Below are 56,447 nucleotides of genomic sequence, written 5' to 3'. Positions count from 1 at the left end.
TCCATCCTGCCGCTCAGCGCTGCGCCGACGCCGGCACCGTCACCCGGGCGAAGGCCGGGCCCGCCAGGAACCAGATGCCGACGACGACCGGCAGCACCCCCATCGGCGCCCACAGCGGGTTCGCCGGGACGTCGGACGTGCTGGAGGGGAACGCCCCGGTCCCGGCCACCAGCCCGAGACCGGCGAGGACCGCGACGGCGAGGACGGCGGCCAGCACCACCCGCCCCCACTCGACCCACAGCGACCGCACGTACGCCCGGCTGCCCCGCTCGGGCCGGGTCGGCGGCGGCGCTCCGCCGAACCGGTGCGCCACGCGGGCGTCGGCCCAGCGCACCAGGGGGTGCCCGAACGCCACGGTGACGCCCAGGTACAGCGCGGCGAGGGTGTGCGTCCCGTCCGGTGCGGCTCCGCGGGCCAGGTCGAGGGCCACGACCGCGAGCAGGACGACGTCGACCAGCGGTACGCACAGCAGCAGCAGGGCGCCCAGGCGTGGTCGGCGCAGCGCGTAGCGGGTCAGCAGGCCGGCCACCAGCACCACCCAGAAGGCGACCTCGGCGCCGACGACGAGGGCGGGGATCACGGCGAACTCCGGGCGGCCATGCACCCACCATGCCGGAACACATGTTCCGGAACAAGCGCACTGCCCTCGCCGCGGCCCCGCGCTACGGTCGTCCGGGTGACCGACGCAGCCGATCTCGCCCGCTGGGAACGCCTCTGCGCGCTGCTGGACGACGACCCCGAGCTGTGGCCCTCGGTGCAGGCCACCCTCGAGGACCCGCCGGCCGACCCCTGGACGGCCCTGCTGGACGGCCTGGACGACGCCGGCGCGCTGGCCTACCTGGACCACGACGACCAGGGCAGCGAGCTGGCCGAGGCCCTGGCCGGGGTGCCGCGGGTCCGTGACGCCCGGCTCGACCTGGGCCGGGTCACCGACACCGACGGCGACGTGGCGCGGGCGGTGCAGGTCGCCGACGAGGTGCTCGCCCCCGCGGGGCTCTGCCTGGTGCACCTCGCCGAGGACTCCGACGCCTACCCGCTCGTCGCCGTCCGGTCCGTCGACCGCGCCGAGATCGAGCGGGTCGTCGCCGAGCTGGGGCACTCCACGACCCTCGGGTGACACCGGCCCGGGCCCCCTCTACGATCGGACCTGGCTCACGAGAGGCAGCGACAAGCACCTGGCTTGCTGCCCGGCAACCGCTACTCCGTCTGCGGTGCTCCCAGGGGAAGAGCCGGTCCGTCGGCGCCCGCCGGTGGACAACCGACGGAGTGCCCGAGCGCCCGGGCCCTCCCGACACCGAGGAGGACGGCGCACATGAGCGGATCCTGGAGCTTCGAGACCCGGCAGATCCACGCCGGAGCCAGCCCCGACCCCACCACCGGGGCGCGGGCGCTGCCGATCTACGCGACCACCAGCTACCAGTTCCGCGACTCCCAGCACGCCGCGGACCTGTTCGCCCTCGCCGAGATGGGCAACATCTACACCCGGATCATGAACCCGACGCAGGACGCGCTCGAGCAGCGCGTGGCCTCGCTCGAGGGCGGCGTCGCCGCGCTCGCCGTGGCCAGCGGCCAGGCGGCCGAGACGCTGTCGATCCTCAACCTGGCCGAGGCCGGCGACCACGTCGTCGCCTCCGCCAGCCTGTACGGCGGCACCTACAACCTGCTGCACCACTCGCTGCCCAAGCTGGGCATCACGGTCTCGTTCGTCGAGGACCCCGACGACCCGCAGGCCTGGCAGGCCCTGGTGCAGGACAACACCCGCGCCTTCTACGCCGAGACCATCGGCAACCCCAAGGGCGACGTCCTGGACATCTCCGCGGTCAGCGAGGTCGCGCACCGCAACGGCGTGCCGCTCATCGTCGACAACACGATCGCCACCCCGTACCTGATCCGGCCGATCGAGTTCGGTGCCGACGTCGTCGTGCACTCGGCCACCAAGTACCTGGGCGGGCACGGCACCGCGGTCGCCGGGGTCATCGTCGACAGCGGCAACTTCGACTGGCGCGGCGGCAAGCACCCGATGTTCACCACCGCCGACCCGACCTACCACGGCGTGGTCTACGCCGACCTCGGTGCGCCGGCCTACGCGCTCAAGGCCCGGGTGCAGCTGCTGCGCGACCTCGGCCCGGCGATCAGCCCGTTCAACGCCTTCCTCGTGGTGCAGGGCATCGAGACCCTGTCGCTGCGGCTGGACCGGCACGTGGCCAACGCCCAGCGGGTGGCCGAGTGGCTCGAGGCCCGCGACGAGGTCGAGTCGGTGCACTACGCCGGTCTGCCGTCGTCCCCCTGGCACGCCGCGGCGAGGAAGTACTCCCCCAAGGGCCCCGGCGCCGTGCTCGCCTTCGAGATCGCCGGCGGGGTCGAGGCCGGCAAGGCCTTCGTGGAGGCCCTCGAGCTGCACAGCCACGTGGCCAACATCGGCGACGTGCGCAGCCTGGTCATCCACCCCGCGTCGACCACGCACTCGCAGCTGACCCCCGAGGAGCAGCTCACCACCGGCGTCACCCCCGGCCTGGTGCGCCTGGCCGTGGGCCTGGAGGGCATCGAGGACATCCTGGCCGACCTCGACGCCGGCTTCCGCGCGGCGAAGAGCGCCTGAGGTGGCGGCCGCCTGGCGGGTCGGCGACCCGCCCGGCGACCGCCGCTTCGCCGACCTCGCCCCGCTCGACCTCGAGCGGGGCGGGTCGCTGCCCGCCGTCCGGGTGGCCTACGAGACCTGGGGGTCGCCCAGCGACCCCGCGGTGCTGGTCGAGCACGCACTGACCGGCGACAGCCACCTGCTCGGCCCGGTCGGGCCCGGCCACCCGACGCCCGGGTGGTGGGAGGGCCTGGCCGGGCCGCTGGCGGGGCACTTCGTCGTGTGCGCGAACGTGCTGGGTGGCTGCCAGGGGACCACCGGACCCGCCGACGACGCCCCCGACGGCCGGCCGTGGGGCGCCCGTTTCCCCGAGATCACCATCGCCGACCAGGTCGAGGTCGAGGCCCGGCTGGCCGCGCACCTGGGCATCGAGCGCTGGGCCGCGGTCATCGGCGGCTCGATGGGCGGCATGCGGGCGCTGGAGTGGGCGGTGTCGCGCCCCGCCCAGGTCGAGCGGCTGTTCTTCCTGGCCTCCGGCGCGGTGGCCACGGCCGACCAGATCGGCACCCAGACCACCCAGCAGGCCGCCGTCGCCCTCGACCCGGCCCGCGGGCTCGAGGTCGCCCGCCGGATCGCCCACCTCACCTACCGCAGCGCCTTCGAGCTCGGCACCCGCTTCGGCAACGGCCTGCAGGACGACGGGCGCTTCGCCGTCGCCAGCTACCTGGAGCACCACGGCACCAAGCTGGCCCGCCGGTTCGACCCGCACAGCTACGTGCTGCTCACCCAGGCCATGAACACCTGGGACGTCGGCCGCGGGCGCGGTGGCGTCGAGGCCGCCCTGGCCCGGGTGACCGCCCGCAGCCTGGTGGCCGGCATCGACTCCGACCGGTTGTACCGCATCGAGGAGCAGCAGCGGGTCGCCGACGCCCTCGGCGTCGGCCTGCGCGTCGTCGAGAGCCCGTACGGGCACGACGGCTTCCTGGTCGAGGTCGACGCCGTCGGCGACCTCGTCCGGGAACTCCTCGCCGGCTGACCTGCGGGGTCAGACCCGGAAGGTGCCCACCAGGCCGTCGAGCTCCTGCGAGATCGCCGACAGGTCCTCGGCCGCGCTGCGGGTGTCCCGGGCCCGGGCCGTGGTGCTGGTGGTGACCTGGGCGACCGCGTCGATCGAGCGGACGATCCCGCCCGAGGCGGTGTTGGCCGAGGCGGTCAACCGGGCCATCTCCTGCGTGGTGGCGCTCTGCTCCTCCACCGCGCCGGCCAGGCTGGCGCTCACCTCGTCGACCTGGTCGACGATGCCCTGGATCTCCTCGATCGACCGCACCGCCGACGCCGTGCTGTCGGTGATGGCCGCGACGCGGGCGGCGATCTCCTCGGTGGCCCGGGCGGTCTGCTGGGCCAGCTCCTTGACCTCCTCGGCGACGACGCCGAAGCCGCGGCCGAACTCGCCGGCGCGGGCGGCCTCGATGGTGGCGTTGAGCGCCAGCAGGTTGGTCTGCTGGGCGATCGCGGTGACCAGCTGGACGGCGACGCCCACGGCGGAGGCGTCCTCGCGCACCCCGCGCACCTCCTCGGCGGCGGCCCGGGTGCGCTCCACGGCCTCGCTGGTGATCTCCGAGGCGCGGCTGGCGCTGCGGGCGATCTCCGAGATCGACGAGGACATCTCCTCGCCGGCCGCCGACAGACCGGCCACCTCCTCCTGCACCGTGCCCGTGGAGACGACCGCGCTCTCGGCGCGGGCAGCGCAGTCCTCGGCCTCGCTGCTGAGCCGGTCGGCGGTCGACGTCAGACCGGTCGCCGAGTCGCGCAGCCGGCCGGAGGACTCGTGGATGGCCCGCACGGTGGTGGCCACCTTGGCGGTGAACTCGTTGAAGGCGGCGCCGAGCTCACCGGCCTCGTCGGAGCGCTGGTCGTCCAGGCGCACGGTCAGGTCGCCCTCGCCCTGGGCGATCTCGCGCATGCGGTCGCGGGCCACCAGGAAGGGCCGGAAGACCGACCGCACCAGCAGCCAGGTGCCGACGGCGGCCACCAGCACGGTGAGCGCGGCCAGCAGGACCAGCTGGTTGCGGGCCTCGTGCGCCGAGGCCAGCACCGAGGACTCGGGCACCGACACGGCCAGGGCCCAGGTGTCGCTGGGGGTGAACGACAGCGGCTGCACGGTGGTGAACGTGCGCTCGCCGTCGTCGTCGATCCACCGGTCGGCGGCCTGGCCGCCGGCCGAGGTGATGAGGTCGGCCAGCGTGGCGTCCTGGTCGGCCAGGGGCGCGCCCTGCTCCAGCCCCGCCCCGGAGCCGATCACGGCGCCGGCGGTGGAGACCAGGGTCGCGGTGCCGGTGCCGAAGGGCCGGATCCGGGAGACGGTGTCCTGCTGGGCGGTGACGTCGATGTCCGCGCCGACGACGCCGATCGTGGTGCCGTCGACCACGACGGGGACGGTGACGCTGGTCAGCAGCAGGTCCGCACCCCCCACCTCGTAGGTGTAGGGCTCGATGACCTGGTCCTGGCCCGTGGTCAGGGGCTCGCTGTACCAGGCGCCGGCGGCACCCGGGTCGGCGTAGCCGCGGCAGCCGCGCCCGTCGATCGCCCCGTCGCTGCGGAACCAGTAGGAGATGTACCGGCCGGTGGCGTCGGACATCGGGGTGTCCACGAAGTCGGCGTCGCGGCCGTCGAAGGCGTTCGGCTCGAAGACCGCCCAGACGCCGGCCAGGCCGGGGTTGGCGGTGAGCACGCCCTGCAGCGTGGCGTCGGCGAGGGCGCGGGCGTCGGTCGCCGCACGCAGCGGCACGACGGCACCGGACAGGTCGCGGGCGACGGAGAGGGCGTCGGTCACCTGCGTGCCGGCGGCGTCGGCGCCGCGGCCGGCCAGGGCGGTCGCGTAGGCCTCGGCCTGGCTGCGGGAGGAGTCCTGGACCTGGACGGTGAGGACGACGGCCAGCACGGTGAGGCAGAGGACGAGCAGCACGACCAGCCCACCGACGAGGCGGGTCTTTGCGCTGCGGAGGAACGTGGGCATCGGGGCTCCCGCATCGGAGGGAACCGGGTGTTCCCCGGATCGCTCCGAGGTTCGGCCGGGGCGCGACCGGGCTTGAGCCGGTCCAGGAATTGGTCAGGTCGCCGTCCCGGGGCCTCGACTTGTCGACCCGCGCCCGTCCCTGGACGCACGACGACCCCGCAGGCCGGGGCCTGCGGGGTCGTCGTGGGGTGTCTCAGGCGACGGTCACGCCAGGATGATCGAGAGCGATCCCGAGCCGTAGCCGCCCACCGTGACGTCGAGGTCGACGCGGTTGGTGGACGCCGTGAGCCCGGCGAGGTCGGCGGGGAACGCCTCGCCCGGCGCGTACAGCTTGTCCAGCTTGGAGTGCAGCACCCCGCCGGCGTTGAACAGCGACGCGGCCACGTTGACGACCTCGTGCAGCACCTCGACCTGCATGCCGGTGAGCTCGCCCTCCTCCACCGAGTCCTCGCAGCCGCCCTTGGGCAGCAGGGCCAGGGCCCCGGCGCACCAGGCCGACAGCGGCAGGTCGATGAGGATGATCGCGTTCAGCCCGTACGTCGGGTCGACGTAGGTGGCCATCGCGGCCGGCCGCGATGCGCTCGGCGTGACCGGGGCGCCCGGGCCGAGGGTGACGTCGCGGCCGAGCAGCCCCTGGAGCAGGTCCAGGACGGCCTTGTTGCTCGGCAGCGACGTCGCGACCGGGGCGCTCATGCCAGCACCGGGTCCAGCGCGTCGCGGAAGGTGTCCGCGGTGAACGGCTTGGCGATCAGGAACAGGGCGCCGGCCGCGGCGGCCTCGTCGCGCATCTCGGGCGAGCCCTCCGAGGTGACGAAGCCGAAGGGGACCGAGGACCCCTGCGCACGCAGCGCGCGCAGGCAGTCGATGCCCAGCATGTTCGGCATGTTCCAGTCCGACAGGACCAGGTCCGGCGACTCCGTGCCGACCTTGGCCAGGCAGTCGGCGCCGTCCTCGGCCTCGACGATGTCCACGTCGTCGTAGCCGGCCTGGCGGAGCGTGCGGACGACGATCTGCCGCATGACACGGCTGTCGTCGGCGACCAGGATCTTCACTTGTTGACCTCCGTGGTGGTTGCGGGCGCCTCCGAGGCGCCCTGGATGGTGATGGCGAGGTCGTGACCGCGCCAGCTCGCGCTGACCCGGCAGGTGTCCTCGTCGTCGGCCCGCACCGGCGGGGTGCCGGTCTCGGGCAGGCCCAGCGTCGACGGGCCGGGGAGCAGGGACTTCACGTTGCCGCCGAGGATGTTGGCCAGCTCGCGGAGCACGTCGTCGACGTCCTCCTCGGTGGGCTCCTCGTCGGCGCGCATCTGCAGCACCGAGCGGGTCAGGTCGGCGGTGCCGCTCTGCTCGCAGGTGAGCACGACGACGCCGTTCCAGGGGCCGGTGACGGTGACCCAGGAGCTGGGGCCGGCGACGGCGGGCCCGACCGGGCCGAAGCCGGGCAGGAGGTACTCCTCCTCGCCGACCAGGGCGCTCCAGACCTCGCCGGCCACCGCGGTGACCGTCTCGCCGTCGAGCAGGTGGGTGATGGGCGCGCTCATGCCGGGACCCCCGTGGGCATCAGGCCCAGGAGGGCCAGCTTGTCGCCGATCGCGTCGGCGGTGAAGGGCTTGATGACGTACTCGTGGGCACCGGCGGCCAGCGCCTTGACGATCTGGCCGTGCTCGCTCTCGGTGGTGACCATCATCAGCGTCACCGAGCGCCAGGCCGGGTTGGCCCGGACGACGGAGACGAACTGCAACCCGTCCATGACGGGCATGTTCCAGTCGATGCAGGCCAGGTCGGGGACCCAGCCCTCCTCGAGGACGTCCAGGGCCTCGCGGCCGTGACCGGCGGGGCGGGTCTCGTACCCGAACCCTTCGAGGATCGAGGCGACGATCCGGCGCATGGCGCGGGAGTCGTCGATCACCAGCGCTCGCATGTCAGTTCCCCTTCGTCGGTCGGTAGGCGGAGCCGCGGCCGCAGGGGACCCGCTCCCAGGTGTCGTCGACACCCAAGGTCGTCTCGGCGGCGCCCAGGAAGAGCCAGCCGTCGGGGCGCATGACCTGCCGGACCTTGCGCAGGATGTCGCGCTTGGTCGGCGGGTCGAAGTAGATGAGGACGTTGCGCAGGTAGACCACGTCGAACGGGCCGAGCCGGGGCAGCGGGCCGGCGAGGTTGAGCTCGCTGGCGGTCACCATCCCGCGGAGGGCCGGCGCGATCTCCCACTCGGTGCCGACCCGGGTGAAGTGCCGGATCAGCATCGGGGCGGGCAGGCCGCGGTTGACCTCGAGCTGGCTGAACCGCCCGGCGCGGGTGCGCTCGACCATCGCCCGCGAGATGTCGGTGGCGGTGATCTTCACCCGGCTCGCGGCGCTGGGCAGCGCGTCGGCGAGCAGCATGCCGATCGTGTAGGCCTCCTGCCCGCTGGAGCAGGCCGCCGACCAGATCTTGATGTCCTCGGTGGGTCGGCGGGCGGCCTGGAGGGCCGGGACCACCGTGCTGGTGAGGGTGGTGAAGGGGTCGCCGTCACGGAACCAGGAGGTCTCGTTCGTGGTCAGCGCCTCGACGATGCCCCGGATCGCGACCGGGTCGGGACGGGCCCGCACGCGGTCGACGAGCTCGGCGACGCCGGGCAGACCCATCTGCCGGGCCAGCGGCATGAGCCTGGCCTCGACCAGGTACTCCTTGCCCGGGGCGAGCACGATGGCCGACTCCCGGCGCACGAGCTGGCAGACCCAGTCGAAGCCGGACGTGGCGAGTGCAGTGGTCATGGACGGGCTCCGACCAGGGTCGAGGGACGGGTGGCGGTCAGGCGGAGGATCGTGTCGGTGACCCGGTCGAGCGGGACCACCTCGTCGGCGTGGCCGGCCTGCGTGACGGCCCCGGGCATGCCCCAGACCACCGAACTGGCCTGGTCCTGGGCGACGACGGTGCCGCCGGCGGCACGGATCTGGCCGGTGCCGATCTTCCCGTCGGACCCCATGCCGGTCAGGACGACGGCCAGCACCGCGCCGTCGTAGGCCTTGGCGGCCGAGCGGAACAGGACGTCGACGGCGGGGCGGCAGAAGTTCTCCGGCGCGGCCTGGTCCAGGGCCGTGCGCCGGACGCCGGCACCGGGGGCCACCGTGAGGTGGAAGTCGCCGGGGGCGATGTGCACCGTGCCCGGGGCGATCGGCACCCCGGCCGTGGCCTCCACGACGGTGAGCGCGCTCAGCCGGTCGAGCCGGCCGGCGAACTGCTTGGTGAAGACCGGCGGCATGTGCTGCACGACCAGGATCGGGAGCGGGTAGTCCCGCGGCAGGCGCGGGATGACCTTGGTGAGCGCGTCGGGTCCACCGGTGGAGGACCCGATGACCAGCACGGCCGGGGTCCTGCGTGCCCCGCGCGGGGCGGGCGGCGGCGGGGGGACGGCGGTGCGCGGCGCGGCGGCGGGGGTGAGCGGCCGGCCGGTGAGCACCTTGATCCGCGGGATGAGCTGCTCGCGCACGCTCTCCTTGGACTGCTGCACGCTGCCGACGTTGGCGGGCTTGGTGACGTAGTCGTCGGCCCCGGCGGCGAGGGCGTCGAGGGTGGCGGTGGCGCCCCGCTCGGTCAGCGTGGAGAACATGATGATCGGGGTGCGCCGCCCGGTCCGGCGGATGGCGGTCACCGCCTCGATGCCGTTCATCTCCGGCATCTCGATGTCCATCGTGATGAGGTCCGGCCGCAGGGCGTCGACCTTCGCGAGCGCGACCTTGCCGTTGACGGCCGTGCCCACCACCTCGATGGCGGGGTCCTCGGCGAGGACGTCGGTGACGATCTTGCGGACGACGATCGAGTCGTCCACCACCATCACGCGGATCGGGGGCACGGCATCCTGCTCTCTGCTGGTGCCGGCCGGGGGGCGGGCAATGGTCTTCTCATCGGCACTGCGGTGGCCCGGGTTGAGCCGGGGAGCTCAGCTGCTGGTGGGGTGCACCCCCGTCGGGTGGGAGCCCTCGGCCAGCAGCCACGGCAGCAGCAGCTGCTCGAGGGCGGCGGTGTCCAGCAGGTCGGCCATGGCCACGCCCTGCACCACGCCGGAGAAGGCGTTCCACACCCCGCGGGCGCCGTCGCCGGGGGTGAAACCGGCCGCCCGGAAGGCGCCGACGGCCAGCAGCTGGGACGTGCCCAGGGCACGGGTGCGGCCGGACACGTGCGCGGCCCAGGCCGCGCCGTGCATGGCGGCCGCCCACGACCGGCGCGCTTCCCGCACCTCGTCGACGGCGACGCGCCAGCGCCCGCGGCGCACCTCGTCGGAGGCGGCCATGCCGTCGGCGAGCTCCAGCAGGGCGCCCGTCGCCGGGCCGAGGTCCGGGGGCGGCACGGGGCCGGCCTTCTCCACCAGCGCGGTGGCGGCCCTGCGGTCGCGGTCGGCCACCGCCGCGGCGGCCCAGCCGGCCACGGCGGCGTCGGCGAGGACGTCGGCAGCCAGCTCGCGCACGTCGGTGCCCACCTCGACGGCGGCCGCCGACTCCGGACCGAGCACGTCCTCCCGGAGCAGGCGCTCGAGGGAGGCGGCGTCGCCGATGGTGCCCTGCTCGAGGAGCGCGACCAGCGCCTCGGTGCGCGCCTCGGGGTGGGCGCGGGCGGTGCGCAGGTCGACCACCCCGGCGGCGGCCGTCTCGCGGATGCGGGCCGCCCGGTCGCTCCAGCGGGTGCGCTGCGCGGCCGACCCGCTGACGACCGGGTGGTGGGCGGCCCACCCCCGCAGGTGCTCGGGGGTGGCGCCCAGGCCGGCCAGGAGCACGGCGGCGACGTCGGGACCGCCGGGCAGGCGGACGAGGTCGAAGCCGAGGGTGGCGGCGCTGACCAGCGAGTACGGCACGGGGACCCCGGTCCTAGTAGGTGAAGCCGCGCACGGCGGCGTTGAGGTCCCCGGCCATGCGGGACAGGTCGTCGACCGAGACGCGGGCCTGCCCGAGGGCCTCGGTGGTGGCCGCGGCCGCCCGCGAGACGCCCTCGGTGTTGGCCGCGATCTCGGTGGTGCCCGTGGCCGCCTCGGCCACGCTGCGCGACATCTCGTTGGTGGTGGCGGTCTGCTGCTCCACCGCGCTGGCGATGGTCAGCTGGTAGTCGTTGATCTGCCCGATGACCTCGCCGATGCGGCCGATCGCGGCCACCGCGCCCCCGGTGTCGGCCTGGATGGCCTCGACCCGGCGGGCGATGTCCTGGGTCGCCCGGGCGGTCGCCCGGGCGAGCTCCTTCACCTCGTCGGCGACCACGGCGAAGCCCTTGCCGGCCTCGCCGGCGCGGGCGGCCTCGATGGTCGCGTTGAGGGCGAGCAGGTTGGTCTGGCCGGCGATGGTGCTGATGAGCTTGACGACCTCGCCGATCTCCTGGGAGGACTCCCCGAGCCGGCCGATGGTGGCGTTGGTCTGCTCGGCCTCGGTGACCGCCTCGCCGGCCACCCGGGCCGCCTCGTCGGCGTTCTGGGCGATCTCCCGGATGGACGCCGACATCTGCTCGGCACCGGCGGCGACGGTGGCCACCGAGCGCGAGACCTCGTCGGCGGCCGCGGAGACCAGGCCCGACTGGTCGGCGGTGTCCGCCGAGGACGCCGAGATCTGGGCCGACGCCGCCGACAGCTGCTGGCTGGCCGCGGCGACCGCGTCGGCGGACCGGACGACGGTGCCCAGCACGCCCTGCAGCTGCGCCGCGGCGGCGTCGAGGGCGGCACCGGCCCGGCCCATCTCGTCACCGGAGGTGAGCCCGGTCCGCCGGGTCAGGTCGCCGGCCCCGATGCCCTCGGCCACCTGACGTACCCGGTCGAGCGGGCGCACCAGGCCGCGGGTGGTCCGCCAGGCCAGCAGAGCCGCGAGCAGCAGCCCGCCGAGCCCGGCCGCCCAGAGCAGCCAGGTGGCCCGGTCCTGGGCGGCCGCCTGCGCGGCGGCCAGTCCGTCGAGCCGGCCCTGCGCAGACCCGGCGATGGTGTCGGCCAGCCCGAGCACGACGGTGTAGCCCTCGCCGGCCTCCCCGCCGTTGATGGAGGTCTGCGCGGTGGCCAGCCCCGCCTGGGTGCCGGGTCGGACCCACTCGACCACCTGGTCGTCCCAGGCGAAGTAGCTGTCCCACGCCGGGCGCAGCTGGTCGAAGGCGGCCCGTTCGGTGGCGTCCATGGCGTCGGTGTCCACCCCGTCCAGCCAGGCGTACACCGTCGCCTTGCTGTCGAGGAACCCGGCGCGGTTGTAGGCGTCGTCGGCCAGCGCCTGCTCGGGGCCGAAGGCGGCGACGTCGGCGAGCACGAAGCCCTGCCAGCCGGTGGCGTCGGCGATCTGGAAGCGCATGGTCTCCGCGTTGCGGAGCACGCCGTCGACGGCGCTGACCTGCTCGGCCAGGTGGCGCTGCTGGGCCACCGCGGCGACGCCGCCGACGGCGCAGCCCAGCAGCAGCCCGGCCACCGCGCCGAAGGCGAGGCCGAGGCGGGTGCGCAGCCGGAGGTCACGCAGGGTCATGGCGGTCCCTCTCGTCTCGTCGTCCGGGGTCGGTGGTCAGTAGGTGAAGCGGCCGACCGTGGACCGGAGGTCCGTGGCCATGCGCGAGAGCTCGTCGACCGCGACCCGGGTCTGGCCGAGGGCCTGGGTCGTGGAGCCGGCCGCGGTCGAGACACCGGTGATGTTGGCGGCGATCTCGGTGGTGCCGCCGGCGGCCTCGGCCACGCTGCGCGACATCTCGTTGGTCGTCGCGGTCTGCTCCTCCACCGCCGAGGCGATGGTCAGCTGGTAGTCGTTGATCTGGCCGATCACGGTGCCGATCCGGCCGATGGCGTCGACGGCGCCGGTGGTGTCGTGCTGGATGGCCTCGACCCGGCGGGCGATGTCCTCGGTGGCCCGGGCGGTCTCCTGGGCCAGTTCCTTGACCTCGTTGGCCACGACGGCGAAGCCCTTGCCGGCCTCGCCGGCCCGGGCGGCCTCGATGGTGGCGTTGAGCGCGAGCAGGTTCGTCTGCTCGGCGATGCTCGTGATGACCTTGACGACGTCGCCGATCTCCTTGCTCGACAGCCCCAGCTTCTGGATCGTCTGGTTCGTCGTCTCGGCCTCGTTCACGGCCTCCGCGGCGACGCGGGCGGCCTCGTTGGCGTTCTGGGCGATCTCCCGGATCGACGCCGACATCTCCTCGGCACCCGCGGCCACCGTGGCCACGCTGCGCGACACCTCGTCGGCAGCACCCGAGACCACCGTCGACTGGACCGAGGTCTCCTCCGACGACGCCGAGATCTGCGCCGCCGAGGCCGACAGCTCCTCGCTGGAGGCCGCCACCGCGTCGGCCGAGCCGACCACGGTCGACATCAGACCGCGCAGGTCGGCCAGGGCGCTGTCGAGCAGGGCGGCGGTCTGCCCGACCTCGTCCTGGCTGTCGACGCCGGTCGAGACGGTCAGGTCACCGGCAGCCAGGCCGGTCACCGCGGCCTGCAGCTTGCGCAGGCGCGAGACGATCGACCGTGCGACGACCACGCCCAGACCGAGGGCCAGCAGCAGCCCGACCACCAGCGTGGCCAGCAGCACGTTGCGGGTGCTGGTGTAGGCGGCCGCGGCAGCGGCCGCGTCGTCGGCGGCGGCGGCGGTGCGGTCCTGCGCCAGGGTGTCGAGCGAGTCGACGAGACCGGTCATCAGGGGCGTCACCTGCGAGTTGCGCAGCTGCGTCCACCCTGCGGTGTCGCCGGCGGCGGTCAGCGCGTCGAGCTGTCCGGTCAGAGCGATGTACTGGTCCACCCCGTCGACGGCGCCCTGCACCACGTCACGGTTGGCGTCGCTGAGGTCCACCGAGGACAGCATGTCCTCGCCGGCTGCGGTGAGGCCGTCGACGGCCTCGCCGCGCGACTCCGTCCACTGCGCCAGGGCCTCGGTGTCGCCGGACTTCGTGGCGTTGGTGCGGCTGGACTGGGCGAAGCGGATGGCGACGAGCTGGTAGCGCATCTCCTGCGCCAGCTGCACGCCCCGCACGTCGTCGGCGTAGACCTCCTGGGTGCGGTCGGCCGAGTCCGACAGCGCCGACAGGCCGACCGCCCCGACCGCCGTGGCGGCCGCGGCCGCGACGAGCACGGCCGAGAGGATCTTGGTGCGGACGCTCAGGGAGCTGAGTCGGGTCCGGGTGGTGGTCATGAGCTGCTCCTGGGGGACTGTGCGGGGGTGTCCACTGCGTCGCGGACCCCGGGCGACGTCGTCACCCGGCCCGGGAGAGGCTCGGTGCCTCCCCGGGGTGGATCAATAGGTGAACGCGGCGACGCTGCTGCGCAGATCGGTGGCCATGCGGGACAGCTCGTCGACGGCGACCCGGGTCTGGGTCAGGGCCTGGGTGGTGGACTCGGCGGCGCCGGAGACGCCGGTGATGGTGCCGGCGATCTCGGTGGTGCCACCGGCGGCCTCGGCGACGCTGCGCGACATCTCGTTCGTCGTCGCCGTCTGCTCCTCCACCGCGCTGGCGATGGTCAGCTGGTAGTCGTTGATCTGGCCGATCACCGTGCCGATGCGCCCGATCGCCTCGACGGCACCACCGGTGTCATGCTGGATGGCCTCGACCCGGCGGGCGATGTCCTCGGTCGCCCGGGCGGTCTCCTGCGCCAGCTCCTTCACCTCGTTGGCCACCACCGCGAAGCCCTTGCCCGCCTCACCGGCACGCGCCGCCTCGATCGTGGCGTTCAGCGCCAGCAGGTTCGTCTGCTCCGCGATGGAGGTGATGACCTTGACGACGTCGCCGATCTCCTTGGACGACAACCCCAGCTTCTGGATGGTCTGGTTCGTCGACTCCGCCTCGCTGACCGCCTCCGCCGCCACCCGGGCGGCCTCGTTGGCGTTCTGCGCGATCTCCCGGATCGAGGCGCTCATCTGCTCGGCGCCGGCGGCCACGGTGGCCACGCTGCGCGACACCTCGTCGGCCGAGCCCGACACCACCGCCGACTGGGCACTGGTCCGGCCCGCCGACTCCGCGATCTGCGCGGCCGACGCGGAGAGCTCCTTGCTGGAGGCCCCGACCGCGTCGGCCGAGCCGACCACGGAGGACATCAGCGACCGCAGGTTGCCCAGCGCCTCGTCGAGGGCCCCCGCGGTGTCGCCGACCTCGTCGTTGCGCTGCACGCCGGTCGCCGTCGTGAGGTCCCCCGAGGCGAGGGCGACGGCGCTGTGGCGCAGCCTGCGCAGCGCCGTGACCATCCGGCCGGACGTCCACAGGGCCAGCCCGAGGACGACGACCACGGCCAGCGCCAGCGCGATGCCCACCAGCCAGGTGGCCCGCGTCTGCGCGGCGTCCGCCGCGGCGGTCTCCGCGTCGACCCGGTCGGCGAGGGAGGCGTGCAGGTCGGCGGTCATCTGCAGCAGCTGGTAGTACGCGTCGTAGACCTGCCCGAGGATGACGGCGTCGCCGGCGTCGGTGCCCTCCGGCGTGTTCAGCGCGTAGGCAGCCACCGCCTGGTCGTCGGCGGCGAAGAAGTCGTCCCACGTGCTGAGGATCTGGTCGTAGGTGGACTGCTCCTCGGCGGTCAGCACCTCCCGCGGCATCGCGGCCAGGGTGGCGTCCAGGGCCTCGGAGGAGGCCACGAAGCCGGCCCGGTTGACGCTGGTCGGGTCGACGGCCGCGAGCGGGCCGACCCGACGTGCGTCCCAGGCGTAGGCGACCTGCCAACCGCTGATGTCGGCGTCGGCGGTCTGGATCTGGCGGGACACGTCGAGCGCGGTCTCCAGCTCGAGCACCGCGTCCAGCCGATCACCGGCCGTGGTCAGGCTGGTCAGCGCGACGGTGCCGACGGCTGCCGCCGCGACGATGCCCGCGGCACCGACGGCGAGCACCTGCGAGCGGATGCCGAAGCGGCGCCCTCGGGTGGTCGTGGTCATGTCCAGGTCCTCGTCTCGGTGGTCGTCTCGGGGGCGGCGGGTCGGCGGGTCAGTGGGTGAAGCGGCCGACGGTGGACCGGAGGTCCGTGGCCATGCGCGAGAGCTCGTCCACCGCGACCCGGGTCTGGGAGAGCGCCTGGGTGGTCGAGTTGGCCGCGGTCGAGACGCCGGTGATGTTCGCGGCGATCTCGGTGGTGCCACCGGCGGCCTCGGCCACGCTGCGCGACATCTCGTTCGTCGTGGCGGTCTGCTCCTCGACGGCGCTGGCGATGGTCAGCTGGTAGTCGTTGATCTCGCCGATGACGGTGCCGATGCGGGCGATGGCCTCGGTCGCCCCGGTGGTGTCGGCCTGGATGGCCTCGACCCGGCGGGCGATGTCCTCGGTGGCCCGGGCGGTCTCCTGCGCCAGCTCCTTGACCTCGTTGGCCACCACGGCGAAGCCCTTGCCCGCCTCACCTGCGCGGGCGGCCTCGATCGTGGCGTTGAGGGCCAGCAGGTTCGTCTGCTCGGCGATGCTGGTGATGACCTTGATGACGTCGCCGATCTCCTTCGACGACTCACCCAGCTTGGCGATGGTGGCGTTGGTGGCCTCGGCCTCGCTCACCGCGGTGGCCGCGACCCGGGCCGCCTCGTTGGCGTTCTGCGCGATCTCCCGGATCGAGGCACTCATCTCCTCGGCGCCGGCAGCCACCGTGGCCACCGACCGCGACACCTCGTCCGCGGCACCGGACACGACGGTCGACTGCGCCGAGGTCTCCTCCGACGACGCCGAGATCTGCGCCGCCGAGGCCGAGAGCTCCTCGCTGGAGGCCGCCACTGCGTCCGCCGAGCCGACCACGGTGGTCATGAGCGCCCGGAGGTCGGCCAGCGCACCCCGCAGCGCGTCCGCCGTGCGGCCCAGCTCGTCCTGCGAGAGCACCTCGGGCTCGGTGGTGAGGTCACCGGCCGCCAGCGCGGCGATGGAGCCCTGCAGCGAGCGGAGCGCCCGGAGCATGCGGCGCACCACCAGCACGGTCAGGGCGCTGGCCACGAACAGGCCGCCGGCGAGCGCGACCCAGATGGTGGTGAAGGACGTCGACGCCTGCGCGACCCCGGCGTCGGCCCGGGTCTGCGCCAGGGCGGCCTGGGCGTCGGCCTCGGCCTGCAGCGGCTCCACGACGGCGGTGGTCGCGGGGCGCACCTGCTCCTGGAACAGCGCGCCGAACCCGGCCTCGTCGCCGGCGTCGGCGAGCGGGAACAACGTGTTCTCGGCGAGGTCGTAGTAGGCCTCGAGCTGGGTGCGGAACTGCTGGAACGAGTCCGGGTCCGCCGCCGCCGGGGCGTAGGCCGTGATGAGGTCCTCGATCTCGCCGCGGCGCTCGGTGAGGTCGGTGCGCAGCTCGGCGCGGACGTCGGCGTCGGCGATGCCGTACTGGATCACCCGGGCGCGGTCGCCCTGGTAGCTGCGCTGGATCTCAGAGAGCTCGATGAGCGGGACGACGGTGCCCCGGTACAGGGTCTGGCCGGAGTCACGGAGCGACCCGATGTTGACGGTGGCGAGCACGGCCAGGCCCACGGCCACCAGGGCCAGGGTGACGACGGCGGCGCCGATCTTCATCGCGATCGGCAGGTCGGCTGCCCATCGGCGGGAGGTCTGCTGCGGGGCGGTCATGGGGGGGCTCCAAGCTCACGGCGGCGGGCGGTGGGTCGACAGGTGGAGATGGCGACGCTCTTGGGCAGGTCGCGCCCGCGGCGCCGGGGGCGCCGGTGATGCCGGGTGACGTCCGTGTCACCCGGGGTGCTGGCCGAGCTCCGGCCAGGGCAGGGGTGGGACCGGATCGCCGGCGAGCAGGTCGTCGGCGATCCGGTCGGGTCGTGCAAGGGGTCGTGCGAGGGTTCGTGCGAGGGGTGGTGCGGGCTGCCTGCGGGATCAGGCCGCGACGGCGCGGGCGACGTCGAGGGCCAGCAGCAGCCGGCCGTCCAGCTTGTAGGCACCGCGGATGAGGTCGCGGGCGCGGCCGTCCAGGGTGTCCGGCGGCTGCTCGAAGTCCGCGGCCTCGACGTGCACGACGTCGGCGATGCCGTCGACCAGGAAGCTGACGGCCTCCCCGTGCATGCGGACGACGATCACCACGCTCTCGGCGTCGTCCCCGCGGGCCGGGCGGCCCAGCCGCTCGCGCAGCTCGATGGCGGTGACCACCTGGCCGCGGAGGTTGATCAGGCCGGCCACGGCCGGCGGGGCCAGCGGCACCCGGGTGAGCTTCTGGGCCCGGAGCACCTCCTGCACGTGCTCCACCTCGACCCCGTAGAGGTCGCCGTCCAGCCAGAAGGTGGCCAGCTGCGCGGTGCCGGTGCCCGGCGTGGTCAGGGTGCTCATGTCAGACCGCCATCAGGTCGTCGGAGGCCGCCGGGGCGGTCGTGTCGAAGGCGTAGAAGCCGGGGTCGGCCGCGAGGATCGCGGCGCGCACGTCGAGCAGCTCGGTGACCTTGTCGCCGAAGACGGCGGATCCGAGCAGGCCCATGTCGTCGATGTCGCTGTGCTTGGCCTCGCTGTCGTCGATGATGTCGAGGATCTCCTCGACGACGATGGCCACGCTGCGGTCACGGTCGGCGTAGACGATGACCTCGAGGGTGTCCTTGACCGTCTCCTCGCCGTAGCCGTAGGAGGACGACGCACCCAGGTGCTGGTCCAGCCGGACGATCGGCAGGATGGCGCCGCGGTACTGCACCACCTCGCGGGAGCCGACCCGTTCCACCGTGGCCGTCTTGATCTGCTCCAGCCGAGTGACGGTGTCCAGCGGGATCGCGACCCGCCGTCCCCCGCCGATGGCGGCCAGCAGCATCCGCGAGCGGTCGGCCGAGGCAGCGGTGGTGCTGGCTGCGGCGGCCGCGGCGCTGCGCTGGTCGGCGCGCTCCATGGTCTCGGCCCGCAGGGCCCGCCGGGCGAGGGCCTGGACGTCGAGGATGAGGGCGACGGTGCCGTCGCCGAGGACGGTGGCCCCGGAGTAGAGGCCGATGGACTTGAGCTGGGCGCCGACTGCCTTCACGACGATCTCCTCGGTGTTGATGACCCGGTCGACGACCAGGCCGAAGCGGCGGCCCTCGGACCGCAGGACGGCGATGACCACGTGCCCGTCGTGCCGCTCGGAGCTGGTGCCGAAGACGTCGGCCAGCTGCACCAGCGGCAGCAGCTCGCCGCGCAGGCGGTAGACCTGCGCGCCGCCGATCTCCTCGACCGCGGTGGCCGCCTTCTCGGCGTCCAGGCTGACCAGCTCCTGCAGGCTGACCTGCGGGATGGCGTACCGGTCGCCGGCGCACTCGATGGTCAGCGCGGGCACGATGGCCAGGGTCAGCGGGATGCGCAGGCGGGTGCAGGTGCCGCGGCCGGGCTCGGACTCGATCTCGATGGTGCCGCCGATGGCCTCGATGTTGGTCTTGACGACGTCCATCCCGACCCCGCGACCGGACACGTTGGTGACCGCGGCGGCGGTGGAGAAGCCCGGGGCGAAGATCAGCTGCAGGATGTCCGCGGTGGCCATGCGGGCCAGCTGGTCCGAGGTCACGAGGCCCTTGCGCAGCGCGCTCTCGCCGATCTTGACCGGGTCGATGCCGGCGCCGTCGTCGATGACCTCGACCACGACCTGGCCGGACTCGTGGCGCGCCCGCAGGCTCAGCACGCCCTCACCGGGCTTGCCGGCCGCGCGGCGGGCGTCGGGGGTCTCGATGCCGTGGTCGACGGAGTTGCGCACGAGGTGGGTCAGCGGGTCCTTGACCGCCTCGAGCAGGGTCTTGTCGAGCTCGGTCTCGTTGCCCTCCATGGCCAGCCGCACGGTCTTGCTGCACTGCATGCCGAGGTCCCGGACGACGCGGGGCAGCTTGGACCAGATGTGGTCGATGGGCTGCATGCGCGTCTTCATGACGCCCTCCTGCAGCTCGCTGGCGATCAGGTTGAGCCGCTGCCCGGCGCGCACCAGATCGGTGTCGGCCTGCCGCGAGACGTACTGCACGATCTGGTTGCGGGTCAGCACGAGCTCGCCGACCAGCTGCATGAGGGCGTCGAGCAGGTCGACGTCCACGCGGATGGTGGAGTCGGCGACCGCCCGACGGGGGGCCTCGCCCTCCTCGGCCGCGCCGGCGGCCTTGGTCGCCACGGGGGCGGCGGCCTTGGCCGCCACCGGGGCCGGGGCGGCAGGGGCGGCCGCCGGGACCGGCACGGGGGCCGGGGCCGGGACGGCGACCGGCGCGGGAGCCGCGGCGGCGACCGGCGCCGGGGCGGGCTCCTCGGCGGCGGCCTGGGGGGCCTCGGGCACCTCGACGGCCGCGACGGCCGCGACGGCCTCGACGGCCTCGACGGCGGGCTCCTCGGCAGGGACCTCGGCGGAGGTCTCCTCGGCGCCGTCCGCCGGCTCCTCGAGTGCCGCGCTGATGAGCTCGACGGCGAGCTCGACGTCGACCGCGCCCTCGCCACCGGTGGTCTCGATCGACTGCAGCAGCTCGCGGACCGTGTCGACCATCGTGAGCAGCGCGTCGGTGCGGCGGGGGGTCAGCTGCAGAGCGCCGTCGCGCAGCCGCGACAGCATGTTCTCCCCGACGTGGGCGACCTTCTCCAGCTTCCCGAAGGCCAGGAAGCCGCTGGTGCCCTTGATCGTGTGGATCGTGCGGAAGATGCTCGAGAGCCGCTCCCGCGAGTTGGGCTCCTGCTCGAGCGCCACCAGGTCCCGGTCCAGCTGGTCCAGGTTCTCGTGGCTCTCGACGAGGAAGTCCTCGACGATGTCGTCCAAGCCGTCCACGCTCGTCCTCTTCCTGCTCCTCCGCGGGGACATCCCCCGACCGTCAGGCTCGATTACGGCACGGCCCCCACGTTGTTCACTCGAACCCGAGCCGTTCCGCTGCATTTTTGTCGGCGGCACGGGTCACCATTCGGTGAATGGTCGACGACCACCCTCCCACCCGAAGGGGTGAGACCAAAACCCCAGGTCGCGACGCTGGATGTCGACTCGGGGCCGCCGGTCGCACCCCCTCGCCGTCGAGATGTCGACACCATTCCGGGCGATGACCGGCACCCGTGTCGACAATGGTCCGCGCCATTCCCGGACCCACGCCGCCGACCATTCCCCGGCCGGGCCGGGGCCCCCGGTCCGGCCGCGCCGTAGACTCGCGGGAATGAGCACCGCCGCCGGCGAGGCCGCGCGCCGTCGGACCTTCGCCGTCATCAGCCACCCCGACGCAGGCAAGAGCACCCTCACCGAGGCCCTGGCCCTGCACGCCCACGTGATCGGGCGGGCCGGCGCGGTGCACGGCAAGGCCGGCCGCGGGGCCACCGTGTCCGACTGGATGGACATGGAGAAGGCCCGCGGCATCTCCATCACCAGCGCCGCACTGCAGTTCGCCTACCGCGACGCCGTGGTGAACCTGCTGGACACCCCCGGCCACGCCGACTTCTCCGAGGACACCTACCGGGTGCTCACCGCCGTCGACGCCGCGGTGATGCTGGTCGACGCCGCCAAGGGCCTCGAGACCCAGACCATGAAGCTGTTCGCGGTCTGCAAGCACCGCGGCATCCCCATCATCACGGTCATCAACAAGTGGGACCGGCCCGGCAACGAGGCGCTGGCCCTCATGGACGAGATCGCCGAGCGCACCGGCCTGCAGCCCACCCCGCTCACCTGGCCGGTCGGCATCGCCGGTGACTTCCGCGGCGTGCTCGACCGCCGCGACGGCAGCTACCGGCACTTCACCCGCACCGCCGGCGGCGCAACCATCGCCCCGGAGGAGGTCATGGACGCCGACGCCGCGCTGGCCCAGGAGGGCGACGCCTGGACCACGGCGCTCGAGGAGAGCGAGCTGCTGGAGGCCTCGGGCGCCGAGCACGACCAGGAGCTCTTCCTCGCCGGCGCCACCACCCCGGTGCTGTTCGCGTCCGCGGTGTCGAACTTCGGGGTCGCGGCGCTGCTGGACACCCTGGTCGACCTCGCTCCCCCGCCGGCCGACCGGCCCGACGCCGACGGCAAGCCCCGCGCCCTCGACGACCCCTTCAGCGCCTTCGTGTTCAAGGTGCAGGCCGGCATGGACACCGGTCACCGCGACCGGCTGGCCTACATCCGCATCTGCACGGGCGTGTTCGAGCGCGGCATGGTGGTCACCAACGCGTCCAACGGGCGACCGTTCGCGACCAAGTACGCCCAGCAGGTGTTCGGCCGCGACCGCGAGACCATCGAGACCGCCTACCCCGGCGACGTCGTGGGCCTGGTCAACGCCAGCGCCCTCGGGGTGGGCGACACCCTGTACGTGGATGCGCCCGTGACGTATCCCCCCATCACCACGTTCGCCCCCGAGCACTTCGCGGTGGCCCGGGCGGCGGACACCAGCAAGTACAAGCAGTTCCGCAAGGGCATGGACACGCTGGCGGGCGAGGGCGTCGTCCAGGTGCTGGTCTCCGAGCGGCGCGGCGACGGCGCCCCGGTGCTCGCCGTCGTCGGCCCCATGCAGTTCGAGGTGGCCACCCACCGCATGGAGCACGAGTTCGGCTCGCGGATCAGCATCGAGATGCTGCCCTACTCGGTCGCCCGCATCACCGACGCCGAGTCCGCGCCCGAGATCGCCAAGGCCCGGGGCGCGGAGATCATGACCCGGCCCGACGGCGAGGTCCTGGCGGTGTTCACCGACAAGTGGGCGCTGCGGGCGCTCGAGCAGAACAAGCCCCACCTCACCCTCACCCCGCTGGTGGCAGCTCAACTCGCGTGACAGAAGGACCCGATCGCCCCCCACCCCACGCTCCGCGCGGGGCGGGCCCCTGCGACCGGGCCGTTCCATCAGTCGAGAACTCGAAGACTTCGGTGTTGCTGGATGCGGTCGGTGTAGCTGGTCGCGTTGGCCCGGATGCGCTCGACGGCGGCGCCACCGAGGTCCTTGACGACCCTGGCCGGCACACCCGCGACCAGCGAGCCGGGCGCCACGACCATCCCCTCGGTGACCACGGCGCCGGCAGCGACGATCGACCCCGAGCCGATGTGGGCACCGTTCATCACCACCGCGCCCATGCCGACGAGCACGTCGTCGTCCACGCGGGCACCGTGCAGCACCACCCGGTGGCCGACCGTGACCCGGTCGCCGAGCACCAGCGGGGACCCGGGGTCGCTGTGCAGCGTCGAGCCGTCCTGCACGTTGGAGTCCGCACCGATGCGGATGGACTCGGCGTCGGCGCGCACGACCGCGCCGTACCAGACCGAGGCGCGGGGCCCGAGCGCGACGTCGCCGACCACGACGGCGGTCGGCGCGACGAACGCGGTGGGGTCGACGGCGGGGACCCGGTCCCCGAGGGCGGCGATCAACGGTGCGGTCATGCCCACCTGCCTACCGCACGGCGGCCGGGCGCGGCATCATCACCGGCCATGACCACGTTCCGCACCACCCTCGAGGCGACCGGGGGCAACAACGTCGGCATCGTCGTGCCCGAGGACGTCGAGCTCGGCTTCGGCCGGGGCAAGCGGGTGCCCGTCGTCGTGACCGTCGACGGCGGCTTCACCTACACCACCACGATCGGCGTCATGGGTGGCCGCTACCTGGTGTCGTTCAACGCCGCGACGCGCAAGGCCACCGGCCGCGGTGCCGGCGACGAGGTCGAGGTCGAGCTGGTGGTCGACCCGGACCGCTGAGGCTCAGGCCCGCGTGCGCCGGGCCCGCAGCACCTCGAGCCGCTCGGCCAGCAGCTCGTCGAGGTCGGCGATCTCCCGCCGCTCCAGCAGCATCTCCCAGGGGGTCTTGCTGACCCGGGGCGGCCCGGTCTTGCGCGCTCGGCCCCGCGGGGCGTCGTCCTCGTCGGCGGGCTCGGCGACCGGGGTGTCCGGCGTCACCACCAGGGCGGCCGGGCTGCCGTGCCGCGGGCACGCCCAGGTGGACGGCGGGATCGCGTCGGCCGCGAACGTGATCGGGACGTCGTGGCCCTGCTCGCAGGCGTAGACGTGGGTGGCGGACTCCGCGAAGGTCGCGCCGCGGACGGTCTCCAGGCTCGTCGAGCCCATCCGGGATCCGCGCAGGTTGTCGGGCACGGGAGCCTCCTCGCTCGCTGTGGCGTCTGCTCGGGTCTAGCCGGTCAGCCCGAGGTTCAAACGCCGTTTACGCAGTCGAGGATCTCAGTGGAACGGGCTGGGCACGATGCGGGGGGTGCGCGGGGCCCGGTCGGCCTGCCCCGCCGCCCGGCGCGCCGACACCAGCTGGGACACCCGGTTGCGGGTCACGCCGGCCTCGCGCGCGACGGCCGAGGGGGCATGACCGGCCTCGACGGCATCGACGAGGGCCGCCTCCCAGCGCCGTTGGGCCTCGCGGGCGGCGGACTGGGCGGCCTGACGCTCGGCGTCGGCCACCCGGATCGCTGCGACGGCTGCGTCTGTGGTGTCTGAGGTGCCGGTCATCACCCCACGATAGGCGCCCGACCTGCCCTTACGTCGTGCGGACTCGCTGGGGCCGGTCCCCGGGTGCGGGCGCGGTCCCCTCGGGCAGGGTCTCGACGGGCGCCGGCGGCACCCGGTCCTCGCCCATCCGCACCAGCACGATCCCGGCGAGCACGACCACGCCGCCGACCAGCTGCACGACCCCGGGCGCCTGCCCCAGCAGCAACCAGGCGAAGAGGACGGCGAACAGCACCTCGGTCAGCCCGACGAAAGAGCTGGTGCGCGAGCCCAGGCGGCGGATCGCGGCGACCCCGCTGGCGTAGGCGAAGGCCGCGGCCACCAGGGACAGCCCCAGCACCGGCACCAGCCAGCTGACCTGCACGCCGGCCAGGTCGACGTCGGCCGTCGCGGTGCGCCAGGGCACGACCCCGACGGCGGCGGCCAGCCCCAGGGCGACCGCGCCCACGCCCAGCCCGCCCCAGGCGCTGACCAGCGGGGGCAGCGCGCCGTCGGTGCGCCCGGACACCACGAAGTAGACGGCCAGCCCGACCGCGGCCAGCAGCCCCCAGAACACGCCGAGCAGGTCGACCTCGGCCCCGCTGAGCACGTCGAGCACGAGCACGAGGCCCAGCACGGCCACCGCGACGCCGGCCGTGGTGGTGCGGGAGGGCCGCTGGGCGTGCCGCAGCCACATCCACAGCACCACGAGGACGACCCCGGAGTACTCCAGGAGCAGCGCGACCCCCACCGACAGCCGGCCGATGGCCAGGAAGTAGGCCAGCTGGCAGCCGGCCACGGCCAGCAGCCCGAAGGCGAGCACCGACCCGACGTTGGCCCGCAGCAGCGACCAGCGGCCACGCAGCTGCACCAGCGCCGGCACGGTGAGCACCAGCGCCGCCAGCCCGACCCGCACGGTCACGGCCGCCGCGGCGCTCCACCCCGAGGCCAGCAGGCTGGAGGCGAACACCCCCGACGTGCCGAAGGCGGCGGCCGACGCCAGGGCGAGCAGCAGACCGGTGAGCCCGGCACGGCGATCCAGCACGGTGTCCTCCACGGATGAGGTCAGGACCGACGGGTCGTATGCTCCTGACGTGTCGCACCGTAGCAGACGTCAGGAGCAACATGCTCTTCGCCCATGACACCGAGGTCGGCCTGCAGGCCGCCGCGGGCCTGGTGAACACCGCCAGCGGCTCGGGCACCGGCACCGAGCTGCTCCCCGACCCGCCCGCGCTCGCCGCCTTCCTGGACACCTGGGGCTTCACCGGCCACCGCGCCGGCGACGACGCCGAGCTGGCCGCGGTGCACCGGCTGCGGGCCCGCCTGGCCGAGATGTGGGACGACGACACCGACGGCGTCGTCGCCGTCGTCAACCGGCTGCTGCGCGACGGCGACGCCCAGCCCCAGCTGGTGCGGCACGACGACTGGGGGTGGCACGTGCACGCCACCGAGCCGCACGCCCCCCTGGCCCACCGCATGGCGGTCGAGGCCGCCATGGCCGTGGCCGACCTCGTGCGCGCCGAGGAGCTGGACCGGCTGAGCCGGTGCGAGGCCGAGGGCTGCGGAGCCGCACTGGTCGACCTGACCAAGAACCGCTCTCGCCGGTTCTGCGACACCGCGTGCGCCAACCGCACCCACGCCGCGGCCTACCGCGCCCGTCGGGCGGCTGCCCGGGGCTAGAGGTCGACCTCGCTGAGCACGCGCGGCAGCTCCGGGGGGAGCTCGCGGGCCAGGAAGCCCAGCCGGCCGACCGAGGCGGCCAACCGCTCGCCCGCCCGGCCGTGCAGGTGCGCTGCCCACACGGCCGCCTGGGCAGGCTCCGCCCCCCGGGCCAGCAGCCCGGCCACCACCCCGGCCCGCACGTCACCCGATCCGGACACGCCGAGGCCGGCGCCCCCGCTCTCGTCGCGCCACAACCGGCCGTCGGGGGCCGCGACCCAGCTCGTCGCCCCGCCGAGGGCCACCACGGCCTGTGCCCGGTCCGCCATCTCCACCGCGGCGGCAGCCGGGTCGTCGACCTGTTCCACGTGCAACCCGAAGGCCAGCTCGGTCGGGTTGGGGGTCAGCACCACCCGGCCCTCGAGGTGGTGCAGGCAGGAGGGGTCCGCCGTGACCGCGGCCAGACCGAGGGCGTCGAGGGCCAGCGGACCGCGCAGCTCGGGCAGCAACCGCTCGACCAGCTCACGGGTCTGCGGTTCGTCGACCATCCCGGGCCCGACCAGGACGGCGGCCGCCTGCTGCGCGAGGTCCAGCACGCGCTCGGCGGCGTCGGCCCGCACCGCGCCCTCGTCGGTCTCGGCCAACCCGCGCACCAGCGCCTCCGGCAGCGCGGACGACGTCACCGGTGCCAGGCTCCGCGGGACGGCGACCTGCAGCTTGCCCGCGCCCGACCGCAGCGCGGCCTCGGCGGCCAGCAGGACGGCCCCCAGGGTCTCGGTGCTCCCGCCGACGACGAGCACCGAGCCGCGGGCGTCCTTGCCCCCGGTGGGTTCGGGCAGCCGCCAGTCGCGCAGCAGCTGCGGGGTGACGAGTGCGGGTGCGGCGTCCTCAGGGGTGCGGGACATCGGGCTCCTCGGTGACGGTGACGTCCGCCAGGTGCTCGACGGCGTTGAACTCCTGCAGCTCCCACCCGTGGCCCGCGGCGCGGTACCGGGTGAGGGATGCGTTGGCGACCTGCTCGGTGCGGTCGACCTCGAGCAGGCGCTCCTCCGACAGCTCCTCGAGGACGTAGCGGAAGACCATGACCACGGCTTGGTGGGCGACCACGAGCAACCGGTCGCCGTCGTACCGCAGCGCCTCGGTGGCCAGCACGCTGCGCACCCGCAGGGCGACGTCGGCCCAGCTCTCGCCGCCCGGCGGGCGGTACCAGAACTTGCCCAGCAGCCGCCGGCGCTCGGCCTCCTCCGGGTACCGCTCGCGGATCCCCTGCGCCGTCATGCCGTCGAAGGCCCCGAAGTCGCGCTCGCGCAGCCGCTCGTCGCACCGCACGGGCAGGTCCAGCCCGGTCGCGGCCCGCCGAGCGGTCTCGGCGGCCCGGGTGAACGGCGAGGCCAGGACGGCGGTCGGCCGCTCGTCGAGCCCGGCGAGGTGGCAGCCCAGCGCATCGGCCTGCTGCTCCCCCGTGGGCGACAGCGGCACGTCGGGGTCGCGGACGTCGAGCTCGAGCCGGTCGACGCCGAGGGCGTGGGCGCGGGCGTCGGCGAGGTTGCCCTGGCTCTCCCCGTGCCGCACCAGCCAGAGCTGGTCCGGTCCGGGCACGCGTCGGGTCACCGTCGACCCGTGACCGCCCGCGGGGGTTCCGAAACGCCGGCCCCACTCGGTGCACGCCGAACCGGGCAGAAGCGCCACGATGTCGGCGTGGAGCGTGAATTCGAGGTGCGGTCGTTCGCCGACGGCGACGAGCTCGACGCCTGGCTGGCGGAGAACGGCGCCTCGGCCCCCGGGCTGTACGTGCGGCTGGCGAAGAAGGGGGCCGTCTTCGCGTCGGTCACCTGGGCCCAGCTGGTCGAGGGCTTGCTCTGCCACGGCTGGATCGACGGCCGGGCCAACCGGTACGACGACACGAGCTGGACCATCCGGGTCACGCCCCGCCGTCCGCGCAGCATCTGGTCGGCCAAGAACGTCGCCACCGTCGCCGAGCTGGTCGCGTCGGGCCGGATGCGCCCGGCCGGGCTGGCCCAGGTCGAGGCCGCGCAGGCCGACGGCCGGTGGGAGCGCGCCTACGCCGGTCCGGCCACGATGACCGTGCCCGACGACCTCGCCGCCGCGCTCGACGCCGTCCCCGCCGCCCGTGCGGCCTTCGACGCCCTGGACGGCACCGACCGCTACGCCGTGCTGCACCGCGTGGCCGTCGCGGCGAACGACCGCACCCGGGCCAGGAAGATCGACACCCTGGTGACGATGCTTGCCGAGGGCAGGACGCCGCACTGACGGTCTCGCTTTCCGCGACCTGTTCTGGCTACGCTCCCGGGTGTCGAACCGTCGTCGGACGACGGAATCCGCAGCCGCAGGGGGTACCGCCATGACCACCACCGAGCAGCCGGTCACCGAGCCGGGCCACTACGGCCCACGGGACGTGGACAACCTGTGGCTGCACTTCTCCCGCATGGGGAGCTACGGCGAGCAGGCCCCGCCGGTGATCGTGAAGGGCGAGGGCTGCTACCTCTGGGACGACCGCGGGCGCAGGTACCTCGACGGGCTGGCCGGGTTGTTCGTCGTCCAGGCCGGGCACGGCCGCCGCGAGCTGGCGCAGGCCGCCGCGAAGCAGGCCGAGGAGCTGGCGTTCTTCCCGATCTGGTCCTACGCCCACCCCAGTGCCATCGAGCTGTCGAAGCGGCTGGCCGCCGCCGCGCCCGGCGACCTCAACCGGGTCTTCTTCACCACCGGCGGCGGCGAGGCGGTCGAGACGGCGTGGAAGGCGGCCAAGCAGTACTTCAAGCTGGTCGGCAAGCCGGCCAAGCACAAGGTGATCAGCCGGGCCATCGCCTACCACGGCACGACCCAGGGGGCCCTGTCCATCACCGGGCTGCCCGCGCTCAAGCAGGACTTCGAGCCCCTGGTGCCCGGCGCCTTCCGGGCGGCCAACACCAACATCTACCGGGCCCCCTACTTCGGCGACGACCCGAAGGCGTTCGGCCAGTGGGCGGCCGACCAGATCGAGCAGGCGATCCTGTTCGAGGGCCCCGACACCGTGGCCGCGGTGTTCCTGGAGCCGGTGCAGAACGCCGGCGGCTGCTTCCCGCCCCCGCCCGGCTACTTCGACCGGGTGCGCGAGATCTGCGACCGGCACGACGTGCTACTGGTCAGCGACGAGGTCATCTGCGCCTTCGGCCGGCTGGGCACCACGTTCGCCTGCGAGAAGTTCGGCTACGTGCCCGACATGATCACCTGCGCCAAGGGCATGACCTCGGGCTACTCGCCCATCGGCGCGATGATCGCCAGCGACAGGGTGATGGAGCCCTTCCTGCGCCCCGGCGTCACCTTCCCGCACGGCTACACCTTCGGCGGGCACCCCGTCTCGGCGGCCGTCGGCCTGGCGAACCTGGACGTCTTCGAGCGCGAGGGCCTCAACCAGCACGTGCTGGACACCGAGCACGACTTCCGCCGCACGCTGGAGAAGCTGACCGACCTGCCGATCGTGGGCGACGTCCGCGGCGACGGGTTCTTCTACGGGATCGAGCTGGTCAAGGACAAGGCGACCAAGGAGACCTTCGACGCCGACGAGAGCGAGCGGCTGCTGCGCGGGTTCCTCTCCGGCGCCCTGTTCGACGCGGGCCTCTACTGCCGCGCCGACGACCGCGGCGACCCAGTCGTCCAGCTCGCCCCGCCGCTCATCGCCGGCCAGGCCGAGTTCGACGAGATCGAGCAGATCCTCCGCGGCGTCCTCACCGAGGCCTGGGCGCGGCTCTGAGGGAGGCGTCCTCCTCCACGGGAGTCCGTCCCCCTCCACCGACGTTCGTGGAGGGGGACGGACTTCGATCAGGGGCCCTGATCAACGCTGCGCGGACGGGCCCGCGCCCGGGGTCACTCCTGCTCGGCGGGGACGCAGAGAACGGGGCGGGCGGACAGGTGCAGCAGCTTGTGCGGCACCGAGCCGAGGATCGCGCCGCGCAGCGGGGTCTCGCCGTAGGTGCCGACGACGATCACCCGGGCGTCGTGCCGGTCGGCGGCGTCGAGCAGGGCGTCGACCGGCTTGGCCGGCAGCACCTCCACCACGGTGCGCACGCCCGCGGCGTCGGCGACCTCGACGGCGTGCCCGACCGCCGTCCCGCCGATCTCGGCGAGGGCCTGCGCGTGCGCACCGGCCTCCTCGCCCACCGTCCCCGGCGGGGCGGCGCCGAAGACCAGCACCAGCGGCTCCTCGAGCCGGGCGGCCAGGTCGACGGCCAGGTCGAGGGCGCGGCGGGCGCCCGGGGACTCGTCGTAGCCGAGCACGATGCTCACGGTCGGTTCTCCAGATGGGTCACGGGGCGGGGTCCTCGACGGCGGCGGCCGTGCGGCCGGCGGCGATGTCGGCCTGCAGGCGCTCGGCCGTGGTGGTCTTCTCGGCCCAGAACCGGCGGTCCTTGAACCGCCAGAAGAGCATGAAGAGGACGCCGACCAGGAAGATGGCGATGCCCATCACCAGCGGCGGGCCCAGGCCGAACCAGGCGGTGCCCAGGTCGGAGTTCGCCGGGTCGGCGAGGTCGCCGATCGACTCGACCAGCAGCCAGATCAGCAGCGCCGACCCGATCAGCGGGCCGACGCCGATGAGCAGGAGGTCCTTCGCGCTGCGGGTCAGCTGCTTGCGGTGGAACACCGCGCACGCGATGCCGGTCAGCGAGTAGTAGAAGGCGATCAGCAGCGACAGCGCCGTCAGCGAGTCGAACAGCGCGTTCTCGCTGATCAGGTTGACCACGACGTACCAGGCCGCGGCGATGACCGCGACCAGCCAGGTGGAGACGTCGGGCGTGCGGAAGCGCGGGTGGATGCGGGCCAGCGCCTTCGGCATCGCGTGCCGCCGGGCCATCGACAGCCCGGTGCGCGACGCCGGCAGGATGGTGGTCTGGGTCGAGGCGATGGCCGAGGTGGCCACGGCCAGCAGCAGCACCCAGTCCCAGCCCCCGAGCACCTGCGTGGCCATCGTCGCGAAGATCGTCTCGGCCTCGTCCTCGCGGGAGGCCAGGAAGTCGGTGCCGAAGTAGCTGAGGATCGCGATCGTGACGCCCAGGTAGGTCACCAGCAGCACGACGGTCGAGACGATGGCCGCCTTGCCGGGGGTGGACTCGGCGTCCGACGTCTCCTCGGTCAGGTTGACCGCGGACTCCCAGCCCCAGTAGATGAAGACGCCGAGCAGCAGCCCCCCGGTGAGCGCGGCACCACCGGCACCGAAGGGGTTCAGCCAGTCGATCGACGGGGTGAGGTTGCCGCCGTCGGCCTCGCCGTTGCCCGAGAGCCCGGCGACCAGGGCGACGACGGCGAACACCAGCAGCGCGCCGACCTGGGCGATGATCAGGCCGTTCTGCAGCTTGGCGCTGGTCTCGGTGCCGATGACGCAGATCCAGGTCATCGCGAAGATGAGCAGCACGGTCAGCGTGCGCACCAGGAAGGTGTTCTCGGCCAGGCCGTCGAGCTGCAGGGCCAACAGGCCGAACCGCACGCCGGTGTCGGCCAGCGAGCCGATGACCAGCACACCGGTCATCGAGATGGCCCAGCCGCCCATCCAGCCCACCCACGGCCCCATGGCCCGGGTGACCCAGGAGAACGTCGTCCCGCAGTCCTGGTCGGCCTTGTTCAGGTAGTAGAAGGCCGAGGCGATGAGCAGCATCGGCACGAACGAGGCCAGGAAGACGCCGGGGGCGTACACGCCGACGAGCGCCACCACGGCGCCGACGACCGCGGCCAGCGAGTAGGCCGGCGAGGTCGACGCCAGGCCGATGACCAGGGCGTCGACGAACCCGATGGCCCCCGACTTGAGCTGCGGCTGGTCCGTCGACCGGCTCACTGGTTCCGTCATGCCACGGTTATCGCAGGTGGACAGCCGCTCCACAAGGGTTTCCCGTGTCACGAGTTCGCGCGGCGACGGAAGCCGTCGCGCCGGTGGCCGTCGTCACCTAGGCTCCCGGCCACCCCTCCCGAGAGCAGGTCAGCATGCGGATCCTCCTGGTCGGCGCCGGTGGCGTCGGCAGCGCCTTCGCCGCCATCGCCGCCCGGCGCGGCTTCTTCGAGGCCCTGGTGGTCACCGACTACGACGGCGCCCGGGCCGACGCCACGGCCTCCGCCGTCGGCGACGACCGGTTCAGCAGCGCCGGGTCGGTGGACGCCGGCGACGCCGACGCGGTGGCCGCCCTGCTGGCCGAGCACCGCTGCGACGTGCTCATGAACGCCGTCGACCCGCGGTTCGTGATGCCGCTGTTCCGGGCCGCGCTGGCCGGCGGGGTGACGTACGTGGACATGGCCATGTCGCTGTCGCACCCCCACCCCGAGCGGCCCCACTCCGAGACCGGGGTCAAGCTGGGCGACGAGCAGTTCGCGATGGCCGGCGAGTGGGAGGCGGCGGGCCAGCTGGCGCTGGTGGGCATGGGCGTCGAGCCCGGGCTCTCCGACGTCTTCGCCCGCTACGCCGCCGACCACCTGTTCTCCGCCATCGACGAGCTCGGCGTGCGGGACGGTGCGAACCTCGAGGTCGAGGGCTACGACTTCGCCCCCTCCTTCAGCATCTGGACGACGATCGAGGAGTGCCTGAACCCGCCGGTGGTCTACGAGAAGGCCCGCGGGTTCTTCACGACGCCGCCGTTCAGCGAGCCCGAGGTGTTCGAGTTCCCCGAGGGCATCGGGCCGGTCGAGTGCGTGAACGTGGAGCACGAGGAGGTGCTCCTCATGCCGCGCTGGGTGGACGCCGGCCGGGTCACCTTCAAGTACGGCCTGGGCACCGAGTTCATCGACGTCCTCAAGGCCCTGCACAAGGTGGGCCTGGACCGCACCGACCCCGTCACCGTGAAGGGCGTCCAGGTGTCACCGCGCGACGTCGTCGCCGCGTGCCTGCCCGACCCCGCCCGGCTGGGCGACCGCATGACCGGCAAGACCTGCGCCGGGCTGTGGGTGACGGGCACCGGGAAGGACGGCGAGCCCCGGCAGGTCTACCTGTACCACGTGGTCGACAACGAGTGGTCGATGCGCGAGTACGGCCACCAGGCCGTGGTCTGGCAGACCGCGGTCAACCCCGTCGTGGCCCTCGAGCTCGTCGCCGCCGGCACCTGGGCCGGCGCCGGTGTGCTCGGCCCGGAGGCCCTGGACAGCGTGCCGTTCCTCGACCTGCTCACCGAGTACGGCTCCCCCTGGGGGATGCGCGAGGGCGGCTGAGTCAGGCGACGCGGCGCGCCCCGGCGTAGCCGCGCTGGTCGACGCTGGTGACGGCGACCGGGCGACCGCTGACGCTGGCGTGCACCATCTGGCCGTTGCCGATGTACATGCCGACGTGGCTGACCGGTGAGTAGAAGACCACCAGGTCGCCGGGCTGCAGGTCGGCGCGGGCCACGGCGGTGCCCAGGCCCGACTGGGCGCGGCTCGAGTGCGGCAGCGAGATGCCGGCCGCGGCGTAGGCGAACTGGGTGAGGCCGGAGCAGTCGAACCCGTCGGGGCCGGCGGCGCCGACCACGTAGGGCTTGCCCACCTGGGCCAAGGCGGTCTGGATCGCGGCGGCGGCGGCCTCCGACGGCGCCGCGGCCGGGGCGGCGTAGGCGGCGTCGGCCATCGCGGCGGCGGACAGCTCGGGGCCCCCGACCGCGGTGGAGACCGCAGCACGCTGGGGCGCGGCCAGCTGGGCGTAGGTGGACCGGTAGGCGGCCAGCTGGGTCTGCAGCTCGTCCTGCTGGGTCTGCAGCGCGTCCAGCGACGCGGCGGCGGTCGCCTCGGCCTGGTCGGCGGCCGACCGGGCAGCGGCCGCGGCCTGCTGGGCGGCGGCGAGCTCGGCGAGGACGGCGTCGGTGTGGTCGGTGAGCTGGTTGATCGTCGACCAGCGCTGGAGCATCTCGTCGGCCGACCCGCTGGTCAGCACGGTCTCCAGGCCGGAGGGCACCCCGTCGACGAAGCCGGTGAGCACGATGGCGTCGACCTGCGGCTGCAGCGCGGCGACCTGCGCATCGGCCTGGTCGGCGGTGGCGTCGGCGTCGGCCGCGGCGGTCTGCAGGTCGGTGAGCGCCAGCTCGGCGTCGTTGACCTGCTCGCCCAGCGCCTCGATCTGGTGCGCGGTGTCGGCGACGGCCCGGGCGGCGTCGGCGGCGGTGGTGGGCTGGGCGTCGTCGGGCGCAGCCGACGCCGGGGCGACGACGACGGTCAGCAGGACTCCGGTGACGGCAGCCGGGACGGCGACCCTGGCCCAGCGGCGTGCGGTCGAGCGCGGTGTCATGGGAGCCCCTCCGGGTCCCGCTCGCGCACCGGGGAAGCGGCGCCGTCTCCGAGCGGGTCGACACGCAACGTAACGAGGTCACTGCGTGTCGACAGGGACATGCCGAGGTGTGTCCGTCCCACCTGCCCCAGCCGTCACACCGGGTGGTCACCGCCCGTCGTCGGCGACCAGCCCGACGGGGTCGACCGCCGGGTCCGCACCGCCCCTGGTGGGTCCCCCCGCAGGGCCGCAGCGATCTCGGCGACGGACTCGGTGCGGCCGGTGACGACGTCGGTGACCAGGTCCACGGCCGCGTCGGGCGCGATCTGCGCAGGCGCGTCGAGCAGGCCCATCAGGGCGAGGGCCGCGGCCAGGGCGAAGGGCCGGTTCCCGGTCGCCAGCGGTCCGCCGGTCGCCAGGGTGTGCAGGAGGGCCGCGGCCTTCTCGGCCGGTGTCGGGTAGACGTCCCGACCGTCGGACACCGCCGACGCCCGGGCGAGCCCGGCCACCAGCAGCCCGGGGTCGGCCACGACGACGTCGGGGCCCACCACCCGGGCGGCGACCTGCAGGAGGTCGTCGAGGGTCAGTCCCGCCACCGCAACAGCGCTCCCAGTGCGGCGCCGTAGCGCTCGAGCTCGACGTCCAGGACGAGGTCCAGCGGGGTCGCCCGGACATGCAGGTCGAGGTACTCGTCGACGGCCCGCTTGGCGACCTCCTGCATCGAGACCCGCTCGACGCGGGCCTGGGCGCGCAGAGCCTCGGTCTGCGCACCGGACAACCGCAACGTCATGGCCATGTGCCGCTCCCAGCACGTCCGTCCCGTCCCCCGCGGTGATACCACCCATGGTGGCACCGGTCACACTTGTTGCCCACCCTCGTACGCGGAGTGACCGAGTCGGAACGTTCCGTCCATCAACTCGCCGACGTGACGCCGTTCCGGCGCGGATCCGAACCGGAACCTGGCCGTGAGGCCGCCTGGGCTCCTAGCTTTCGCCGCATGCCCAGGGCCGACCTCCCCGCCGACGGCGCAACGCCGTCCCAGGGTCAGCCGTGGGTGCGTCGCGTCGTCGCCGGCGCCGCCCTCGGCCTCGGTGCGGTGGGCGCGTTCCTCGTCCTCACCGGCACCGCGTCGGCCGACGAGATAGGCGGCACGACGCCGACCGCCGTCACCGAGGCCCCGCCCGCCGACGACGTCACGACCACGTCGGCCAGCGAACGGGCCACCGAGCCGTCGGCCGCGGAGGCACCGTTCGCCGACCCCGGTCCGGCGACCACGACGACCGCCGCCCAGGGCGACGCCGCGTCGACACCCGAGGACACGACCGGAGCCGGCGGGGACCCCGCACCCCCGGACGGCGCACCGACCCCCGACCCGGCCCTGACCGCCTCCGCGACCACCTCCGCGACCGGCGGCGCGTCCACCTCCGAGTCCTCCGGGACCAGCACGTCCGCGGGGAGCGACGCGGCCGTGGCCGGGTCCACGTCGGCCGGCGACGGGACGACCGACGGCCGCACCACGAGCGACACCAGCGGGTCGGGCAGCACGACCACCACGCCCCCCGGCGCTCCGGTCACCGGGCCCGTCGACACCTCCGGCACGGCGTCGGCCGGTGCCGGCTCGGCCACCACCGCGACGACGGCCACCGCCGTCCCCAGGTCCGCGCCGGTCAGCGCCGTGGGGCCCGAGCCGGTGGCCGGCCCCGGCGCGGTCACCGTCCCGGTCAGCACGATCGGCACCGGCCCGGCCTGCGGCTCGGAGGTCCCCGCCGTCAGCCGCGCCCCCCGCGCCGCCGGTGCCCCGCGACCGGCGGTCGGCCCGGCGGGACCGACCCGCCCCACCCTGGTGGTGCCGGCCGGCGCGGACCCGGTGGCATCCGCCGCGGGCGACGTCCCCGTCACGCCGGGCGCCCCCGATCCGCTGCCGGCTCCTGGCAGCCCGGAGGCCCCCGTCGCCGTCCCCGCGCCCTGCGGCAGCTCGACCGGCTCGGGCGCGGGCCGCACCGCCACGGGCCCCGGCGCGCCGACCGCCGTCCTCACCGCAGACCTCCCCGCCCACCGGGCCGGGAGCGCCACCGCGTGCGTCACCGCCGCCGTGGCAGCCGTCGTCGACGCCGACGACGACCCGGGCTCCCGCCCCGACTAGCACCGACACCGCGCGGTCCAGCCCCGCCCCGGGTGTGCCCACGGGGGGCACACCACGGCGGGCGATCCCTTCCCGGCCTGGCCAGCCCGGATCACCGCACCGCGCCACGCCCCGCTCGTCCCGAGCAGAACTCGGCAGCGCCGCTCCACGGGTCCACAGCCGCCACGGGGGCTCACGACCGCTCCACCCTGCGCCACCCATCCCGCACCACCAGCTCGTGCGCAACGACGCACACCAGCGACAAGGAACGCAGTCATGAACCGAACTGTGCGCAACGGCCTCGCCGTCGCCACCATGGCCGGGGGGATCTTCCTGCTCGGCTCCGCGGTCGCCTCCGCGGACGAGGGCACCCCCACCACCACCGCCAGCTCGGAGTCCGTGGGTGGGCCCGCGGTCACCGAGGTCGACACCTCCACGAACGCCGACGGCTACGCCGAGGGGCACGAGGTCGGCAACGCCGGCATCGCCGTCGGCGGCGCCGGGGGGAACGGAGGGTCCGTCGTCCAGGCCCCCGTCTCCAGCGGCGTCGTCGCCGGCTCGGTGCACGGGGACACCACGGCGTCCTCGTCGGCCGAGAGCACGGTCACGAACACCGGTGCCGGCGGCGACGGCGGCAGCGCTGCGGTCTCACCGGTCACCAGCGGCGACGTCACGGGCGGCAACGCCGGTGCCGACGGCGGCGGCGACGTGACCGCCACCTCCGAGTCGGTCGGGGCCGGTGGTGGTAGTGGCGCCCCGGCGACGGACGCGGTGGCGGCGACCAGCCCGGGCGGCACCGGCGGTGCCCTCACCTCGGTGGACGCGTCCACCGACGCCTCCGCCACCGCCGGTGGCCACGAGGTCACCAACCTCGGGGTCGCAGCCGGCGGCCAGGGCGGGAACGGCGGGGACGTGCTCGGCGCACCGGTCTCCTCCGGCACGATCTGCTTCGCCTGGAAGGGCGACAACCACTGCAGCTCGACCGCGACCAGCACCATCACGAACAACTCCCCCGGGGGCAACGGTGGCGACGCCTCGGTCAGCCCGGTGACCTCGGGCAACGTCTCGGGTGGCAACGCGTCGGCCAACGGCGGCGGCAGCACCACCGCCAGCGCCGAGTCCCTCGCCCTCGGCGAGTTCCTGCACTGGCTCAGCGGCGGACTGTGGGGGATGTCGGGTGACGGCGGTGCTCACACCTGGGTCGACTCGTCCACCAACGCGTCCGGCAGCGTCCACGGGCACCAGGTGGACAACGCCGGACTCGCCCTGGGCGGCAACGGCGGCAAGGGCGGTTCGGTGGTCGGCGCGCCGGTGACCTCCTACGTCATCTGCTTCGCCTACAAGGGCGACAACCACTGCAGCTCGACCGCGACCAGCACCATCACGAACAACTCCCCCGGGGGCAAGGGCGGCGACGCCTCGGTCAGCCCGGTCACCAGCGGTGACGTGACCGGCGGCAACGCCTGTGCGTCGTCCTCGGGCACCCCGTGCCCGTCGGCCACCGCGCCCACCCACCCGGTGCAGCCGGCCGCCCCGGTCCACCCCGCGGCCCCGGCCCCGGCCCACCCGGTGATCCAGCCCGCGGCCGCCGAGCACCCGGCCGCTGCCGCTCCGGTGCAGCGTGCCACCCCGGCGGTCAGCCACTCCGCCGGCTGGACGACGGTCCACGCGGCGTCGTCATCACCCTCGACGCTGGCCTACACCGGCGCCGACGTGACCGACGCCCTCGGCCTGGGCCTGCTGGCGCTGGCCGGCGGCCTCGGCCTCGCGCTGGCCGGCCGTCGCCGCTCGGCCGCCTGACGGCACCGGGCCCGCCGTCCCCCTGACCCGGGACGGCGGGCCACCCCCGGCACCGACCAGGGGGCGTACGAGTCCGGCCCCCTCCACCAGATCTGGTGGAGGGGGCCGGCCGTCGGTGCGGGACGAACGGGTCAGACCAGCTCGACACCGGGGTACAGCGGGTGGGCGCCCACGATCTCGGCGGCGCGGGCGCGCACGCGCTCGGCCACGCCGTCGGCGATCGTGAACTTGACCTTCGAGTCGCCGACGGCCGAGGTGGCCTCGAGGACGTCGGCCATGAGGTCGCCGACCTCGGCGAGCTCGGCGGTGCCCAGGCCACGGGTGGTGAGCGCGGGGGTGCCCAGCCGGACGCCGGAGGTGTACCAGGGGCCGTTCGGGTCGCCGGGGACGGCGTTGCGGTTGGTGACCAGGCCCGACTCCAGCAGCGCGGCCTCGGCCTGCCGGCCCGTGAGGCCGGCGCCGGACACGTCGGCGAGCACCAGGTGGTTGTCGGTGCCCCCGGTGACCAGCGTGACGCCGCGGCGCAGCAGCCCCTCGGCCAGCGCACGGGAGTTGTCGACGATGCGCTGGGCGTAGTCGGCGAAGTCGGGACGACGGGCCTCGGCGAACGCGACCGCCTTGGCGGCCATGACGTTGCCCAGCGGGCCACCGAGCACCAGCGGGCAGCCGCGGTCGATGGAGGGCGCGTACTCCTCGGTGGCCAGCACCATGCCGCCGCGCGGGCCGCGCAACGACTTGTGCGTGGTGGTGGTGACGACGTGGGCGTGCGGGACCGGGTCCTCGTCGCCGGTGAACACCTTGCCCGCGACGAGACCGGCGAAGTGGGCCATGTCGACCATGAGCGTGGCGCCGACCTCGTCGGCGATCTCGCGCATGGCGGCGAAGTCGACCCGTCGCGGGTACGCCGAGTAGCCGGCGACCAGGATCAGCGGCTTGAACTCGTTCGCCTGCTTGCGCAGCGCGGCGTAGTCGATGAGGCCGGTCTCGGGGTCGGTGCCGTAGCTGGCCTGGTGGAACATCTTGCCGCTGATGTTGGGCCGGAAGCCGTGGGTGAGGTGACCACCGGCGTCGAGGCTCATGCCGAGCATGCGCTGGTCGCCCAGGGCGCGGCGGAGGTTCGCCCAGTCGGCCTCGCCGAGGGCGTCGACGTTCTTGACGCCGGCCTCGGCCAGCGCCGGGGTCTCGACCCGGTGGGCCAGGATCGCCCAGAACGCGACGAGGTTGGCGTCGATCCCCGAGTGCGGCTGCGGGTAGGCGTACTCGGCGCCGAACAGCGCGCGGGCGTGCTCGGCGGCCAGCCGCTCGACGGTGTCGACGTTCTGGCAGGCGGCGTAGAACCGGCGGCCGGGGGTGCCCTCGGCGTACTTGTCGCTGAACCAGTTGCCCATCGCCAGCAGCGTGGCCGGCGAGGCGTAGTTCTCGCTGGCGATGAGCTTGAGGCTCTCGCGCTGGTCGTGCAGCTCCTGGCCGATCGCGGCGGCGACGGCCGGCTCGACGTCGGCGATCACCTGGAGCGCCGCCTGGAAGGCGGTGCTCTCGGCGGACGGGGTGGTGGTCATCGGGGCTCCTCCGGAGATCGCTCGGTGCCCAGGCGCGCGGCGGTCATGTCGGAGCCGCTCCCCGGTGGTGGCCCACCTGTGCGCCAGTCACGGCCCGGCGACGAGGGTACCGGCCGTGCACCGGTAGGCGGTGGGCTCAGCTGGCGGGCGAGACGGAGCTCATGTTGAAGTCCGGGACCCGCAGCATCGGCATCGCCGCCCGGGTGAACCAGTCGTTCCACTCACGGGGCAGGGTGCGCTCGGTGAGCGAGGCCTGGGTGGCCCGGCCCAGCAGCGAGACCGGCGACTCGTTGAACCGGAAGTTGTTCACCGCTCCGGTGACCTCGCCGTTCTCCACCAGGAAGACGCCGTCGCGGGTCAGGCCGGTGAGCAGCAGGCTCTGCGGGTCGACCTCGCGGATGTACCAGAGCGTGGTGAGCAGCAGGCCGCGCTCGGTGGACGCGATCATCTCGTCGGTGGTGGCGGTTGCCTGCGGGTCGGTGAGCACGAGGTTGTCCAGCGCCGCGACCGCCGGGGCGGTCTGCTGCAGCGCCCACGCCCGCGGCCGGACGAGGTTGGTGAGCACGCCGCCGGAGATCCAGTCGACCGCCGGGGTGGCCATGCCGTTGTCGAACACCGAGGCCGCACCGGAGGACCCGCCGACGGTCTGGAACGGGGCGCACTCGAGGCCGGGCTCGGCCGGGTCGCTGCGCAGGGTGAGCGGGAGGCCGCAGATGCGCTCGCCGGTGCGGTTGCCGCCGCCGGCCTTGGCGTAGACGTTGCGGCCCTCGTCGGCGTCGCGCGCCTCCATGGTCCAGTAGGCGTAGATCATCAGGTCGCTGACGGCCGAGGGCGGCAGCAGCGTCTCGTACCGGCCGGCGGGGAGCTCGACCCGGCGCTTCGACCATTCCATCTTGCGCTGCACGTCGGCGGCGAGGGCCTCGATCGAGACGTCGGTGAAGTCGCGGGTGCCGACACCGGCCCACACCGAGCGGCCGAAGTCGCGGCTCTTGCCGTTGAGCTCGACCCGGCCGGTGGGCTGGTCGTGCCGCAGCCGCAGGCCGGTGGAGGTGCCCAGGTAGGTGGTGGCCATCTGGTGCTCGGCGAACCCGAAGAGCAGCTCGTCGCGGCCGCCGGCCTCGCCGAAGGCCTGGCCCAGCGCGGGGGCGACGTCGCGGAAGACCTCGATCGAGGTGGTGGCGGGCTCGGCGTCCCAGTCGCCGGTGGAGGTCGGCGCCATCGGGTCGCCCGGGCTGATCAGCGGCATCGCGTCCTCGGCCGGGCCGGCCTCGCGGGCGGCCCGCTCGCTGGCCGCGACCAGTTCGGCGACGTCGGGCGTGCCGGTGCGGGCGACGGTGCCGGCGGCCATGCCGGCACCGCCGTCGACGAAGGAGATGACGACGACCTGGCGGGAGCGCATCGCGCCGTTGGTGGTCAGGCTGTTGCCGGCCCACCGAAGGTTGGCCTCGGCGCTGTCGACGACGTAGGCGACGGCCCCGTCGGCGGTGGAGGCGGCGAGCGCGGCCTCGACGATCTGCTGACCGGTCTGGGCCTTCGACTGAGCGCTCACTGGCCGCCCTCCTGCACCGTGTTGAGGATGGTCGTGCCCTCGAAGAGGGCGCTGGGGCAGCCGTGGCTCACCGGGGCGACCTGCCCCGGCTGGGCCTTGCCGCAGTTGAAGGCGCCGCCGAGGACGTAGGTCTGCGGCCCGCCGACCCGGGTCATCGAGCCCCAGAAGTCGGTGGTGGTGGCCTGGTAGGCGACGTCCTTCACCTGGCCGGCCAGCTTCCCGCCCTCGATGCGGTAGAACCGCTGACCGGTGAACTGGAAGTTGTAGCGCTGCATGTCGATCGACCAGCTCTTGTCGCCGACGACGTAGATGCCGCGGTCGACGCCGGCGATGATCTCGTCGGTGCTCGGCCCGTCGGGGGCCGGCTGCAGGCTGACGTTGGCCATGCGCTGCACCGGCACGTGCCCGGCCGAGTCGGCGAAGGCGCAGCCGTTGGACCGGCCCATGCCCCGCAGCCGGGCCATGTTGCGGTCGACCTGGTAGCCGACCAGCACGCCGTCCTTCACGATGTCCCACTGCTGGCCGGCGACGCCCTCGTCGTCGAAGCCGACGGTCGAGAGGCCGTGCTCGGCGGTGCGGTCGCCGGTGACGTTCATCAGCGACGAGCCGTACTGCAGGCTGCCCAGCTTGTCGACGGTCGCGAACGACGTGCCCGCGTAGGCGGCCTCGTAGCCCAGTGCGCGGTCGAGCTCGGTGGCGTGGCCGATCGACTCGTGGATGGTGAGGAAGAGGTTCGACGGGTCGACCACGAGGTCGTAGCGGCCCGGCTCGACCGAGGGCGCCTTGGTCTTCTCGCGCAGGTGCTCGGGGATCTCGGCGAGCTCGCCGCGCCAGTCCCACCCGGTACCGGTGAGGTACTCCCAGCCGCGGCCGGCCGGCGGGGCCAGCGTGCGCATCGACTCGAAGCCGCCGGTGACCCGATCGACGGTGAGCGCGGTGAAGGTGGGGTGGATGCGCACGCGCTGCTGGCGGGTGCGGGTGCCGGCGGTGTCGGCGTAGTACTTCTGCTCCTTGACGTGCATGACGTCGCTCTGCACGTGCTCGACGCCGTCGGCGGCCAGCAGCTGCTCGGACAGCTCGACCATGAGGCCGGTCTTCTCGGCGTCGGGCACCTCGAACGGGTCGACGTCGTAGGCCGACACCCACTCGGCGTCGGGGTAGGCCGGCTCGGGGGCCAGCTCGACCCGGTCGGTGTTCAGCGCGGCCGACACCCGGGCGACGGCGACCGCCTCCTCGGCCAGGCGCACCGCCTCGGCCGCGGTGAGCACCACGCCGGCGGCGAAGCCCCAGGTGCCCTCGTGCACGACCCGGACGGCCAAGCCGAGGTCCTCGCCGTCGGCGGCGGCCTCCACGCGGGCGTCGCGCAGCCGGATGGTCTGGGTGCGGATGCGCTCGACCCGGATGTCGGCGTGCTCGCAGCCCAGGTCGACGGCGCGGGTGAGCGCGGCGTCGGTGAGCGCGGACAGCGGGAGGGCCAGGAACGACGCGTCCAGGGAACGGGGTTCTGCCACGAGTCCTTGTCTACCAGTCGGGGCCGACAGGAACACTGGAGTTCGTGAGCACGGCCACTGGTCCCTACCGCGTCTCGATGGTCTGCCTGGGCAACATCTGCCGGTCCCCGATCGCCGAGGTCGTGCTGCGGGAGATGGTGGAGGCCGAGGGTCTCGACGTCGTCGTCAGCTCGGCCGGCACGGGCGCCTGGCACGTCGGCGGGCCGATGGACCCCGGTTCGGCCGCCGTCCTGGCCGAGCACGGTCTCGACGGGTCGCAGCACCTCGCGCAGCAGATGACCCGCACCGGGTCGAGGAGTTCGACCTCCTGGTCGCCATGGACCGCTCGAACCGCGACGACCTGCTCGACATGGTCGGGGACCGCGACCGGCCACGGGTGGTGCTGCTGCGCGACCTCGACCCCGACGGGGAGCCGGACCAGTCCGTCCCGGACCCCTACGGCGGCGGTCCCGAGGGCTTCGCCACGGTGTACGCCCAGGTCGAGGCCGCCTGCGCCGGCCTGGTCGCCCGGCTCCCCGAACTCATGGCCGATCGCTGAGTCCTACCCCCGGCCGGCGGGTAGCACCGCCAGGTGCCCCACGACGACGTGACCCTGACCTTCGGCGGGACGGCGACCACCCTGCTGCGGCTGGGCCCGGCCACCCTGCTCACCGACCCGAACTTCCTGCACCGAGGCGAGTTCGCCCACCTCGGGTACGGCCTGCGCAGCCGCCGGCTCACCGATCCGGCGATCACGCCGGCCGACCTGCCCGAGCTCGACGCCGTCCTGCTCTCGCACATGCACGGCGACCACTGGGACCGCCGCGCCACCCGCGAGCTCCCGAAGCCGCTGCGGGTGGTGACCACCCCCGAGGCCGCCCGCTGCCTGGCCGACCGCGGGTTCACCGCCACCGAGGACCTGCGCCCCTGGCAGACCACCTCGGTCGTGCGCGACGGCGTCGAGGTGCGGGTCACCTCGGTGCCCGGCGTGCACGGCCCCGGTCCGCTGGCCCGGCTGCTGCCGCAGGTCATGGGGAGCGTGCTCGAGCTGGTGCGCGACGGCGAGGTGCGCTGGCGCGGCTACGTCACCGGCGACACCCTCTTCCGCCCGGCGCTGGCCGAGGTGCTCACCCGGTGCGGCCCGCTCGACGCGCTGGTACCGCACCTGGGCGGCACGAAGCTCGGGCCGTTCCTGGTGACGATGGACGCGCAGCAGGGCGCCGACCTCGTCGAGCTGCTGCAGCCCGGGGTCACCGTGCCCGTGCACTACGACGACTACGGCCTGTTCAAGGACTCGCTCGGCAACGTCGTCCGCGAGGTGGCCCGGCGCCGGCTGCCCGGCACCCTGCGCCCCGTCGTCCGCGGCCAGACGGTCTCCCTGCGCGCCTGACCCGACGCGCCGGAGCTGTCGCGAGGAGGGCGATCAGACCCGACCGGAAGCCCGCACCTGGTCGACCCCGAGGTTGGCCAGCGCGTCGGCCCGCTCGTTGCCGGGGTCGCCGGCGTGCCCCTTGACCCAGGTCCACCGGACCTCGTGCCCGGCCACCGCGGCGTCCAGGGCACGCCACAGGTCCTCGTTCTTGACCGGCGCCTTGGCCGCGGTGCGCCAGCCGTTGCGCTTCCACCCGGCCATCCAGGTCTGGACGCCCTTCATCACGTAGGTGGAGTCGATGTGCAGGTCCACCGACGACCGCCGGGTGAGGGCGCCGAGGCCCTGGATGACTGCCATGAGCTCCATGCGGTTGTTCGTGGTGGCCGGCTCGCCGCCGAACAGCTCGCGCTCGTGCGCTCCCGACCGCAGCAGCGCGCCCCAGCCCCCGACCCCCGGGTTGCCCTTGCACGCGCCGTCGGTCCACATGCTGACGACGGGCAGTGCTGGTTCGACCACGCCCGGACCCTACGACGAGCCGGGCGTCAGCCTGCCTCGCGGGCCAGGCGCATGCCGCGCTGCTGCACCTGCGCCCGCAGCTCGGCCTCGTCGACCGTCGTCGAGACGCCGTCGCGCACCACCCGGCGGCCGGCCACCCACGTGTCGCGCACGTGCCGGGAGCCCACCGACCACACGAGGTGGGTGACCAGGTCGGTGATGTCGCCGACCGGGGTGAAGGCGATGTCGTCGGTGTCGACGTGCACCAGGTCGGCCCGCCGTCCCGCCTCGAGCTGGCCCAGGTCGGGCCGGTCGACGGCGGCCGCGGCCGCACCGGTGGCCAGCCAGAACGCCTCGGGGGCGGTCAGGGCCAGGGCGTCGCGTTCGCGCAGGCGGGCCAGCTGTGCGGCCAGCCGGAGGTCCTCGAACAGGTCGAGGTTGTCGTTGGACGCCGGGCCGTCGGTGCCCATGCCCACCCGGATGCCCAGGTCGAGCATGTCGCGCAGCCGCGCGGTGCCGCTGGCCAGCTTGGTGTTCGAGCCGGGGCAGTGCGCGACCGCCACGTCGTGCTCGCGCCACAGCTCCAGGTCGGCGTCGTCCATGTGCACGCAGTGGTTCGCCAGCACCCGGCCACCGAGGACGTCGTGGCTGCTCAGCAGCTGAGGCACGCTCACGCCGTGCTCGGCGAGGAGGTCGTCGCCCTCGGTGGCGGTCTCGGCGACGTGGACGGTCAGCAGCAGGCCGTGCTCGCGCGCGGCCACCCCGGCGTCGCGCAGCACCGGCAGCGGCACGGTGTAGGCCGAGTGCGGACCGATGCCGTACTCGACCTGCGCGTCCGACGACGCCGCCAGACCCACCGCGGTGGCCAGCTGCTCGTCGAAGGTGCCGAAGCCGGGCAGCCCGATGAGCGGGTTGGCCACGATCGACCGCGCACCCGTCCTCCGGACGGCGGACGCGATGCGCTCGGGCTGGAAGTACATCTCGACGCTGGTGGTCACCCCGTGCCGCAGCATCTCCGCCGACGCCGCGGTCATCGCGACCTCGACGTCCTCGGGGGTCAGCTTCGCCTCCCGCGGCCACATCACCTCGCGCAGCCAGCGGTCCAGCGGCAGCCCCTCGCCCTGGCCGCGGAACAGCACCATCGGCGCGTGCGAGTGCGTGTTCACCATGCCGGGCACCAGCACACCGGGCAGGGCGACCACCTCGGCGTCCGACGGCGGGGCCTCCGCGGCCGGGCCGACCCAGGTGATGACGCCGTCCTCGACGTCGAGCACGGCATCGGGGACGACGGTGCCGGCCCGGTCGCCCACGACGACGGCCCGGGCGGTGAATCGCTGCGTCATGACCCCGGACGCTAGCCGCCGATACCGTGGGCCCATGTCAATCCTCGCCGCGACCTCGTCCGACCAGGGTGGCATCACCGGCTTCCTGCTCGACCTCATCGAGACCCTGGGCCCCGTGGGGGTCGGTCTCACCATCTTCATCGAGACCGTCGTGCCGCCCATCCCCAGCGAGGTCGTGCTCAGCGCGGCCGGGGTGCTGATCAACGAGGGCCGCATGGGCCTCGTGCCGGTCATCCTGTTCGCCACGCTGGGCTCGGTGCTCGGGGCGGCGGTGCTCTACCAGGTCGGGCGCTCGCTGGGCCCGCGCCGCTCGCACGCCTTCCTCGACCGGCTGCCGCTGGTCAAGACCGAGGACGTCGACAGGACCTTCGCCTGGTTCGAGCGGCACGGCCGCTCGGCGGTGTTCTTCGGCCGCATGGTGCCGATCGTGCGCAGCTTCGTGTCGGTGCCGGCCGGTGTGGTCAAGATGCCGTGGCCGCAGTTCCTCGCCTACACGCTGGCCGGGTCGCTGATCTGGAACTCCCTGCTCATCGGGCTGGGCGTGGCCCTCGGCGGCCTGGTGCAGGAGTACCTGCAGTACTTCGACTACCTCATCTACGCCGCCGTGGTGGGCGTCGTCGTCTGGTTCGTGTACCGCGCCGTGCGCGAGCGGATGACCCAGGGCGACGCCGAGCCCGACCGCAGCGCCGCCGACCGCGTCCTCGACGTCGAGCGCCGCGAGCGCGACGAGCGGGACTGACTCCGCGCCGGGTCCCCACGGACGGGTGATCGGACAGGCCGGGACCGCAACCCTGCACTACCTTCGGTCCCGTCCTGCAGGTGCCCGACGACCACTCCCGATGGGGGCCCATCCGTGTCCGACCGCCCAGCCGACCCGAGCCCCGACGACGCGCACCCCGAGGCCGGTGCGGCGTCGGAGGAGGCCCGCCGACGCACGGACGGCGAGCGCTGGCAGGCATCCCTGGAGAGCTGGTCGTCCCAGGGCGGCGCCACCGGCGACGACGCCCAGCGCACCGAGTCGGGCACGCAGGAGATCCGGCTCGACCCGCCGGCGAGCGCCCCCGCTGAGGGCGGCGCGCAGCCGTGGTCGGTCGACGCCGGCTCGTGGGAGCACACCGCCCAGCAGCCCAGCGTGCCCGCCGACGAGCGGTCCTGGGAGCAGCAGTCGCGCGAGCAGATCGCCGCCTGGCAGCAGCCGCCGTCCTGGCAGCAGGCCGCCGAGGCCGAGCGCCCGGCCGACGAGGCCGCCGCCCCCAGCTGGCGGCCGGCCGACCAGCCGGTGGGCCAGCAGGCGCCGTGGGAGCAGGCCCCGCCGTGGGAGCAGGAGGCCGGCCAGCCGTCGGCGACGCCGTCCCACCAGCTGCCGTCGCACCAGGTGCCGTCCCACCGGACACCGGCCTCCGCCGGGACCCCGACGGAGGCCCCGTCGCAGACTCCGTCGCAGGCGTGGCCGCAGGCCGAGCAGCAGCAGTCCTGGCCGCAGGCCCCCCAGCAGCAGGCCTGGGAGCCCCCGCCCGGCGGACGGCCGTGGGAGCAGGGCGGCAGCACCCAGCAGGGGCCGCACGGCGGCCACCAGCAGGGCAACCACCAGTCAGGCCACCAGCAGGGCGGCCACCAGCACGGCGGCGACCAGCAGCCCGCGGCCCACCAGGCCCCGCCGCAGCAGGGCCAGCAGCACGGACAGCAGCAGGGCCAGCAGCACGGGCAGCAGCCCGGTCAGCAGTGGGGCCAGCAGCCCTCCGACGGCTGGGGCAGCCAGGGCAGCAGCTCGTGGACCCCCGGTCAGCCCGCCGGGCCGCAGCAGCCCACGCCCCCGCCCTCGCTCACCTCGCAGTCGCTGCTGCGCCAGACCGCCGAGGCCCCGAGCCGCGGGTGGCGCCGGTTCCTGCACAAGGCCAGCGGCGGCACGGTGAACCCGGGCCTGTCCCAGGCCGAGATCGAGCACCGGGCGCTCGTGCAGCGGGTGACCACCCCGGTGCGCGGCAGCAACCGCATCGCCGTCGTCTCGCTCAAGGGCGGCATCGGCAAGACCACGACCACCTGCTGCCTGGGCCTCACCCTGGCCCACCACCGCGGTGACCGCGTGGTCGCCGTGGACGCCAACCCCGACGCCGGCACCCTGGCCGAGCGGCTGACCAACATCACCGACGTCACGGTGCGCGACCTGCTGGCCGCGGAGGACCGCATCCGCTCGTTCACCGACGTCTCGGCGTTCACCTCACTCGCCGGCCGCCTCCAGGTGCTGGCCAGCGACCAGGACCCGGCCCTCTCGGAGGCGTTCAGCGAGGAGGAGTACACCACCGTCGCCGACATCCTGGCGCGGTACTTCAACCTCATCCTCACCGACTCCGGCACCGGCCTGCTGCACTCGGCGATGTCCGGGACGCTGGCCATCGCCGACTCGCTGGTCGTGGTCGGCGCGCCCTCGGTCGACGGCGCGAGCCGGGCCAGCAAGACCCTCGACTGGCTGATCGCGCACGGCCACGAGGAGCTCGTCTCCCGGTCGGTGGCGGTCATCTCCAGCGTGCGGCCCAACACCGGCGACGTCGACATGGGCATGGTGCGGGCGCACTTCGAGGCCCGGTGCCGCGCGGTCGTGGAGATCCCCTACGACACGCACCTGGTCACCGGTGGCCTCATCGACCTCGACCGGGTCGGCGCGCCGGCGCGCAAGGCCTACCTCGAGCTGGCCGCGCACGTCGCCGACGGCTTCGCCCTGCCCCCGCTGCAGCGGAAGCCCGCCGAGACTGCGTGAACGGGCCCGCGTGAGCACCCGGGACGTCGACACCCCGCTCGGCCCGGCCCGCGTCACCGTCGACGACCCGCTCGCCTCACCGCTGGGCACCCTGCTGCTCGGGCACGGGGCGGGCGGCGGCATCGAGGCGCCCGACCTGCTGGCCGCCACGGCTGCGGCCACGGGCCTGGGGTGGCGGGTGCTGCGGGTCGAGCAGCCGTGGCGGGTGGCCGGCAAGCGCATCGCCGCGGCCCCGCCGAAGCTCGACGAGGGCTGGACGGCGATCCACGCCGGCGTCGGTGAGCTGCTGACCGGCCCCGTGGTGTTCGGCGGGCGCAGCGCCGGGGCGCGGGTGGCCTGCCGCACCGCCTCGGCCCTGGGCGCGGTCGGGGTGCTGTGCCTGGCCTTCCCGCTGCACCCGCCGGGCAAGCCGGAGAAGAGTCGCGCGCACGAGCTGTCGGCGGTCGAGGTGCCGACGCTGGTGGTGCAGGGCGACAGCGACGCCTTCGGCGGCCCGACGGAGCTGCGGGTGGCGATCGGCGACCACCCGGCGCAGGTGGTGGCGGTGCGCGGTGACCACGCCCTGAAGGCCGACCCGGACGCCGTCCGCACCGCCGTGCAGACCTGGCTCCCCACCCTCGCCTAGATCCCCGGGTCCCGGCGTGGATCAGCTGGGTTCACGAGACGCCGTCCTGGCTCACCGGCGTCGGTGAGCCAGGACGGCCGTTGCTGAACCCAGCTGATCGAAGCCGGGCCAGCAGGTGTCAGCGGCGGCGGCGCACCAGGAGCGCGACCAGCACCAGGGCGCCGACGCCGATGGCAGCGGGCTTGGCGAACCGGGTGAAGGCCGCGGTGCCGGCGACGTCGAGCAGGTCGATCGGCTCGGGCTCGGCCTGCACCGGGCGCGGGCGCGAGGCGGCCGGGCCGGAGCTGCCGGGCTTGTTGGCCGGACCGGTGGTGCCCGACGGCGGCTTGGACGGCGCCTTCTTGGCCTCGGTCCTCACCGCGGCGGCCTTGTCGGCGGCGGCGTCGGCGGCCTGCGCGGTGGCCTCGCCGGCCTTGCGCACGGCGTCGCCGATGGGGGTGTCGCCGTCGGTGCTGGCGGCCACGGACTCGGCCACCTCGCCCACGGCGCCGGCGGCGGTCGCGGCGGCGCCGGCGGCCTTCTCCTTCACCGTGCCCTCGACCGTGGGCTCCTGGGCCGGGGCCTCGGGCTCGCCGAGCTGGGCGGCGAGCTTGTCGGCGAACTGGCCGAGCAGCTTGTTGCCGACGTCGGTCATGACGCCCCGGCCGAACTGGGCCGGGCGGCCGGTGATGTTCAGGTCGGTGAGGACGTCGACGCGGGTCGAGTCGCCCTCGCTCTTCAGCACCGCGGTGACCACGGCGGCGGCGGTGCCGTTGCCGCGCTGGTCCTTGCCGCGCGCGTCGATGACGGCCTTGTGGTTCTCCTCGTCCTTCTCGATGAACGAGGCCTTGCCGGCGTAGGTGAGGTTGATCGGGCCGAGCTTGACCTTCACCCGCCCGGTGAAGTCGTCACCGTCGACCGAGTCGAGGGCCGCACCGGGCATGCACGGGGCGATGCGCTCGATGTCGAGCAGCACCTTCCACGCGTCGTCGACCGGGACGGGGACGAGGAACGAGTTCTCCAACTGCACGGGTGGGACCTCCGATGGTGTGTGCGGACGACGGCCGGTCCACCCGTTGCAGGGTGGACCGGCCGGGTCCGGGGGAACTGCGGGAGCCTGTGGCCGACGCTACAGCCCGGTGGCTGCCCGCACCGCTCGTCCGGTGAGCACCCGGGCGAGGTGCTGGCGGTAGTCGGCCTGGGCGTTGAGGTCGCTGCTGGGCTCGGTGCCCTCGGCGGCCTGCGCGGCGGCGGCGGTGACCGTCTCGAGGCTGACGTCTGCGCCGACGAGGGCCTGCTCCGTCGCGGTCGCCCGCAGCGGGGTGGAGCCCATGTTGGTCAGCCCGATGCGGGCCTCGGCGATGCGACCACCCTCCATGCGGACGGCGGCGGCCACGGCCACGATCGACCAGGCCTGGGCGACGCGGTTGAACTTCTCGTACCGCACCCCCCAGCCCTCGCCCAGCTTGGGCACGCGCACCTCGAGGAGCAGCTCGCCCTCGTCCAGCGCCGTCGTCAGGTAGTCGACGAAGAACGCCGAGGCCGGCACCGAGCGCCGGGCCCCGCCGGGGCCCGCGATCACGAACTCGGCGTCCAGCGCCAGGGCCACCGCCGGCAGGTCACCGGCCGGGTCGGCGTGCGCCAGGGCGCCGCCGAAGGTGCCGCGGTGCCGGACGGCGGGGTCGGCCACCGTCTCGGTCGCCTCGGCGATCAGCTTCCCGTACTGCGCGATGAGCGGGTCGCGCAGGATGTCGGTGTGGGTGGTCATGGCCCCGATGACGAGGGAGTCGCCGTCCTCGCGGACGCCGCGCAGCTCGGCCACCTTGGTCAGGTCGACCACCGTCTCCGGCGCGGCCAACCGCAGCCGCATGACCGGGATGAGCGACTGCCCACCGGCCATGATCTTCACGTCGTCCCCGCCGGCGGCGATGGCCTGCAGGGCCTCGTCGACGGTGGTGGGGCGGGCGTAGGCGAACGACGCGGGGATCACTTGTCTGCCTCCTCGTAGCCGGACTCGGTGGTGCGGGCGCCGCCGTAGGCGTTGCTGCCCTCGGCGGCGCGGGCGCCGCCGTCGCCGCCGGTGTGGATGGCCCGCCAGACCCGCTCGGGGGTCAGCGGCATCAGGATGTCCTCGACGCCCAGGTGCCGGACGGCGTCGAGGGCCGCGTTGACCACCGCCGGGGTGCTGGCGATGCAGCCGGCCTCGCCCACGCCCTTGGCGCCCAGCGGGTTGCTGGTGGCCGCGTGCGTGGTGTTGCCGGTCGCGAAGTCCGGCAGGTCGGCGGCCGACGGCAGCAGGTAGTCGACGAACGTGCCGGTGGTCAGGTTGCCGTCGGCGTCGTAGATCGCCTCCTCGTACAGGGCCTGGCTGATGCCCTGGGCGAGCCCGCCGTGCATCTGCCCCTCGACGATGATCGGGTTGACGATGTTGCCGATGTCGTCGACGCAGGCGTACTTCCGGATCTTCACGAACCCGGTCTCGGTGTCGACCTCCATCGCGCACAGGTGGGTGCCGTGCGGGAAGGAGAAGTTCACCGGGTCGAACGCCGCCTCGGCGTCGATCGAGGGCTCGATGCCCTCGGGGTAGTCGTGCGCCGCGAAGATCGCCAGCGCGATCTCCTGGATGCCGAGCCCGGCGCCCGGCGTCCCCTTGACGGAGAACTTGCCGCCGGAGAACTCCAGGTCGTCCTCGCTGGCCTCGAGCAGGTGGGCGGCGATCTTGCGGGCCTTCGCGACGACCTTCTCGGCGGCCTTGACCACCGCGGTGCCGCCGACCACCAGCGAGCGCGACCCGTAGGTGTCCAGGCCACGGCTGGAGATGGCCGTGTCGCCGTGCAGCACCTCGACGTCCTCGAAGGGCACGCCCAGCTCGTCGGCGACGATCTGGCTCCACGCCGTCTCGTGGCCCTGGCCGTGCGGGGTCGAACCGGTGACCACCTCGACCTTGCCGGTGGGCAGCATGCGGATGGAGGCCTGCTCCCACCCGCCTGCGCCGAACGAGAGCGAGCCGAGCACGCGGGACGGCGCCAGGCCGCACATCTCGGTGAACGTCGAGATGCCGATGCCCAGCTGCACCGGGTCGTTCGACTCGCGGCGCCGCTTCTGCTCGGCGCGCAGCTCGTCGTAGCCGAGCAGCTCGAGCGCGGCCTGGGTGGCCTGCTCGTAGTCACCGGAGTCGTACTCCAGGCCCGCCACCGTGGTGAAGGGGAACTCCTCGGCGTTGATCCAGTTCTTGCGGCGCAGCTCCATCGGGTCCATGTCGAGCTCGACGGCGAGCTCGTCCATGATGCGCTCGATCGCGAACGTGGCCTCGGGCCGGCCGGCACCGCGGTAGGCGTCGGTGGGCACCTTGTTGGTGAACACGCCGTCGCACTCGAAGCGGTAGGCCGGGAACTTGTAGATGCCCGGGAACATGAACGCGCCCAGGGCCGGCACGCCCGGGGTGATCAGCCGCAGGTAGGCACCCATGTCGGCCAGCAGGCGCACGCGCAGGCCGGTGACGGTGCCGTCCTTCTTCGCCGCGACGTCGATGAACTGCACCTGGTCCCGCCCGTGGTGGGCGGTCATCAGCGACTCCGAGCGGGTCTCGGTCCACTTGACCGGCTTGCCGAGACGGCGGGCGACCAGCAGCGCCAGGATCTCCTCGGGGCAGACCTGCAGCTTGCCGCCGAAGCCACCGCCGACGTCGGGGGCCACGACGCGCAGCTTGTGCTCGGGGATGCCGGTGGTCAGCGCGCCCATCACCCGCAGGATGTGCGGGATCTGGGTGGCCGACCACAGGGTGTAGTTGTCGCCCTGCACGCCGACCACGGCCGAGCGGGGCTCCATGAACGCCGGGATCAGGCGCTGCTGCACGAAGCGGCGGGAGACGGTGACCTCGGCGTCGCGGAACGCCGCGTCGGTGTCGCTGCCCGTGCCGGCCTCGCCGGCGTCGAAGACGAAGTGGTAGCTGGTGTTGGACGAGGTGGAGGCGTGCACCAGGTCGGCGCCGTCCTGCACCGCCGTCTCCATGTCCAGCACGACCGGGAGGTTCTCGTAGTCGACGTCGATGGCCTCGACGGCGTCGACCGCCGCGGTGCGGGTGCGGGCGACGACGATCGCCACGGCCTCGCCCACGTGGTTCACCGTGTCGACGGCGATCGAGGGGTGGCCGGGGTTGACCATGTCCGGGGTGACCGGCCAGGCGCAGGGGATGCTGCCCTGCTCGTCCTTGAAGTCCTGCCCCGTGAAGACGGCGACCACGTTGGGCCGGTCCTTCGCCGCGCTGACGTCGAGGTTGGTGATGGTGGCGTGCGCGACGGGGCTGCGCAGGAACGCCATGTGCAGCATCCCGGGCAGGACCATGTTGTCGGTCCAGGTGGTCTTCCCGGTGATCAGCCGGGCGTCCTCCTTGCGGAGGCGGGCGTTGCCGACCTCCTTGACCGGGGCCTCGGCGGTGGTGGGCTCGTCGGTGAGGGTCATGCCTGCGCTCCCGCGGTGCTGCTCATCTTGCCGGCGGCCTGCTGCACCGCGCGGACGATGTTGACGTAGCCCGTGCAGCGGCAGAGGTTGCCCTCGATGCCCTCACGGATCTCGTGCTCGCTGGGGTTCGGGTTGTTCTTGAGCAGGTCGATCGAGGCCATGATCATGCCGGGCGTGCAGTAGCCGCACTGCAGGCCGTGCTTCTCGTGGAAGGCCTTCTGCATCGGGTGCAGCTCGCCGCCCTCGGCGATGCCCTCGATGGTGGTGACCTCGCTGCCGTCGGCCTGCACGGCCAGCACGGTGCAGCTCTTCACGCTCTCGCCGTCCAGGTGGACGGTGCAGGCACCGCAGTTGCTGGTGTCGCAGCCGACCACGGTGCCGACCTTGCCGAGCTGCTCCCGCAGGTAGTGGACCAGGAGAGTCCTGGGTTCGACGTCGTCCGAGTAGGACGCCCCGTCGACCCGCACGTTGATCTGCGTCATGTCCTCCGCCTCGTTGCAGGGTGCGTTGTTGCAGGTCGTGTGACGGCGGTCTCCCGCCACCGACTGCGAGTGTGCCGACGGACACACTCCTTAGGCCACGCTTACCTGCCGCCCCGACCGGCTGCCGACCCGCACAGGCGGACCACTGGACCGGGGAACTGCTCTCCTGCGGCCCGATCGGGCCTGTGCTGCCGCAGCGGCGGCCCGGTGCAACGTTGCACGCGGTTGCACGGTCAGCGGGGGCGGGGTGAGCGGCGCAGGCGGAGCAGGTGGTGGGCGGCCGCGGCGCGGCGGGAGGAGCTGACCGGCAGCACGTCGAGCAGGCCCTTCCAGACGGCGGGGTCGTCGGCGGCCTCGGGCAGCTGGCTGTAGCGCAGCAGCAGGTCCGGTCGGGGTTCGCGCAGCACCGCTGAGCGCAGCGATCCGGCCAACCGGGCGCGGGCGGCCCGCACACCCGGTGACTCCGAGCGGGGCAGCACCGGGCCGCGGTAGCGCTCGAGCGCGGTGGCGGCGGCGCCGCGGGACAGCAGCCGGCGCACCTGGTCGAGGTCGGTGGTCAGCGGCGCGGTGAGCCGGTAGGGCCGGGAACCCAGCAGGTCGGGGTCGCAGCCGGCGTCGGCGAGCAGCTTGCGCAGCCGGGAGAGCTCGGCCCGCACGGTGACCGGGGCGGCGTCGCCGACGTGCACCTCGGCGGCGAGCTCGTCGGCGGTGCGGCCGCCGGATCCGCCGGAGCCGCCGCCGACCGCGGCCTCGGCGAGCAGGAGCAGCAGCTCCGAGTGCCGCAGCGAGAGCTCGGTCGTGCCGGCCGGGGTGCTCAGCCGGGCACGGTCGCGACCGAGCACCTCGAGCAGCGGCGCGGCGGGCTGCCGCCTCGGGGGCAGGGCCGGGCCGCCGGCGAACTGCTCGCGGTGCAGCCAGCGCAGCTCGGACTCGGCGGCGGCGACGGTGGCCCGCACGAGGGTGAGCACGTGCGGGCTGGCCACGTGGTCGCCACCGGTGACGTCGATGGCGCCCAGCAGCGCGCCCGTGACGGGGTGGTGCACCGGGGCCGCCGAGCAGCTCCAGGGCTGCACGGTGCGCGCGTAGTGCTCGCTGCCGTAGATCTGCACCGGGGTGTCCAGGGCCAGCGCGGTGCCCGGGGCGTTGGTGCCGACGACGTCCTCACCCCACCGCGAGCCGGCCACGAAGTGCATGCCCTCGGCCTGGGCGCGCAGCTGGCGGTCGCCCTCGACCCACAGCATGCGGCCGGCGGCGTCGGTGACCGCCACGATCATCTTGTCGGCCTCGGCGTCGGCGACCAGCAGGCGGCGGATCACCGGCATGACCGCGGCCAGCGGGTGGGCGTCGCGGTAGGCGACCAGGTCGTCGTCGAGCAGGTCGACCGGGGCCGGGCCGCCGTCGGGGTCGACGCCGTTGCCCAGGCTGCGGCGCCAGGAGTCCCAGACCACCGAGCGCACCTGGTGGCCGCCGGGCGGACGACCACCGCGGGTCACGAGCGCCTCGTGCGCGGCGCGCAGCCGACGGGTGACGACCGGGGTGGGCGCACCGTCGGGGAGCGCGAGCCACGGGTTGACCGCGGTCACGCGCTCACCCGCAACGATGCCCGGTGGCTCATGTCACGGCCATGGTCACCCGCCGCGCCGGATTACGCCAGGACGTCGTCCTCGCGGGGGCTCGCGACCGGGGTCGCGTCCTCGTCGACGTCGGGCAGCGACCGGGGCCGCACGACGACGAACAGGACGACGACGGCGAGCACCGCCGCAGCCAGGACGACCGACCCGAGGGCCAGCGCGTCGTTGCCCAGCAGGCCGACGACGGGGCTGACCGCAGCGCCGACGCCGAACTGCACGGCGCCCAGCAGCGCGGCCGCGGTGCCGGCGGCCTCCCCGTGCCGGGAGAGCGCCAGCGCGGGCGCGTTGGGCATGCCCAGGCCGGCGCTGGCGAGCACCAGCCACAGCGGCACGGCAACGCCGAACAGCCCGCCGAGCCCGGTGGCGGCCATGACGACCAGCAGCACCGCGGACCCCAGACCGCCGAGCACCGCGACCGTGAGCAGCACCTGGGGCGAGGTGCGGCGCAGCAGCAGGGGGTTGAGCTGGGAGGTGCCGATCAGGAAGACCGCCCCGGCCCCGAACAGCAGGCCGAACTGCTGCTCGTCGAGCCCGAACTGCTGCTGGTAGACGAACGAGGCGCCCGAGACGTAGCTGAACAACCCGGCGATCACGAGGCCGGCCACCAGCACCAGGCCGACGTAGGCACGGTCGCGGAACAGCCGCCCGTAGTCGACGACGGTGCGGCGCAGCCGCAGCGGGTGCCGGTGCTGGGCGGGCAGCGTCTCGGGCAGGGTCAGCGCCACGGCGACGAGCGAGACGGTGCCGACGACGGCGAGCACGACGAACAGCCCGCGCCAAGAGGTGAACCGCAGCAGCTCGCCGCCCAGCGTGGGCGCCAGCACCGGGGCCACCCCGATGACCAGGAACAACCTGCTCAGCAGGCTGGCCGCCGCCCGCCCCGAGTAGAGGTCCCGGACGACGGCGAGCGCCACGACCGCGCCGGCGGCCGAGCCCACGCCCTGCAGCACGCGCAGCACGCCCAGCACCTCGACGGTCGGCGCGACGAGGATGAGCAGCGACGCCAGGACGTGCAGGGCGGTGCCGGCCAGCAGCGGCCGGCGCCGGCCCAGGGCATCGGACAGCGGGCCCAGCACGAGCTGCCCGAGGGCCAGGCCGGCGAAGGTGCCGGTGAGGGTCAGCTGCACCGCGGC

52 protein-coding genes, 1 pseudogene and 2 riboswitches (1 of these 55 cut by a window edge) are annotated in these 56,447 nt (G+C 74.0%); of the genes and pseudogenes, 16 read left to right on the top strand and 37 right to left on the bottom strand.

Translation table 11 applies throughout. The features are described 5' to 3' along the window. Positions 1–13 precede the first annotated feature (13 nt). Positions 14–580, bottom strand: coding sequence for a hypothetical protein (locus BLP29_RS06285; RefSeq protein WP_207798342.1), 567 nt, complete (start codon positions 578–580; stop codon positions 14–16). A gap of 96 nt (positions 581–676) precedes the next feature. On the opposite strand from BLP29_RS06285, the gene BLP29_RS06280 reads away from it, so the two are divergent. The 3 genes from BLP29_RS06280 (at position 677) to metX (ending at position 3,614) form a co-directional block, all read left to right on the top strand. Beyond that, positions 677–1,117 (top strand): DUF6630 family protein, encoded by a 441-nt coding sequence (locus BLP29_RS06280; protein WP_092801419.1) that lies wholly within the window; start codon positions 677–679, stop codon positions 1,115–1,117. Positions 1,118–1,150: 33 nt separating this feature from the next. Continuing rightward, a riboswitch (SAM riboswitch) is annotated at positions 1,151–1,267 on the top strand. Between the two features lie 45 nt (positions 1,268–1,312). Beyond that, positions 1,313–2,599 (top strand): bifunctional o-acetylhomoserine/o-acetylserine sulfhydrylase, encoded by a 1,287-nt coding sequence (locus BLP29_RS06275; RefSeq protein ID WP_092801418.1) that lies wholly within the window; start codon positions 1,313–1,315, stop codon positions 2,597–2,599. A gap of 1 nt (position 2,600) precedes the next feature. After that, positions 2,601–3,614, top strand: coding sequence for a homoserine O-acetyltransferase MetX (gene metX, locus BLP29_RS06270; protein WP_092801417.1), 1,014 nt, complete (start codon positions 2,601–2,603; stop codon positions 3,612–3,614). Positions 3,615–3,623: 9 nt separating this feature from the next. Here metX and BLP29_RS06265 read toward each other — a convergent pair whose 3' ends face one another. The 14 genes from BLP29_RS06265 to BLP29_RS06200 all read right to left on the bottom strand — a co-directional run bounded on the left by BLP29_RS06265 (position 3,624) and on the right by BLP29_RS06200 (position 20,189). Next, the gene (locus BLP29_RS06265) at positions 3,624–5,594 is read right to left on the bottom strand and encodes a methyl-accepting chemotaxis protein (RefSeq protein WP_092801416.1); all 1,971 of its coding nucleotides are present in this window, start codon (positions 5,592–5,594) and stop codon (positions 3,624–3,626) included. Between the two features lie 204 nt (positions 5,595–5,798). Then, positions 5,799–6,287 carry a hypothetical protein gene (locus BLP29_RS06260; RefSeq protein ID WP_092801412.1) on the bottom strand — a complete coding sequence of 163 codons (489 nt, stop codon included), beginning with the start codon at positions 6,285–6,287 and terminating at the stop codon, positions 5,799–5,801. Further along, positions 6,284–6,646 carry a response regulator gene (locus tag BLP29_RS06255; protein ID WP_092801409.1) on the bottom strand — a complete coding sequence of 121 codons (363 nt, stop codon included), beginning with the start codon at positions 6,644–6,646 and terminating at the stop codon, positions 6,284–6,286. The genes BLP29_RS06260 and BLP29_RS06255 overlap by 4 nt, the downstream gene beginning before the upstream one ends. Then, positions 6,643–7,134: a chemotaxis protein CheX gene (locus BLP29_RS06250; RefSeq protein WP_092801406.1), complete on the bottom strand. Its 492-nt coding sequence runs from the start codon at positions 7,132–7,134 to the stop codon at positions 6,643–6,645. Before BLP29_RS06250 ends, BLP29_RS06255 begins: the two co-directional genes overlap by 4 nt. Further along, the gene (locus tag BLP29_RS06245) at positions 7,131–7,514 is read right to left on the bottom strand and encodes a response regulator (protein WP_092801403.1); all 384 of its coding nucleotides are present in this window, start codon (positions 7,512–7,514) and stop codon (positions 7,131–7,133) included. Before BLP29_RS06245 ends, BLP29_RS06250 begins: the two co-directional genes overlap by 4 nt. 1 nt (position 7,515) lies before the next feature. After that, positions 7,516–8,346, bottom strand: coding sequence for a CheR family methyltransferase (locus tag BLP29_RS06240; protein ID WP_092801400.1), 831 nt, complete (start codon positions 8,344–8,346; stop codon positions 7,516–7,518). Continuing rightward, entirely contained in the window at positions 8,343–9,425 is a 1,083-nt protein-coding gene (locus tag BLP29_RS06235) for a protein-glutamate methylesterase/protein-glutamine glutaminase (RefSeq protein WP_092801397.1), read from the bottom strand. Before BLP29_RS06235 ends, BLP29_RS06240 begins: the two co-directional genes overlap by 4 nt. A gap of 87 nt (positions 9,426–9,512) precedes the next feature. After that, positions 9,513–10,421, bottom strand: a complete 909-nt coding sequence (locus BLP29_RS06230; protein ID WP_207798341.1) for a hypothetical protein — start codon at positions 10,419–10,421, stop codon at positions 9,513–9,515. A 13-nt stretch (positions 10,422–10,434) separates the two neighbouring features. Continuing rightward, a complete protein-coding gene (locus BLP29_RS21745; protein ID WP_092801394.1) occupies positions 10,435–12,048 on the bottom strand; it encodes a methyl-accepting chemotaxis protein in 1,614 nt (537 codons plus the stop codon). Between the two features lie 36 nt (positions 12,049–12,084). Continuing rightward, on the bottom strand, positions 12,085–13,695 hold the full coding sequence (locus BLP29_RS06220) for a methyl-accepting chemotaxis protein (RefSeq protein WP_092801392.1): 1,611 nt from the start codon (positions 13,693–13,695) through the stop codon (positions 12,085–12,087). A 102-nt stretch (positions 13,696–13,797) separates the two neighbouring features. Further along, entirely contained in the window at positions 13,798–15,420 is a 1,623-nt protein-coding gene (locus BLP29_RS06215; RefSeq protein WP_092801389.1) for a methyl-accepting chemotaxis protein, read from the bottom strand. Between the two features lie 49 nt (positions 15,421–15,469). Then, positions 15,470–17,071: a methyl-accepting chemotaxis protein gene (locus BLP29_RS06210; RefSeq protein WP_092801386.1), complete on the bottom strand. Its 1,602-nt coding sequence runs from the start codon at positions 17,069–17,071 to the stop codon at positions 15,470–15,472. Positions 17,072–17,329: 258 nt separating this feature from the next. Next, positions 17,330–17,776 carry a chemotaxis protein CheW gene (locus tag BLP29_RS06205; protein ID WP_092801383.1) on the bottom strand — a complete coding sequence of 149 codons (447 nt, stop codon included), beginning with the start codon at positions 17,774–17,776 and terminating at the stop codon, positions 17,330–17,332. A 1-nt stretch (position 17,777) separates the two neighbouring features. Continuing rightward, entirely contained in the window at positions 17,778–20,189 is a 2,412-nt protein-coding gene (locus BLP29_RS06200) for a chemotaxis protein CheA (protein WP_092801380.1), read from the bottom strand. Positions 20,190–20,562: 373 nt separating this feature from the next. Here BLP29_RS06200 and BLP29_RS06195 point away from each other — a divergent pair, with 373 nt between their 5' ends. Continuing rightward, positions 20,563–22,143 (top strand): peptide chain release factor 3, encoded by a 1,581-nt coding sequence (locus tag BLP29_RS06195; protein ID WP_092801377.1) that lies wholly within the window; start codon positions 20,563–20,565, stop codon positions 22,141–22,143. A gap of 68 nt (positions 22,144–22,211) precedes the next feature. Here BLP29_RS06195 and BLP29_RS06190 read toward each other — a convergent pair whose 3' ends face one another. Then, the gene (locus tag BLP29_RS06190) at positions 22,212–22,742 is read right to left on the bottom strand and encodes a gamma carbonic anhydrase family protein (RefSeq protein ID WP_092801374.1); all 531 of its coding nucleotides are present in this window, start codon (positions 22,740–22,742) and stop codon (positions 22,212–22,214) included. A 48-nt stretch (positions 22,743–22,790) separates the two neighbouring features. Between BLP29_RS06190 and BLP29_RS06185 the strand changes: the two genes are divergently transcribed. After that, complete coding sequence (locus BLP29_RS06185; RefSeq protein WP_092801371.1) at positions 22,791–23,054, top strand: DUF1905 domain-containing protein; 264 nt, start codon at positions 22,791–22,793, stop codon at positions 23,052–23,054. A 3-nt stretch (positions 23,055–23,057) separates the two neighbouring features. On the opposite strand, the gene BLP29_RS06180 is transcribed toward BLP29_RS06185, so the two are convergent. The 3 genes from BLP29_RS06180 to BLP29_RS06170 form a co-directional block, all read right to left on the bottom strand. Beyond that, positions 23,058–23,447 carry an RNA polymerase-binding protein RbpA gene (locus BLP29_RS06180; protein WP_243469740.1) on the bottom strand — a complete coding sequence of 130 codons (390 nt, stop codon included), beginning with the start codon at positions 23,445–23,447 and terminating at the stop codon, positions 23,058–23,060. Positions 23,448–23,531: 84 nt separating this feature from the next. Next, complete coding sequence (locus BLP29_RS06175) at positions 23,532–23,810, bottom strand: hypothetical protein (protein WP_092801368.1); 279 nt, start codon at positions 23,808–23,810, stop codon at positions 23,532–23,534. A 28-nt stretch (positions 23,811–23,838) separates the two neighbouring features. Continuing rightward, positions 23,839–24,831, bottom strand: a complete 993-nt coding sequence (locus BLP29_RS06170; RefSeq protein WP_092802954.1) for an EamA family transporter — start codon at positions 24,829–24,831, stop codon at positions 23,839–23,841. 80 nt (positions 24,832–24,911) lie between these two features. On the opposite strand from BLP29_RS06170, the gene BLP29_RS06165 reads away from it, so the two are divergent. Then, entirely contained in the window at positions 24,912–25,466 is a 555-nt protein-coding gene (locus tag BLP29_RS06165; protein WP_092801365.1) for a CGNR zinc finger domain-containing protein, read from the top strand. Here the strand turns inward: BLP29_RS06165 and BLP29_RS06160 are convergent. Continuing rightward, on the bottom strand, positions 25,463–26,350 hold the full coding sequence (locus tag BLP29_RS06160) for an NAD(P)H-hydrate dehydratase (protein ID WP_092801362.1): 888 nt from the start codon (positions 26,348–26,350) through the stop codon (positions 25,463–25,465). The two genes, BLP29_RS06165 and BLP29_RS06160, sit on opposite strands and share 4 nt — an antisense overlap. Then, positions 26,334–27,044 (bottom strand): histidine phosphatase family protein, encoded by a 711-nt coding sequence (locus BLP29_RS06155; protein ID WP_092801359.1) that lies wholly within the window; start codon positions 27,042–27,044, stop codon positions 26,334–26,336. The genes BLP29_RS06160 and BLP29_RS06155 overlap by 17 nt, the downstream gene beginning before the upstream one ends. Positions 27,045–27,143: 99 nt before the next feature. Here BLP29_RS06155 and BLP29_RS06150 point away from each other — a divergent pair, with 99 nt between their 5' ends. Both BLP29_RS06150 and BLP29_RS06145 read left to right on the top strand, forming a co-directional pair. Next, the gene (locus BLP29_RS06150; protein WP_092801356.1) at positions 27,144–27,716 is read left to right on the top strand and encodes a YdeI/OmpD-associated family protein; all 573 of its coding nucleotides are present in this window, start codon (positions 27,144–27,146) and stop codon (positions 27,714–27,716) included. A 91-nt stretch (positions 27,717–27,807) separates the two neighbouring features. Next, complete coding sequence (locus BLP29_RS06145) at positions 27,808–29,196, top strand: aspartate aminotransferase family protein (RefSeq protein ID WP_092801353.1); 1,389 nt, start codon at positions 27,808–27,810, stop codon at positions 29,194–29,196. Between the two features lie 113 nt (positions 29,197–29,309). On the opposite strand, the gene BLP29_RS06140 is transcribed toward BLP29_RS06145, so the two are convergent. Continuing rightward, a complete protein-coding gene (locus BLP29_RS06140; RefSeq protein WP_092801350.1) occupies positions 29,310–29,729 on the bottom strand; it encodes a universal stress protein in 420 nt (139 codons plus the stop codon). Between the two features lie 19 nt (positions 29,730–29,748). Beyond that, positions 29,749–31,269, bottom strand: a complete 1,521-nt coding sequence (locus BLP29_RS06135) for an APC family permease (protein WP_243469739.1) — start codon at positions 31,267–31,269, stop codon at positions 29,749–29,751. Between the two features lie 146 nt (positions 31,270–31,415). Here BLP29_RS06135 and BLP29_RS06130 point away from each other — a divergent pair, with 146 nt between their 5' ends. Beyond that, entirely contained in the window at positions 31,416–32,627 is a 1,212-nt protein-coding gene (locus BLP29_RS06130; protein ID WP_092801344.1) for a saccharopine dehydrogenase family protein, read from the top strand. A 1-nt stretch (position 32,628) separates the two neighbouring features. On the opposite strand, the gene BLP29_RS06125 is transcribed toward BLP29_RS06130, so the two are convergent. The 3 genes from BLP29_RS06125 to BLP29_RS06115 all read right to left on the bottom strand — a co-directional run bounded on the left by BLP29_RS06125 (position 32,629) and on the right by BLP29_RS06115 (position 34,447). Further along, on the bottom strand, positions 32,629–33,672 hold the full coding sequence (locus BLP29_RS06125) for a C40 family peptidase (protein ID WP_092801341.1): 1,044 nt from the start codon (positions 33,670–33,672) through the stop codon (positions 32,629–32,631). Positions 33,673–33,806: 134 nt separating this feature from the next. Further along, positions 33,807–34,247 carry a hypothetical protein gene (locus tag BLP29_RS06120; protein WP_092801338.1) on the bottom strand — a complete coding sequence of 147 codons (441 nt, stop codon included), beginning with the start codon at positions 34,245–34,247 and terminating at the stop codon, positions 33,807–33,809. Beyond that, complete coding sequence (locus tag BLP29_RS06115) at positions 34,235–34,447, bottom strand: CopG family transcriptional regulator (protein ID WP_207798339.1); 213 nt, start codon at positions 34,445–34,447, stop codon at positions 34,235–34,237. Before BLP29_RS06115 ends, BLP29_RS06120 begins: the two co-directional genes overlap by 13 nt. Positions 34,448–34,648: 201 nt before the next feature. Here BLP29_RS06115 and BLP29_RS06110 point away from each other — a divergent pair, with 201 nt between their 5' ends. Both BLP29_RS06110 and BLP29_RS06105 read left to right on the top strand, forming a co-directional pair. Beyond that, a complete protein-coding gene (locus BLP29_RS06110) occupies positions 34,649–35,794 on the top strand; it encodes a hypothetical protein (RefSeq protein ID WP_133379058.1) in 1,146 nt (381 codons plus the stop codon). A 255-nt stretch (positions 35,795–36,049) separates the two neighbouring features. After that, positions 36,050–37,573, top strand: coding sequence for a hypothetical protein (locus tag BLP29_RS06105; protein WP_133379056.1), 1,524 nt, complete (start codon positions 36,050–36,052; stop codon positions 37,571–37,573). A gap of 131 nt (positions 37,574–37,704) precedes the next feature. Here BLP29_RS06105 and BLP29_RS06100 read toward each other — a convergent pair whose 3' ends face one another. From BLP29_RS06100 to BLP29_RS06090, 3 genes are all read right to left on the bottom strand, one after another. Beyond that, positions 37,705–39,132: a glycine hydroxymethyltransferase gene (locus BLP29_RS06100; protein ID WP_092801329.1), complete on the bottom strand. Its 1,428-nt coding sequence runs from the start codon at positions 39,130–39,132 to the stop codon at positions 37,705–37,707. A gap of 19 nt (positions 39,133–39,151) precedes the next feature. Continuing rightward, a riboswitch (ZMP/ZTP riboswitch) is annotated at positions 39,152–39,233 on the bottom strand. A 35-nt stretch (positions 39,234–39,268) separates the two neighbouring features. Continuing rightward, on the bottom strand, positions 39,269–40,681 hold the full coding sequence (locus tag BLP29_RS06095; RefSeq protein ID WP_092801326.1) for a metallopeptidase TldD-related protein: 1,413 nt from the start codon (positions 40,679–40,681) through the stop codon (positions 39,269–39,271). Further along, on the bottom strand, positions 40,678–42,192 hold the full coding sequence (locus BLP29_RS06090; protein WP_092801323.1) for a TldD/PmbA family protein: 1,515 nt from the start codon (positions 42,190–42,192) through the stop codon (positions 40,678–40,680). Before BLP29_RS06090 ends, BLP29_RS06095 begins: the two co-directional genes overlap by 4 nt. Positions 42,193–42,269: 77 nt before the next feature. Between BLP29_RS06090 and BLP29_RS21480 the strand changes: the two are divergent. Beyond that, positions 42,270–42,730 (top strand): annotated as a pseudogene (locus tag BLP29_RS21480) (low molecular weight protein-tyrosine-phosphatase). Positions 42,731–42,763: 33 nt separating this feature from the next. Continuing rightward, entirely contained in the window at positions 42,764–43,561 is a 798-nt protein-coding gene (locus tag BLP29_RS06080; protein ID WP_092801320.1) for an MBL fold metallo-hydrolase, read from the top strand. A gap of 33 nt (positions 43,562–43,594) precedes the next feature. On the opposite strand, the gene rnhA is transcribed toward BLP29_RS06080, so the two are convergent. Together rnhA and BLP29_RS06070 are read right to left on the bottom strand one after the other, a co-directional pair. After that, the gene (gene rnhA / locus BLP29_RS06075; protein WP_243469738.1) at positions 43,595–44,059 is read right to left on the bottom strand and encodes a ribonuclease HI; all 465 of its coding nucleotides are present in this window, start codon (positions 44,057–44,059) and stop codon (positions 43,595–43,597) included. 26 nt (positions 44,060–44,085) lie between these two features. Next, positions 44,086–45,381 (bottom strand): amidohydrolase family protein, encoded by a 1,296-nt coding sequence (locus BLP29_RS06070; protein WP_092801317.1) that lies wholly within the window; start codon positions 45,379–45,381, stop codon positions 44,086–44,088. A gap of 34 nt (positions 45,382–45,415) precedes the next feature. Between BLP29_RS06070 and BLP29_RS06065 the strand changes: the two genes are divergently transcribed. The 3 genes from BLP29_RS06065 to BLP29_RS06055 all read left to right on the top strand — a co-directional run bounded on the left by BLP29_RS06065 (position 45,416) and on the right by BLP29_RS06055 (position 48,761). Beyond that, positions 45,416–46,120 (top strand): DedA family protein, encoded by a 705-nt coding sequence (locus BLP29_RS06065; RefSeq protein ID WP_092801314.1) that lies wholly within the window; start codon positions 45,416–45,418, stop codon positions 46,118–46,120. 114 nt (positions 46,121–46,234) lie between these two features. Beyond that, on the top strand, positions 46,235–48,136 hold the full coding sequence (locus BLP29_RS06060) for a MinD/ParA family ATP-binding protein (RefSeq protein ID WP_092801311.1): 1,902 nt from the start codon (positions 46,235–46,237) through the stop codon (positions 48,134–48,136). A 10-nt stretch (positions 48,137–48,146) separates the two neighbouring features. Next, positions 48,147–48,761, top strand: a complete 615-nt coding sequence (locus BLP29_RS06055) for an alpha/beta hydrolase family protein (RefSeq protein ID WP_092801308.1) — start codon at positions 48,147–48,149, stop codon at positions 48,759–48,761. Positions 48,762–48,879: 118 nt separating this feature from the next. On the opposite strand, the gene BLP29_RS06050 is transcribed toward BLP29_RS06055, so the two are convergent. From BLP29_RS06050 to BLP29_RS06025, 6 genes are all read right to left on the bottom strand, one after another. After that, positions 48,880–49,770 carry an SRPBCC family protein gene (locus BLP29_RS06050; protein ID WP_092801305.1) on the bottom strand — a complete coding sequence of 297 codons (891 nt, stop codon included), beginning with the start codon at positions 49,768–49,770 and terminating at the stop codon, positions 48,880–48,882. 99 nt (positions 49,771–49,869) lie between these two features. Next, positions 49,870–50,730, bottom strand: coding sequence for an FAD binding domain-containing protein (locus tag BLP29_RS06045; RefSeq protein ID WP_092801302.1), 861 nt, complete (start codon positions 50,728–50,730; stop codon positions 49,870–49,872). Next, positions 50,727–53,201, bottom strand: a complete 2,475-nt coding sequence (locus BLP29_RS06040) for a xanthine dehydrogenase family protein molybdopterin-binding subunit (RefSeq protein WP_092801299.1) — start codon at positions 53,199–53,201, stop codon at positions 50,727–50,729. The genes BLP29_RS06045 and BLP29_RS06040 overlap by 4 nt, the downstream gene beginning before the upstream one ends. Further along, positions 53,198–53,683 (bottom strand): (2Fe-2S)-binding protein, encoded by a 486-nt coding sequence (locus tag BLP29_RS06035; RefSeq protein WP_092801296.1) that lies wholly within the window; start codon positions 53,681–53,683, stop codon positions 53,198–53,200. The genes BLP29_RS06040 and BLP29_RS06035 overlap by 4 nt, the downstream gene beginning before the upstream one ends. 233 nt (positions 53,684–53,916) lie before the next feature. Continuing rightward, positions 53,917–55,266, bottom strand: a complete 1,350-nt coding sequence (locus tag BLP29_RS06030) for a sigma-54-dependent transcriptional regulator family protein (RefSeq protein ID WP_092801293.1) — start codon at positions 55,264–55,266, stop codon at positions 53,917–53,919. A 62-nt stretch (positions 55,267–55,328) separates the two neighbouring features. Then, on the bottom strand, positions 55,329–56,447 hold the 3' portion of the coding sequence (locus BLP29_RS06025) for a multidrug effflux MFS transporter (RefSeq protein WP_243469737.1). It continues 138 nt past the right edge of the window; 1,119 of the gene's 1,257 nt are visible here — the last part of the coding sequence; its start codon lies beyond the right edge, outside the window; the stop codon is at positions 55,329–55,331.

This window comes from Klenkia marina, assembly GCF_900101025.1.
Lineage (GTDB): Bacteria > Actinomycetota > Actinomycetes > Mycobacteriales > Geodermatophilaceae > Klenkia > Klenkia marina.
This window is presented reverse-complemented; position numbering and strand designations above follow the sequence as displayed.

Excerpts from the sequence above, each read along its gene's own strand:
- BLP29_RS06115 (WP_207798339.1), bottom strand. The coding sequence starts at position 34,447 with ATGGCCATGACGTTGCGGTTGTCCGGTGCGCAGACCGAGGCTCTGCGC.
- BLP29_RS06035 (WP_092801296.1), bottom strand. The coding sequence starts at position 53,683 with ATGACGCAGATCAACGTGCGGGTCGACGGGGCGTCCTACTCGGACGAC.
- BLP29_RS06070 (WP_092801317.1), bottom strand. The coding sequence starts at position 45,381 with ATGACGCAGCGATTCACCGCCCGGGCCGTCGTCGTGGGCGACCGGGCC.
- BLP29_RS06110 (WP_133379058.1), top strand. The coding sequence starts at position 34,649 with ATGCCCAGGGCCGACCTCCCCGCCGACGGCGCAACGCCGTCCCAGGGT.
- BLP29_RS06105 (WP_133379056.1), top strand. The coding sequence starts at position 36,050 with ATGAACCGAACTGTGCGCAACGGCCTCGCCGTCGCCACCATGGCCGGG.
- BLP29_RS06215 (WP_092801389.1), bottom strand. The coding sequence starts at position 15,420 with ATGACCACGACCACCCGAGGGCGCCGCTTCGGCATCCGCTCGCAGGTG.
- BLP29_RS06275 (WP_092801418.1), top strand. The coding sequence starts at position 1,313 with ATGAGCGGATCCTGGAGCTTCGAGACCCGGCAGATCCACGCCGGAGCC.
- BLP29_RS06260 (WP_092801412.1), bottom strand. The coding sequence starts at position 6,287 with ATGAGCGCCCCGGTCGCGACGTCGCTGCCGAGCAACAAGGCCGTCCTG.
- BLP29_RS06250 (WP_092801406.1), bottom strand. The coding sequence starts at position 7,134 with ATGAGCGCGCCCATCACCCACCTGCTCGACGGCGAGACGGTCACCGCG.
- BLP29_RS06175 (WP_092801368.1), bottom strand. The coding sequence starts at position 23,810 with ATGACCGGCACCTCAGACACCACAGACGCAGCCGTCGCAGCGATCCGG.
- BLP29_RS06065 (WP_092801314.1), top strand. The coding sequence starts at position 45,416 with ATGTCAATCCTCGCCGCGACCTCGTCCGACCAGGGTGGCATCACCGGC.
- BLP29_RS21745 (WP_092801394.1), bottom strand. The coding sequence starts at position 12,048 with ATGACCCTGCGTGACCTCCGGCTGCGCACCCGCCTCGGCCTCGCCTTC.
- BLP29_RS06240 (WP_092801400.1), bottom strand. The coding sequence starts at position 8,346 with ATGACCACTGCACTCGCCACGTCCGGCTTCGACTGGGTCTGCCAGCTC.
- BLP29_RS06220 (WP_092801392.1), bottom strand. The coding sequence starts at position 13,695 with ATGACCACCACCCGGACCCGACTCAGCTCCCTGAGCGTCCGCACCAAG.
- BLP29_RS06205 (WP_092801383.1), bottom strand. The coding sequence starts at position 17,776 with ATGAGCACCCTGACCACGCCGGGCACCGGCACCGCGCAGCTGGCCACC.
- BLP29_RS06185 (WP_092801371.1), top strand. The coding sequence starts at position 22,791 with ATGACCACGTTCCGCACCACCCTCGAGGCGACCGGGGGCAACAACGTC.
- BLP29_RS06100 (WP_092801329.1), bottom strand. The coding sequence starts at position 39,132 with ATGACCACCACCCCGTCCGCCGAGAGCACCGCCTTCCAGGCGGCGCTC.
- BLP29_RS06165 (WP_092801365.1), top strand. The coding sequence starts at position 24,912 with ATGCTCTTCGCCCATGACACCGAGGTCGGCCTGCAGGCCGCCGCGGGC.
- BLP29_RS06195 (WP_092801377.1), top strand. The coding sequence starts at position 20,563 with ATGAGCACCGCCGCCGGCGAGGCCGCGCGCCGTCGGACCTTCGCCGTC.
- BLP29_RS06265 (WP_092801416.1), bottom strand. The coding sequence starts at position 5,594 with ATGCCCACGTTCCTCCGCAGCGCAAAGACCCGCCTCGTCGGTGGGCTG.
- BLP29_RS06210 (WP_092801386.1), bottom strand. The coding sequence starts at position 17,071 with ATGACCGCCCCGCAGCAGACCTCCCGCCGATGGGCAGCCGACCTGCCG.
- BLP29_RS06145 (WP_092801353.1), top strand. The coding sequence starts at position 27,808 with ATGACCACCACCGAGCAGCCGGTCACCGAGCCGGGCCACTACGGCCCA.
- BLP29_RS06245 (WP_092801403.1), bottom strand. The coding sequence starts at position 7,514 with ATGCGAGCGCTGGTGATCGACGACTCCCGCGCCATGCGCCGGATCGTC.
- BLP29_RS06130 (WP_092801344.1), top strand. The coding sequence starts at position 31,416 with ATGCGGATCCTCCTGGTCGGCGCCGGTGGCGTCGGCAGCGCCTTCGCC.
- BLP29_RS06190 (WP_092801374.1), bottom strand. The coding sequence starts at position 22,742 with ATGACCGCACCGTTGATCGCCGCCCTCGGGGACCGGGTCCCCGCCGTC.
- BLP29_RS06040 (WP_092801299.1), bottom strand. The coding sequence starts at position 53,201 with ATGACCCTCACCGACGAGCCCACCACCGCCGAGGCCCCGGTCAAGGAG.
- BLP29_RS06125 (WP_092801341.1), bottom strand. The coding sequence starts at position 33,672 with ATGACACCGCGCTCGACCGCACGCCGCTGGGCCAGGGTCGCCGTCCCG.
- BLP29_RS06160 (WP_092801362.1), bottom strand. The coding sequence starts at position 26,350 with ATGTCCCGCACCCCTGAGGACGCCGCACCCGCACTCGTCACCCCGCAG.